Raw genomic sequence first — 57,671 nt, forward strand, 5'->3', positions numbered from 1 at the left:
TCCGTGCTCTGCACCTGCAGTTGGCCGGACAGGTACTCCCGAGCGGAATTCACGCTGAGCGCGAGCGTGCCCAGCAGGATGACGCCGATGGCGAGGGTAACGCTGAGCAATAGCTGTCGAAGTATGGACATAGTCTTATTTCCGGACATCAGGGGCGCACGCCTTCCCGTTCCATGCGTTGAAGTAGATCACGCCAGCGGCTGAGACGGTCAACCGGCGCGGCGGGCTTGCCGTCCACATAGACGCCGTCGGCATTGAAACTGAATACCGGCGTCAGGTCGCGACGCTGCGTGGCGGGCAAAATGGTCGAGATCAGGTTGTCCAGCACCAGCGGCACGGCATTGGGGGTTTCGTAATAACCCAGCACCATGTGGGCGATCTGGGTGCTGCTGGCCGCGCCGCCGATGCGCGCGCGGACATAGATGAATCGCAGCTTGTTGGCCGGCACGCCCAGCGCCAGCAGCGTGAAGTACTTGCCGATGACGTAGTCTTCACAGTCGCCGGCGCCCCTGCCCAGCGATTCTAACGGCGTGGCCCAGTAATCGGCCTGTTTCCAGATGGTGATGTCCTCGCCGGACATCAGGGAGCGGTTCCAGAAATCATTGGCCTGTGTCAGCGCGCCTCTTTCCTGGGCGGGGGGGGACTGCGCATCAATTGCAGCCATTCCGATACCGCCTTGGAGCCTTTTGCGCCATAGCGACTGGCCGACAAGCTTTGCAGCCGGTCGGCATTCACTTCCAGGGCGGAACTTCCGCCCCAGCCGCAAGCCAGGCATAGCAAAGCCAATCGGCACAGATTCAGCGTGCGGCGGAAACGGCGGGACGATGGCATGAAACGGATTTTCACATTTTTCCGGGCATCTTAGACGCGCCCTGGGAAAAAATGCGTCATGCGGGGGCGGGAAGATCCGTTGCGGATCTCCCCGGGAGCTATTGCTCAGGCGTGGTCGACGGTTAGCTTACCTTTCTGCAGCAGGTCATTGATGATGGCCTGGTTGCTCATGGACTGGCCGTAGGTATCGTGGGTGAGATCCACGTTTGCCAGCACGATCTTTTGGTCCGCGCCTTGGGTACCCAGCTGGCCCTGGGTGTTCACATCGATGACCGTATCGTTGCCTTCCTTGCGGAAGCCCAGGTAGTTGGTTAGGTTGCCGTCGTTTTCGCCGACGAGTAGTTCCTGCAAATCAAGAATGTCGCCGCCGTCGGCTTGCTTTTGAATCGAGAAGTCCATGATCCTATCCACAGCAGGGGCGTCCGTGGTGCCCTGGTCATTGAGTCCCCACTTGAACGTGTCGCTGTTGTCGTCATATCGGACGCCATTGCCGTCGCCGTACATGAGGTCATTACCCATGCCACCTATCAGAACATCACTGCCTGCATCGCCTTCGAGATAGTCGTTGCCTGTGCCGCCCGACAGGATGTCGCGGCCATTGCCACCGTACAAGGTGTCGTGGCTACCTTGGCCGTAGAGGCTGTCGTCGCCATCGCCGCCGTGTAGGATATCGAAACTACCGCGCGTATCTCCATGCACTTCTAGGATTTCATGGTTTTCCGAGATGAACTTGTGCAGATCTACATCCGTAGGCGGCACGCCAACCTTCAGAAACAAGAATTGCTTGAGCGCCTCCAGGCCCAACCCGTCGTGCAGACCTTCAGGTCTGGCGGGATTGCCATCGATGCCCCAGGGTAACTGATCGGTGTTGATCGCATCGCCGAACAGGATGTCTGAACCCTTTCCTCCGGAGATCCAATCTGTGTCCGGCAAGGCCAGTACATGGCCTGGCAAGTCGCCGGCCTCAGCTTCTCGGCCTTGAGAAATCCAAAAGCCAGCAGGTTTTGGGGGAGGAGGGGGAAGGCCGAGCATGCCTCCGTGGTCGCCTAGTATCACGTCGTTGCCGTCTCCGCCGTACCAATTGTCGATGATCTGGGCTCGGTTGTAATCGTCGTCGCCACCGACGATGAGCTGGCCTACGTTGATTTTGAATGTCTGCTGATGGGATAGGTCGTCGCCTCCGTTGGAAGTGCCACCGTTATCTCTGACGCGAAAGTCGAAGGACGATGAAGTATTGTTTCCGTCGAAGGTCACAGCGTCGGGTTGGAACACTAACTTTCCGCTGGCCAGATCTTCAGTGCTGATTTCTTGTCCTTGCACAATCGCTTTGCCATTCAAGAGCAGCCGACCGTGTTGGGGTAGAGAGTCGATAATCACCGACTTCATCGAATGTCCCTCCCCTGGGTCGGAGAATGGGAAGTCATTCAGACTGAACGTGTAGCGGCCGCCTGCCACGACGTTGCCGGAGGCGTCTTGCGACACCGGGGCGTCGTTGACGGACAGAACTCGAATGTTCAAGGTGGATGAGGTCGTGAGCGTGCCGTCCGTCACGGTGTACGTGATCTGCGGGACGTTTCCGTTCCAGTTTGCGTCCGGTGTGAACACATAATTGCCGTCGGCTTTCACGAGGATTGAGCCCACGCCCTCCATGTACGCAGTGATGCCGGCGGAGTACGTTGTGCCATTGAGGGTGAACGTTGTGACAGTCAGCGCGTCGTTGTCGACATCGATTGCCCCGACGAGCACGTTGCCGGATGCCGCGTGGTCCTCTAACACCAGGTTGTCGTGTGCCTGGAGGATCGGCGCGTCGTTGGCGCCCGTGATTTCAACGGTCAAGACGGCCGAGCTGGTACCGCCCTCGCCATCGGAGACGGTATAAGTGATCGAACTGTAGGCTTTCTCGCCGATGCCGAGGTGTTGAAAGGCAGAGCCTGGGTCGAAGCTGTAGGAACCATCGGCGTTCAGTGTGAACGTGCCGCCGTGGGAGCCCGCGATGGCGGCGCCTACGTTGGCTGCGTTGCCGTTCACTTGCGAAACGGCAAGCGCGTCGCCGTCTGGGTCGTTGTCGTTTGCCAACACGCCGTTTTGAGCACCGACGTCGAGAGTCGAGTCCTCGCTGACAGCGCCCGAGTCGCCAGCCGCCAGGGGGGCGGGATTGGCAATGGCCCAGTCGAACTTCTGCGAGGTTGTCGCGCCAGAGGGGTCTGTGGCGGTGATGGTGACGTTGTATACGCCGATACTGCCGCCTTGCGACGCCGAAGGATCGATATCACCGTTAATGATGCCGGTGCGCGGATCGATGCTCAGGCCGGGCGGCAAACCGGTTGCGGTGTAGGTAAGCTTGTCGCTCGCGTCCGGATCCGAGAAGCGGCCGGAGATGTCGTAGTTCACATGGGTCTGAGCGTCCAGGCTGGATGTATCGGAAATGGCAGTGGAGACTGGCCCGTCGTTGGTGCCGGTGATCGTCACGACGGCTGTTGCCGTGGAGGTGGCGCCGCTGGGATCCGTGATTGTGTACGAAATGGTGCTGGTGGCGGTTTCGCCTGCGGCCAGGCGGTCAAACTCGTTTCCCGGCGTGAAGACATAGCTACCGTCAGGCAGGACTGCGAAGGTGCCGCCATTGCTGCCCGCGATTGAAATGCCGTCCGCGGTCATGGGCCGGCTACCTACCGACGCTATCGTCAGGTGATCGCCGTCCGGGTCTGAGTCGTTCGAGAGCAGGTTGCCGCGTACCTGGCCGTTTTGATCGCCTTGCCCCGCATCGTCCCGCGCGGTGGGGGCATGGTTGACGCTGACGGGAGTGGGCGCCTGGTCGTCGCCATTGACGGGGCCAATGCTGGACATGCGTGGCAAGACTGCTTCATCGCGTGCGGGGTTCGAGTAGGCCAGATCGAGCGGACTGGTGGTTTCAAGAAGGCGAGCCAGTCGGACAAAGCTGCTGCCGCCTCCACCGCCGCCGCCTGCCACGACGGCGGCGGTGGGATCGAGTTCGTCGAACAGGTCGCGGCCGTCTTGCAGTGCGGCCAACAATCGGTCGGAGTCGGTGCCAGCGGGCGGCGCTACCGCCGCTTCGGACGCATCATCCAGAATGCCGGTCATTTCGCTGGTCAGCGCGACGTCGCGGTCTTCGCCGATGACGATCGGCATGCCGTTTTCAATATGCAGGGAAACCGTGGCGCCCGAGGCTGTGACGACGTCACTGCCGACCGCGACTTTGCTGCCTTGATGCAGTTCGGTCAGGGAACCGTCGCTATTGCGTATCCATGCGCGACCGGAGATTTCGTTGACGATTGCGGCGGGAGTATTGGCCATGTTGGTCTCGTTTCAGAGCGTTGTCCAAGATGGTTTGATACTAGAGGGCGTTGCTGCCGCTCGATACTGCCAATACTAATAGTGCTAAGCAAAGACGTAGCAGCTTGATGGAAGACGAATCATGCGAGAAGGCCGTTTCCGGCCCTTCCTGGATTCGTCGCCTAGGCATGGTCGACGTTCAACTTTCCTTTCTGCAGCAGGTCATTGATGATGGCGTGGTTGTTCATGAATTGGCCGTAAGCATCGTGGGTGAGGCCGACGTTCTCCAGTACGATTTTCTGATCCGCGCCCTGCGTGCCCAGCTTGCCCTGGGTGTTCACATCGATGACTGTATCGTTGCCTTCCTTGTGGAAATTCAGGTACTTGGCCAGTGAGCCGTCATTCTCGCCGACCAGCAACCCCTGCAGATCCAGAATGTCGCCGCCGTCGGAGGGCTTCAGGAGCGAGAAGTCCTTGATCGTATCCACGGCCGGGGTGCCTGCGGCGCCTTGGTCGTTGAACGCCCACTTGAATGTGTCGCCGCCTGAACCGCCGTACAGGATGTCATCGCCTTTGCCGCCAAGCAGAACATCGTTGCCGGCATCGCCAAACAGCGTGTCTTTGCCAGCGCCGCCGGACAGGACGTCGTTGCCATCGTCGCCGTGGAGCAGGTCGCTTCCTCCCTGGCCATAGAGAATGTCGTTGCCCGCGCCGCCATGCAGTTCATCATTGCCGCCGCGCGTATCTCCCTGCACGTCGAAAAGCGCGTGGTTGTCCGAGATGAACTTGTGCAGATCGGCGTCGGTCGGTTGGATGCCGTTCTTCAATAGCAGGAACTGCTTGAGCGCGTCGAGGCTGGACCCGGGGGGAAGGTTCGCGGGTTGCGCGGGGTTGTCACCGATACCCCAGGGCAAACGGTCCGTATTGATCGCATCGCCGAACAGGATGTCTGAGCCGTCGCCGCCATGGATCTTGTCGTCACCGACCGAGGCTGCTTCATTGCTAGTCTGGCTGCCGGTTAGCGTCGCCGTTAGCTCCGAGGGATGCCGTTTTCAACTTGGAGGGAAACCGTCGCGCCCGACGCAGTGACCAGGTCGCTGCCGGCCGGGACCTTGCTGCCGAGGTGCAGTTCGGTCAGGGATCCGTCGCTATGGCGCAGCCACGCGCGACCGGAAATTTCGTTGACGATTGCGGGAGACGTATTGGCCATGTTGGTTCCCTTTCCAGGGGGTTATCCAAGAAGGCCAGATACTAGATTTCGTTGCCAGAGCTCGATACTGGCAATACTGACAGTGCCAAGCCGCAATGCTGCTGCTTGGGGAAAGATGCCAAGCAGGGAAGGCCGTTGCCGGCCTTCCCTGGGGCTTGTTGCTTAGCTGTGGTCGACGTTCAGCTTACCCTTCTGCAGCAGGTCGTTGATGATGGCCTGATTGCTCATGGCCTGACCGTTCGCGTCATGGGTGAGGTCGACGTTCTCCAGCACGATCTTCTGATCCGCGCCCTGGGTGCCAAGCTTGCCCTGGGTGTTGATCTCGACGAGCGTATTGTTGGAGTTGGCCGGATCCTGCTTGAAGTTCAGGTACTGCGACAGGTTGCCGTCCTTCTCGCCCACGAGCAGGTCCTTCAGGTCCAGCACATCCCCGCCGTCGGCGACCGAGGCCTTCGAGAAGTCCTTGATCGTGTCGATCGCAGGTTGCGCCGTGGTGCCCTGGTCGCCGAGCTGCCACTTGAACGTGTCGCTGCCGCCGTCACCCCACATGGTGTCGTTGCCCTTGCCGCCGACCAGGATGTCGTTGCCAGCGCCGCCGTGGAGCTCGTCGTTGCCGGTTCCGCCATAGAGCTTGTCGTTGCCGTCATCGCCCCACAAGACATCATTGCCGCCCTGGCCATAGATGATGTCGTCGCCCTTGCCGCCGTGCAATTCGTCATTGCCGCCACGCGTGTCGCCAGCCGCATCGAACTGTCCCGGATTCTGCTTGATGAACTCGTAAATCCGTTCGTTGGTCGGCGCGACGCCGTCCACGGCCGTGAGGTAGTCCTTCAGCGAGTCGAGACCGCCACCATTGTGGGATCCCGCGGGATTGCCGGCCCACGCCAGGTGGTCGGTGTTGATCGCGTCACCGAAGATGATGTCGTTGCCGTCGCCGCCGTAGACGGTGTCGTGGCCGACTTCGGCCGGATTGCTCGTGCTGCTGCCTCCCTTGAGCGCGGCCGCCAGGTCGTTTGCGGTGTTGACGATGTCAATGGAACCAGTCTTGCCAGAGACGGCTGTCCATTCAATTGGGGTTCCCCAAATGTTCCACTTCGTGGGAAAGCTGATCTGGCCGTCGCCAGCGCTGTCTGTATTGTCGAAGAAGCGCAGGATGTTGCTGTCGATGCCGGTTCCGATACCGATGCCGTGGACCTTGCTGGTGCCACTCAGGGCTTTGAAGGCGTCGACGGATTCCTTCATGGTGTTGTAGTTGGTATCGTTACCCGGTCCGTCCACCCCCTTCTTGTCGTTGTAGTAGTACTGTGTCGGGTTTCCGTCGGTCAGGAAGAACGTCAGATTCTCGAACTTCGTACCGCTGGAATTCGCTTTGCCTTGATCGGCGAACCACTTCACGGTCGCGTTGAAGGCGGCTTCGTAGTTGGTCCCCGCAGTGTTACCCGTCGCGATAGTCAGATCGTTGATCGCCTTGATCAACTGGCTCAGATTGTCCTTCGTGAGGTTGTTGATCGTGATCGGATCTTGCGCATGGGTTGCGAAGCCGATCAGCGATACATTGACGACGCCGTCGTGGTGCTCGAGATCGTTGGCGAGCTTGACCAGCGCGTCCTTGACCAGCTGCATGCGGTTGACACCGGAACCCGATTGCGCGGACATGCTGCCCGAACGGTCCACCACCAGTGCGATGTTGTAGTTCGTGCCGGGGGTGACGTTCGTGACGTAGCCGCCGTGATCCGCCAGGATGATGTCATCGCCCGACCCGCCGTTCAGCGGCGGCTTGCCGCCGCTGCCGCTGTTGTCATTGCCATTGGTCACCAGGTGATCGGCGGAGATGACGAACTTGTGCTCGGTCGAGGTGTCGTTGCCGCCATTCGCCGTGCCGCCATTGTCCTTCACTTGGAAATTGAAGGAGCTGTCCTGCTTGTCGGCGCCCGGAGTGAACTTCAGCAGGCCTTGTTCGATGGCCGACTTCGGAATCTCCATGCCGGCCGTGACCGGCTTGCCGTTATAGGTCATCGTGCCGCTGGTGGGCGGTTGGGTGATGATGACGCTTTGCAGGCTGTTGCCTTCCGCTCCATCGTCGAAGCGGAAATCGTTCAACGAGAAGACGTACTGGCTATCGTCAGCTTCCAGGTTCGCGGAACCGTCCACGGTCGTGGGCGCGTCGTTGACACCATTGATGGTGATGGTGATGGTGCTGGTGGCCGAGCCGTCGGCGGAGGCGACCGTGTATGTCTCGACGATGCTTTCGCCCGCCTTGAGGAACTGGATCGCGGCGTTGTTGACGTTGTAGGTGTAGGTGCCATCGGCTTTCATTACGATGACGCCCAGCGCTCCGCCGGCATGCGTGCTGTTGGTGAGCTTGAGGGTGGCGGTGTCGAAGGTCGACTGGCCGGCATCGGGATCCGTGATCGTGACCGCGCCCTTGACGGTGAGATTTCCGCCCGTGACGTTCACATCTTCCGTGACCGACCGGAAGTCGTTGGTCATCACCGGCACGTCATTGGTGCCATTGATCGTGATGGTGATGGTCGTGGTGCTGAAGTCGCCGTCGGAATCGCGGATGGTGTACGAGAACACGTCCGAGAGCGTGTTGCCTTGCCCCAGCGCATTGACGCGCGGATCGCTGTTATTCAGGGTATAGGTATAGGTGCCATCGGCGTGGATGGTGATCTTGCCGTACACGCCATTGACCTCGGCGTCGACGTTGCCTTCGATCGCCTTGTTCGCGTTGGCAGCACCCTTGGCCACGCCGACCACGGTGGTCACGTCGGCGCCCACGGCGTCCGCACCGGTGCCGGTGATGACATTGCCCGTGGCTTCCAAGACCTTGTCTTCCGTCACGCTGGCCGTGTCCGGCTTTGCCTCGGGCGCGCTGTCGGTGATCTGGATGATCAGGCTGCCGCTGCTGCCGTGGCCGCCAGCATTCTTGGCGGTCACGGTGAAGTCGTCATGCACACTGTCCTTGCCGTTAGAGTGATCCTGGGATTTCCCCTTCTCGGTATAGGTGTAAGTGAGCTTGCCGGTAACCGGGTCGTAACCGGTGACCTTCAGCGTGCCCTTGCCCGTGGTCAGGCTGACGGGGTTGGCATTCGTCGCCTTGGTGACGTCCACGCCATTTACGTCGACGCTCACAATGCCCAACGCCGCGGAGATCTGCATCGTTCCCGTAACCGTGTCGCCGGTGGCTTCCGCGACCTTGTTCGTCGCGTTCGTAACGGCGGACTCCGCAGTGGAGGTCACGTTGAAATGCGTGTTCACCTTGTCGCCGTCGCCATCCGTTCCGGTAACGTCAACCGTGAAGTCCATCGGGCCGGCGGGAACGCTTTCCGTATAGGAGCCGGTCGTGAGGAAGGACATCCTGACGCCGCTGCCCGCGGCGACCTCGATGCTATCGAATTGAGAGAACGAGGGGGTGCCCTGGCTCAACATCTCCTTCGTGATGTGGATGGCGCCAGTCGTATTGTTCACGGGTACGGTGATGACCTTGGAAACGCCATCGCTCCATATCGTGACATTGAGCGTGCCGCTTCCCTTGACTTCCGCGACATTAAGCGTGAAATCCGAGAGGGCTTTCTTGAAGTCCATGCGGAAGCTTTCGCCCGAGTCGAAGGAGGTGTTGCCGATCCCGAACGAATTTCCGCTGCCGAACGTGTTGGCGTTGAACGTCTTTCCGCCGCCGGCGCTCAGCGTGGCATAGCCGAGGTCATAGGAGGATTGGGGGTTGTTGCTGATCGAGGAGGCCAAGTCGATCGACGCGGTCGTCCCGGGCCGGGCTTCGTGCTGGGTGACGGTATAGCCGCCCTCCGGATTCAGGGTCACCGTGAAGATCTTGGTCCCGTTGGGCGAGAAGATGTCGACCGAAGACTTGTTGAGCGCGCTGGTCGTCCAGTTCTGCGGCAGCTGACCGACAGACGACACAACCAGCGTGGCGCCCACGGCGTCGGCGCCCGTATGGAATTCCAGAATGCCGGTGGCGCTGGTAGCGGCATTCTCCATCACCGTATTGGTGACGGCGCCGAATTCCGGACTGTCATCCTCGATATTGATCGTGATGGTGCCGTTGCTGGTGGCGTGGCCATCGTTGACCTGCACGCCGATGCCCAGCTGGAGCACGTCCTCGACCGAGTTCGTCGGGTGATCCACTTGGCCCGACAGGGTTACGGTGTAGCCGCCCGCGTCGGTCATCGTGACGGTGATGACGGGGTTTCCGTGGAAGTCCTTGCCGACCAGGGTGTGGCCATTGTCCGACAAGGTCCAGACGACCGGCTTTCCTTGTGAGGACAGGACGTTGTCGGCCGGCTTGAGCAGCGTGACGGTATGGGTGTCCTTCACGTCCGCGTCGGTGATCGTCAGCTTGCCGGAGTAGGTGATGGCATCCGTCGTATCGGTGGTGCCATTGGTGTCGGGTATGCCGTGCGGCAGGCCTTCTTCGGAGAGGTTGAGGGTGGCGCCGGTGATGGAGGGCAGGTCGTTGGTGCCGTTGATGGTGATGGTGATGGTGCTGGTGCCCGAGCCATCGGCGGACTCGACCGTATAGGTCTCGACGATGGTCTGGCCCGCCTTCAGGAACTGGACCGCAGCGTTGTCGACGGTATAGGTGTAGGAGCCGTCGGCCTTGATGTCGATGGCGCCGAGCTGGCCGCCGGTGTGCGTGCTGCCGGTGAACTTGAGGCTGCCGGTGTTGAAGTTCGACTCGCCGTTGTCGGCGTCGGTGATGGTCACCGCGCCGTCCACGCTCAGCTTGCCGCCGGAGACGCCAGCGTCTTCGGTGACGGACTTGGCGTCATTGGTCAGCTCCGGCAGGTCGTTGGTGCCGTTGATGGTGATGGTGATGGTGCTGGTGCCCGAGCCATCGGCGGACTCGACCGTATAGGTCTCGACGATGGTCTGGCCTGCCTTCAGGAACTGGACCGCAGCGTTGTCGACGGTATAGGTGTAGGAGCCGTCGGCCTTGATGTCGATGGCGCCGAGCTGGCCACCGGTGTGCGTGCTGCCGGTGAACTTGAGGCTGCCGGTGTTGAAGTTCGACTCGCCGCTGTCGGCGTCGGTGATGGTCACCGCGCCGTCCACGCTCAGCTTGCCGCCGGAGACGCCAGCGTCTTCGGTGACGGACTTGGCGTCATTGGTCAGCTCCGGCAGGTCATTGGTGCCGTTGATGGTGATGGTGATGGTGCTGGTGCCCGAGCCATCGGCGGACTCGACCGTATAGGTCTCGACGATGGTCTGGCCTGCCTTCAGGAACTGGACCGCAGCGTTGTCGACGGTATAGGTGTAGGAGCCGTCGGCCTTGATGTCGATGGCGCCGAGCTGGCCACCGGTGTGCGTGCTGCCGGTGAACTTGAGGCTGCCGGTGTTGAAGTTCGACTCGCCGTTGTCGACGTCGGTGATGGTCACCGCGCCGTCCACGCTCAGCTTGCCGCCGGAGACGCCAGCGTCTTCGGTGACGGACTTGGCGTCATTGGTCAGCTCCGGCAGGTCGTTGGTGCCGTTGATGGTGATGGTGATGGTGCTGGTGCCCGAGCCATCGGCGGACTCGACCGTATAGGTCTCGACGATGGTCTGGCCTGCCTTCAGGAACTGGACCGCAGCGTTGTCGACGGTATAGGTGTAGGAGCCGTCGGCCTTGATGTCGATGGCGCCGAGCTGGCCGCCGGTGTGCGTGCTGCCGGTGAACTTGAGGCTGCCGGTGTTGAAGTTCGACTCGCCGCTGTCGGCGTCGGTGATGGTCACCGCGCCGTCCACGCTCAGCTTGCCGCCGGAGACGCCAGCGTCTTCGGTGACGGACTTGGCGTCATTGGTCAGCTCCGGCAGGTCATTGGTGCCGTTGATGGTGATGGTGATGGTGCTGGTGCCCGAGCCATCGGCGGACTCGACCGTATAGGTCTCGACGATGGTCTGGCCTGCCTTCAGGAACTGGACCGCAGCGTTGTCGACGGTATAGGTGTAGGAGCCGTCGGCCTTGATGTCGATGGCGCCGAGCTGGCCACCGGTGTGCGTGCTGCCGGTGAACTTGAGGCTGCCGGTGTTGAAGTTCGACTCGCCGTTGTCGACGTCGGTGATGGTCACCGCGCCGTCCACGCTCAGCTTGCCGCCGGAGACGCCAGCGTCTTCGGTGACGGACTTGGCGTCATTGGTCAGCTCCGGCAGGTCGTTGGTGCCGTTGATGGTGATGGTGATGGTGCTGGTGCCCGAGCCATCGGCGGACTCGACCGTATAGGTCTCGACGATGGTCTGGCCTGCCTTCAGGAACTGGACCGCAGCGTTGTCGACGGTATAGGTGTAGGAGCCGTCGGCCTTGATGTCGATGGCGCCGAGCTGGCCGCCGGTGTGCGTGCTGCCGGTGAACTTGAGGCTGCCGGTGTTGAAGTTCGACTCGCCGTTGTCGGCGTCGGTGATGGTCACCGCGCCGTCCACGCTCAGCTTGCCGCCGGAGACGCCAGCGTCTTCGGTGACGGACTTGGCGTCATTGGTCAGCTCCGGCAGGTCGTTGGTGCCGTTGATGGTGATGGTGATGGTGCTGGTGCCCGAGCCATCGGCGGACTCGACCGTATAGGTCTCGACGATGGTCTGGCCTGCCTTCAGGAACTGGACCGCAGCGTTGTCGACGGTATAGGTGTAGGAGCCGTCGGCCTTGATGTCGATGGCGCCGAGCTGGCCACCGGTGTGCGTGCTGCCGGTGAACTTGAGGCTGTCGGTGTTGAAGTTCGACTCGCCGCTGTCGGCGTCGGTGATGGTCACCGCGCCGTCCACGCTCAGCTTGCCGCCGGAGACGCCAGCGTCTTCGGTGACGGACTTGGCGTCATTGGTCAGCTCCGGCAGGTCGTTGGTGCCGTTGATGGTGATGGTGATGGTGCTGGTGCCCGAGCCATCGGCGGACTCGACCGTATAGGTCTCGACGATGGTCTGGCCTGCCTTCAGGAACTGGACCGCAGCGTTGTCGACGGTATAGGTGTAGGAGCCGTCGGCCTTGATGTCGATGGCGCCGAGCTGGCCGCCGGTGTGCGTGCTGCCGGTGAACTTGAGGCTGCCGGTGTTGAAGTTCGACTCGCCGTTGTCGGCGTCGGTGATGGTCACCGCGCCGTCCACGCTCAGCTTGCCGCCGGAGACGCCAGCGTCTTCGGTGACGGACTTGGCGTCATTGGTCAGCTCCGGCAGGTCGTTGGTGCCGTTGATGGTGATGGTGATGGTGCTGGTGCCCGAGCCATCGGCGGACTCGACCGTATAGGTCTCGACGATGGTCTGGCCTGCCTTCAGGAACTGGACCGCAGCGTTGTCGACGGTATAGGTGTAGGAGCCGTCGGCCTTGATGTCGATGGCGCCGAGCTGGCCGCCGGTGTGCGTGCTGCCGGTGAACTTGAGGCTGCCGGTGTTGAAGTTCGACTCGCCGTTGTCGGCGTCGGTGATGGTCACCGCGCCGTCCACGCTCAGCTTGCCGCCGGAGACGCCAGCGTCTTCGGTGACGGACTTGGCGTCATTGGTCAGCTCCGGCAGGTCATTGGTGCCGTTGATGGTGATGGTGATGGTGCTGGTGCCCGAGCCATCGGCGGACTCGACCGTATAGGTCTCGACGATGGTCTGGCCTGCCTTCAGGAACTGGACCGCAGCGTTGTCGACGGTATAGGTGTAGGAGCCGTCGGCCTTGATGTCGATGGCGCCGAGCTGGCCACCGGTGTGCGTGCTGCCGGTGAACTTGAGGCTGCCGGTGTTGAAGTTCGACTCGCCGTTGTCGGCGTCGGTGATGGTCACCGCGCCGTCCACGCTCAGCTTGCCGCCAGAGACGCCAGCGTCTTCGGTGACGGACTTGGCGTCATTGGTCAGCTCCGGCAGGTCATTGGTGCCGTTGATGGTGATGGTGATGGTGCTGGTGCCCGAGCCATCGGCGGACTCGACCGTATAGGTCTCGACGATGGTCTGGCCTGCCTTCAGGAACTGGACCGCAGCGTTGTCGACGGTATAGGTGTAGGAGCCGTCGGCCTTGATGTCGATGGCGCCGAGCTGGCCACCGGTGTGCGTGCTGCCGGTGAACTTGAGGCTGTCGGTGTTGAAGTTCGACTCGCCGCTGTCGGCGTCGGTGATGGTCACCGCGCCGTCCACGCTCAGCTTGCCGCCGGAGACGCCAGCGTCTTCGGTGACGGACTTGGCGTCATTGGTCAGCTCCGGCAGGTCGTTGGTGCCGTTGATGGTGATGGTGATGGTGCTGGTGCCCGAGCCATCGGCGGACTCGACCGTATAGGTCTCGACGATGGTCTGGCCTGCCTTCAGGAACTGGACCGCAGCGTTGTCGACGGTATAGGTGTAGGAGCCGTCGGCCTTGATGTCGATGGCGCCGAGCTGGCCGCCGGTGTGCGTGCTGCCGGTGAACTTGAGGCTGCCGGTGTTGAAGTTCGACTCGCCGTTGTCGGCGTCGGTGATGGTCACCGCGCCGTCCACGCTCAGCTTGCCGCCGGAGACGCCAGCGTCTTCGGTGACGGACTTGGCGTCATTGGTCAGCTCCGGCAGGTCGTTGGTGCCGTTGATGGTGATGGTGATGGTGCTGGTGCCCGAGCCATCGGCGGACTCGACCGTATAGGTCTCGACGATGGTCTGGCCTGCCTTCAGGAACTGGACCGCAGCGTTGTCGACGGTATAGGTGTAGGAGCCGTCGGCCTTGATGTCGATGGCGCCGAGCTGGCCGCCGGTGTGCGTGCTGCCGGTGAACTTGAGGCTGCCGGTGTTGAAGTTCGACTCGCCGTTGTCGGCGTCGGTGATGGTCACCGCGCCGTCCACGCTCAGCTTGCCGCCGGAGACGCCAGCGTCTTCGGTGACGGACTTGGCGTCATTGGTCAGCTCCGGCAGGTCATTGGTGCCGTTGATGGTGATGGTGATGGTGCTGGTGCCCGAGCCATCGGCGGACTCGACCGTATAGGTCTCGACGATGGTCTGGCCTGCCTTCAGGAACTGGACCGCAGCGTTGTCGACGGTATAGGTGTAGGAGCCGTCGGCCTTGATGTCGATGGCGCCGAGCTGGCCACCGGTGTGCGTGCTGCCGGTGAACTTGAGGCTGCCGGTGTTGAAGTTCGACTCGCCGTTGTCGGCGTCGGTGATGGTCACCGCGCCGTCCACGCTCAGCTTGCCGCCAGAGACGCCAGCGTCTTCGGTGACGGACTTGGCGTCATTGGTCAGCTCCGGCAGGTCATTGGTGCCGTTGATGGTGATGGTGATGGTGCTGGTGCCCGAGCCATCGGCGGACTCGACCGTATAGGTCTCGACGATGGTCTGGCCTGCCTTCAGGAACTGGACCGCAGCGTTGTCGACGGTATAGGTGTAGGAGCCGTCGGCCTTGATGTCGATGGCGCCGAGCTGGCCACCGGTGTGCGTGCTGCCGGTGAACTTGAGGCTGCCGGTGTTGAAGTTCGACTCGCCGCTGTCGGCGTCGGTGATGGTCACCGCGCCGTCCACGCTCAGCTTGCCGCCGGAGACGCCAGCGTCTTCGGTGACGGACTTGGCGTCATTGGTCAGCTCCGGCAGGTCGTTGGTGCCGTTGATGGTGATGGTGATGGTGCTGGTGCCCGAGCCATCGGCGGACTCGACCGTATAGGTCTCGACGATGGTCTGGCCTGCCTTCAGGAACTGGACCGCAGCGTTGTCGACGGTATAGGTGTAGGAGCCGTCGGCCTTGATGTCGATGGCGCCGAGCTGGCCACCGGTGTGCGTGCTGCCGGTGAACTTGAGGCTGTCGGTGTTGAAGTTCGACTCGCCGCTGTCGGCGTCGGTGATGGTCACCGCGCCGTCCACGCTCAGCTTGCCGCCGGAGACGCCAGCGTCTTCGGTGACGGACTTGGCGTCATTGGTCAGCTCCGGCAGGTCGTTGGTGCCTGTGACCGTAATAGTCAGCTCGGCGGTGGTACTGGTGCCGTCCGCATCGGTCACGGTATAGAAGATCGAGGTGGTGGTGGAATCCTTGGCGCCCAGCGCCTGGAAGTCCGAGCCCGGATTAAAGGAGTAGGAGCCATCCGCGTTGATCGTGAAAGTGCCGCCGTTCGAACCGGCGACTTGCTGACCGACGTCAGCATCGTTGCCGTTGACGTGCGAGACACTGATGGTGTCGCCGTCCGGATCGGAGTCGTTGGCCAGCACGCCATGAGCGGCGTCCACATTGAGCGAGGTGCCCTCGTCGGTCTGGCCAGCGTCGTCGGTGGCGACCGGAGCCGGGTTCTTGACGTCCCAGGAGAAGGTCTGGGTGACGCTGGCACCGCTGGGGTCGGTGGCGGTGATGACGACGGCGTAGACACCGTTGGCGCCGCCCTGCGAGGCCGAGGAGTCGAGCTTGCCGGTGATCAGGCCGGTGGCCTGGTCGAGCGAGAGGCCCGGCGGCAGGCCAGTGGCGGAGTAGGTCAGGGTGTCGCCCGTGTCGACGTCCTGGAACTGCTTGGAGATATCGACAGGAGCGATGGTGTCGCTGTCGTTGTTGTTCTGGTTCTCGAGCGTGACGCCCGGGGTCAGGATCGGGGCGTCGTTGCTGCCGGTGACCGTAATGGTCAGGGTGGCGTTGCTGGTCGCGCCTTGTGCATCGGACACGGTGTACGTGATCGAGGTGGTTGCCGTCTGGCCGTCGTGCAAGTACTGGAACGACGTGCCGGGATTGAACGTGTATGTGCCGTCGGCCTTCAGCGTGAACGTGCCGCCGTTGGTGCCGACGACAGCCTGGCCGACGTCCGCGTCGGCGCCATTGACTTGCGAAACGCGGATGGCGTCGCCGTCCGGATCGCGGTCGTTGCCCAGCACGCCTTCGGTGACGTGGTTAACGACCAGGATGTTGTCTTCACCGGTGGCGCCTTCGTCGTTGGTGGCGACCGGAACGGGGTTGCCCACGGTCCAGACGAAGGTCTGCGAAACGCTTGCGCCCGACTTGTCGGTGGCGGTTACGGTGATGAGGTACTCGCCCTTGACGCCCGTGTTGGTGTGATCGGACGCCCAGTTAGCGAACTGGCCGGTGAAGGTGCCGGTGGTGGGGTCGAACTTCAGGCCGCCGGGGATGTGGTCGACCGAGTAGACCAGGGAGTCGCCGTCGTCGAGGTCGCTGAAGAAGCCGGACAGGTTGTAGTTGACGACATCGCCGTCCATGTTGTCCTGGTTTTGCAGGGCAACCGCGGTCGGCGCGTCGTTGGTGCCGGTGATTTCGACCGTCAGCGTGGCGGAGCTGGTGCCGCCTTGGCCGTCCGTGACGGTATAGGTGATCGAGCTGGTCGCCGTTTGGCCAACAGCCAGATGCTGGAAGGCGTTGCCGGGGTTGAACGAGTACGAGCCGTCGGGGTTCAAGGTGAACGTGCCGCCATTGGAGCCGGCCGTCGGCGTGCCGACGTTGCCGGTGGCGCCGTTGACTTGCGAGACGGTCAGGGTATCGCCGTCCGGGTCGATGTCGTTGGACAAGACGCCGTTCTGGGCGTTGACGTTGAGCGTGGTGTCTTCGTTCGTGGTGCCGTTATCGTCGGCAGCCGTCGGTGCGGGATTGGTGACATCCCAGTTGAAGTCCTGGGACGTCGTGGCGCCGGACGGATCGGTGGCGGTCACCGTGACCGTGTAGACCCCATTGTTGCCGCCTTGCGAGGCGGAATGGTCGATGGTGCCGGTGATGATGCCGGTGTTCGGGTCGATGGTCAGGCCGGGCGGCAGGCCGGTGGCGGTAAAGGTGAGCTTGTCGGTGGTGTCCGGGTCCGAGAAATGGCTGGAGACGTTGTAGCTCACGCCGGTCTGGGCATCGATGCCCGAGGTGTCGGCGATGGAGGTGGACACCGGGCCGTCGTTGGTGCCGGTGATCGTCACGACGACGGTCGCCGTGGAGGTGGCGCCGCTGGGATCCGTGATGGTGTACGAAATGGTGCTGGTGGCCGTTTCGCCCACGGCCAGGTGGCCGTATTCATTACCCGGGTTGAAGACGTAGCTGCCGTCGGGCAGGACCGTGAAGGTGCCGCCGTTGCTGCCGTTGACCGTGAGGCCGGCCGGGGTCATGGGGCGGCCGCTGACCGAGACGATCGCCAGCGGGTCGCCGTCGGGATCCGAGTCGTTCAGCAGCAGGTTGCCGCGCACCAGGCTGTTCTGCTCGCCGCTGCCGGTATCGTTCAGCGCGTTGGGCGGGGTGTTGACGGTGGCCGGGGTGGCCTCCTCGTCGCCGCCGGCGCCGGTGCCGGACAGACGGGGCAGGATCTCCTGGCCGCGGCTGGGGTTCGGGTAAGCCAGGTCGAGCGGGGTGGTGGTTTCCAGGATGCGGGCCAGGCGCACGAAGCTGCTGCCGCCGGCATCGCCGCCGCCGGCCACGACGGCAGCGGTGGGATCCAGTTCATCGAACGGGTCGCGGCCGTCGCGCAGGGCGGCCAGCAAGCGGTCGGAGTCGGTGCCGGAGGGCGGAGCCACGGCCGCTTCGGACGGGTCGGCCAGGGGACCGGTCATGTCGCCGGTCACGGCAACTTCGCGGCCTTCGCCGATGACGATCGGCATGCCGTTCTCGACCTGAAGCGAAACGGTGGCGCCCGAGGCAGTGACGACGTCGCTGCCGGCGGGGACCTTGCTGCCTTGATGCAGTTCAGTCAGGGAACCGTCGCTATTGCGTATCCACGCGCGACCGGAGATTTCGTTGACGACTGCGGGAGAAGTGTTGGCCATGTTGGTTCCGTTTCAGGGAGTTATCCAAGATGGCCAGATACTAGATTGCGCCGCCGGCGCGGGATATTGTCCTCAAGGACAGTATCAGGAAGTAATTTTGATTTTGGCGTCGGCGGGGGCAGAAATGCCGTGGACGAGCAGGGCGAGCTGCAGGCGATCGGTCACGCCCAGCTTTTCGAAAACGGCTGACAGGTGGGCCTTGACCGTGCGCTCGGTGATGCCCAGGGCTTCGGCGATCTGCGCATTGGCCTGGCCGCTGGAGGCATAGCGGGCGACGGTGATTTCACGCTCCGTCAACACCCCGCCGTCCCAGGAGCTCTCGTCCTGAGCGCGTTCGGCAACCAGCTTGAGCAGGCGCGACACCAGCGAACGGCCCATCCAGATGCCGCCAGAGGCGACGACTTCCAGTGCCTGCGACAGCGAGGCGGCCGAGGCATAGCCGTGGCAATAGCCATGCGCGCCGGCGCCCAGTACCCGGGTGCCTTGCTCGTCGTTCGGACTGGGGCTGGCGACCACCACGTGCAGGTCCGCGAGCGTCGCGGCCCAGATGGGATCCTGCCAGGAAGGCAGCCGGGGCAGGTCCGCATCCAATACCGCCAGAGTGCGGCCCTGTTCGCGCCAGCGTTGCAGGTCGGCCAGGCCGCGCCCGCGGGCCGCCAGCCAGCGGGCCGGGTTCAGGCCGCGCCAATGCTGCCACAACAGGTCGTCGTGCGTAATCAACAGGACAGGAACGGGTTTCATAAAGCCTTGCAGCCCTCCTTTAACGTTCGGTAAAGGCATTCGCCTTGGCGCGCAGTATGGGCTTGAGCAGGTACTGCAGCACCGTGCGCTTGCCAGTCAGGATATGAACCTCCGCCACCATCCCGGGGATGATGGGCAACAGTTTGTCGCCTACCGTGCTGCGGTCCGTGCGGACCCGCACCACATAGTAGGAATTGCCTTTCTCGTCGGTCACGGTGTCCGCGCCGATTTGTTCCACCTTGCCTTCGAGGCCGCCGTAGATGGCGAAGTCGTAGGCCGTGAATTTCACTTCCGCCTTCTGGTCGGCATGCAGGAAGCCGATGTCGCGCGGCTGGATGCGGACCTCGAGCAGCAGCGTGTCGTCCTTGGGCACGATTTCGATGATGTCCTTGCCAGGCTGGACCACGCCGCCGACCGTGTTGTTGAACAGCGTCTTGACCGTGCCGCGCACCGGGGCGCGGACCTCGGCCAGCTTCACGCGGTCGGCCAGCGCCAGCTTGCCTTGGCGCAGGGTAGCCAGCTTGGTGTTGGTTTCGGAGAGTTCGTTGCGGGCCTGGTTGCGGATGTTCAGTTCGGCTTCCTGGAGCTTGCTTTCGGCTTCCTTGATGGAGGCCTGGAAGCGGTCGATCTGGGCTTCGGCGCCTTTCTGTTCGCCGCAGTAGCGGGCCACGTCGCGTTGCAGGCGCAACAGGTCGACTTCGGACACGGCGCCGCTCTTGAGCAGGGGACGGGTCACCTGCAACTCGCGCGAGGTCAGGCCGCAGCTGGCCGAGGCCTGGTCGCGTTTGGCGATCGTTTCGCGCAGGTCTTCCTGGCGCTGCTTGAGCTGTTCGCGGGCAACGTTGACGGTGGCGTTCAATTCCGTGGTGCGCGCCTGCCACGCATTGCGCTCCATTTCCACCAGTCCGGGCGCCTGCGCCAACACTTCCGGGGGAGCCACGAAGGGGTCGCCGGTGGCCAAGGCCTGCAGGCGGGCCGCCTTGGCGAGCAGGGACAGGTATTCGGCGTTGTTCTCGCCCAGCGACGAGGCGAACCGGGTGGAGTCGATCTTCAGCAGGATTTCGCCGGCCTCGACTTCCTGGCCCGGACGCACCAGGATTTCCTCGACGATACCGCCGTCCAGACTCTGGATGATCTGGACCTGGCGCGAGGGTACGACCTTGCCTTCGCCGCGCACGACTTCGTCGATGCTGCCGGTGCCGGCCCAGAACAGCAGCCCGCCGGTGGCCAGCAGGCTGACCCATAGCAGGATGCGCGAACCGCGCGCCTGCGATTCATGGATGACCCATTCCGCGTTGCCTACGTAGTCGGAGCGTTGCTGGGGCTTGCCTTTTTCGGTTCCGTCCAGCAGGCGGTCGAAGAAGAACACGAACACGCCGCGCAGCTTGCGCCACAAGCTTCCAAACAGGCCGTGCCGGGTTTCGCCAGGATTGTTCAGCATGGTTTCCTCAGCTTCCGCGTCCGACGCGTCCTTGACGCAGTGCCTCGACCACTTGCTCCTTGGGACCGTCGGCCACGATATGGCCGTTGTCGATCACGATCAGGCGGTCGACCAGGTCCAGCAGGGCGGTGCGGTGCGTGACCAGCAGGATCGTCTTGGTGGCGCTGGCTTCACCCAGCCGCTTGCGCAGCTGCGCTTCACTCTGGTGATCCATGTTGCTGCTGGGCTCGTCCAGCAGCAGGATGGGAGGATCGTTGATCAGGGCGCGGGCTACCGCCACCGACTGGCGCTGGCCGCCGGAGAGGGATTCGCCGCGTTCGCCGATGATCATGTCGAAGCCATCGGGGTGCAGGTTGGCGAAGTCGGTGACGCCCGCCATGTTGGCGGCCGCCAGGATGCTGGCGTCGTCGGCGTAGGGCGCGCCCATCGCCAGGTTGTGCTTCAGGCTGCCATAGAACAGCAGCGGGTCCTGCGGCACGTGGCCGATGGCGCGGCGCACGTCGGCCGGATCGATCTGCCGCACGTCCACGCCGTCCAGCAGGACTGCGCCCTCGGTAGGTTGGTACAGCGCCAGGGCCAGCTTCTCCAGCGTGGTCTTGCCGGAGCCGATGCGGCCGATGATGCCGACCTTTTCGCCCGGCTTGAGCTTGAAGGACACTTTCTTCAGCACCGGCTGCTTGCTGCCGGGATAGCTGAAGGTCACGTCGCGGAACTCAATGCCGCCGTGGAAGACCGGGCGATGCAGGAATTCGGCTTCTGCCGGACGTTCGATCGGCAGCTTCATATAGTTGTCGATCGAACCCAGCGAGGTGCGCGCGTTCTGGTACTGCATCAGCAGTCCGGCGACCTGGCCGAGCGGGGCCAGGCAGCGCCCGGCGATCATGGAGGCGGCGATGATGCCGCCCATCGATATGGCGGATTCCTGGGCCTGGTAGACGCCGATGATGACGACGGAAATCGACACCAGTTGCTGGATGGCCTGCACGAAGCCGACCGTGGACGACGAAATCAGCTTCAGTTTGCCGCCGGTCAGGGCGATGTACTCGGTGGCGCGCTCCCAGTTGCGCTGGATGGAGCCCTGCGCGTTGAGCGTCTTGACGGACTCCAGACCGGTCAGGGCCTCGACCAGGGTCGCATTGCGCTGCGACGAGGCCTGGTAGGAAGCCATGGTGAGGGATTCCATGCGGGCTTGCGCGGCCAGCGACACCAGCAGGATCAACACGATCGCGACCAGCGGCGGCAGCACCATCCAGGGCGAGATCCAGGCCAGCGCCAGCAGGAACAGCAGAATGAAGGGCAGGTCGACCAGGGTGGTGATGGTGGCCGATGCGATGAAGTCGCGGATGGATTCGAATGAACGCAGGTTGGCGGCGAAGGAGCCCACCGACACCGGCCGGCCTTCCATGCGCAGGTCCAGAACGCGTTCCATGATCTGCGCCGACAGGCGCACGTCGACCCGTTTGCTGGCGCTGTCCACCACGTGGGAGCGCGCAGTGCTCAGGATCATGTTGAAGATCACGACCAGGGTGATGCCGATGACCAGCACCCAAAGCGTTTCGACAGCGTTGTTCGGCACGACGCGGTCATACACGTTCATGGTGAACAGGGCATCGCCATCGCGAAGACGTTGATCAGCAGGGCGGCGATCAGCGCGTCGCGGTACAGGCGCCGGTTTTCCATGATGGCGGCCCAGAACCAATGGCGCTCGCGCACCTTGGCGACTTCGGGCGCACGCGCGTCGAAACGGAACTGCGGGCGCACGAAGCACACCAGTCCGGTGTATTGCGCAGATAGTTCCGCGGCGCTCATTTCCATGGAGCTGCCGCCCAGTTCGGGGTGGCTGACGACGTAGTTTTCGCCGTCTTTCTTCAGCAGCAGGCAGGCGCGTTCGCCGTTGAGCAGCAGGATCGCGGGCAGCAGGTCTTGCGAAATGCTTTCCAGCGTGCGCTTGACCACGCGGGCCGAGAGCTGGGCACGCGCGGCGGCGCGCGGCAGCAATGCCGGCGTCAGCTTGTGTTCTTCCAGCGGCAGGCCGGCCGACAGCGCCTGAGCCGTCGCCGTCACGCCATGCAGCCGGGTGATTTCAACCAGGCAGTCCAGCAGCGGGTCGTCGTGCGCCGCGCGCGCGTCAGCGCGCCACTCCCGGGCCGCCATTTCAGATAACTTGTCCATCTTCGTCATCCAGCAGGTCGAGGTGTTCGGAGAGGCGCGCGCGCTGTTGCTTGCGCTGGGTCAGCTTTTGTTGAGCCTGGATAGGCAGGTCGGTCATACGCAAGGTGCCATTGGCTATCAGCGCGTCGATCAGGTCTTCCAGGACGCGGACGAAGTCCGCATCCAGTTGTGAGAAGTCGTTGCCCTGTTTCTGCATATGGTCTCCTTGCGCTTGCATCGCCTAGGGTTTGGCCTTGGGCGAGTTTACCGGGATGAACGTGGGCGGCAGGTTGCCCTCGTTGTATTGCACGCGCACGGGCGCCAGGCGGGCCGAGTCGGGGATCGTCGAGTTGCAGAGCTTGATGACTTCGTCGGAGACTTCCAGCTTGCCGTTTTCTTCAGGCATTTCGTTGCGCGCGGGCTGCAGCGACAGCGCCGGCAGCAGCGCGTGCGACAGCGCCAGCCAGCGGTATTGCGCGATCTGCAGGTCATACAGCGCGTTGGTCAGGGCGCGGCGCGATTCGAACAATTCGTTTTCGGTGTCCAGCAAGTCCAGCAGCGAACGCTGGCCGATCTGGAATTGCTGGCGGTAGGCTTCGCGCACCTTGGTGGTGGCCACTTCGTGGTCACGCAGGAAGGGCAGCTTCTGGCTCAGGCTGGCGACGTTGTTCCAGGCCACGGCCAGGTCCTGCTGCACATTGCGGCAGGTGTAGTCGCGGATGTCGCGCGCGGCATAGGACTGCGCGGAGGTCTGGCGCACGCGGGCGGAGTCGGAGCCGCCGCGATACAGGTTGTAGCTCATGACAACCTGGACGCTGGAGTTCTGGATGTCGCGGTTTTGCGGCGTCGGGTCGTTCTGGTCGCGGCCGGTGGCGGCCACGAACTCGAACTTGGGCGAGAAAGCGCTCTTGGACGAGGCGACGCCTGCCTGGGCGGCCTGCAGCCCGGCCTGCTTGGACAGGAAGCTGGGGTTGCGGCGCAGCGATTCGTTGAAATCGGCGGGTTTGACCGGCAGCTTGCCGCTGATATCGGGCGTGGGCTGCATCGCTTCAGGGGGCAGGGCACCGGTGACGCGCTGGAAACGCTGTTGCACGTCCAGCAGGTTGGCGGTTTCGGTCATCAGGTTGGTCTGGGCCAGCGCCAGGCGCCCGCCGGCCTGTTCCAGGTCGACGCGGCGGCCCACGCCCGATTCGGCGCGCTCATTGATCTGCTTGAGCGTTTCTTCGTGCAGGGTGTAGTTCTGGCGCGCCAGCAGTTCCATGTCGCGATAGCGCTGCAGGTCGATGTAGGCCTGCACTGCGCCGAAGGCGGTGTTGTCGCTGGTCGCCAACAGGTCATAGAAGCGCGCCAGCTTGTCGAAGCCGGCTTGCTTGACGTCGTTGCTCGTACGGAAGCCGTCGAAAATCAGCTGACGCAATTCCACGCTATAGCCGGGGCGGTTCCAGCTCTGCGACCCGACTCCGGGCACGTTGTTGCGGTATTCGCGGCCCACATAGCCTTGCGCATTGATCTGCGGGAAGAACGCGCCGCGAGCGACGGCCTGGCCTTCCAGCGAAGCCTGGAAATCATGGTACTTGGCCTGGATTTCCGGGTTGCTGAGCAGGGTCTGCTCGACGACCTGGTTCAGAGTGACCCCAGCTGCCCCGGAGGCGGGGGCTGCTGACTGTGCAAATGCCGCAGGAACGAATGCCAGGGCAAGGACCGAAGTCGTGCTTTTGAGCAAAAACGAAGCCATAGTGATTATTCGCGAGTCGAGTTAGGAATTAATGGCCGCCATATTGTGTGGAAATGTCAGATTTGACGAGTCAATATTTGTTAATTCTTGACGAAGTTTTCCGGTCGGCAGTTTGGGTTTCTTCGCGCATCATCTCTTAATTAGCTTGAATTTGCACTAATTTCGCGATATTCCAGATTTGTGATCCGGTTTAATGCAGGATAAATGCGGTTTATTGCGCTTTATTTCGCGGTTTGGGTGAACACGGCGCACAACGATTATATCGGTTTGATAATTTTGTATCTGTTTTAAATACCCGAATTTGTATCTGTAACTGTTTGGTTGCGGTTCGATTGAGGTATGGAAATAAGACGAAGTGACCTCGCCATGTCTTAGCATGGTAGTGTTAGTACTGGTATATAAGGTGCAGTTGTACTAGGTTGAGACCCTGTGCATAATTCGCTCATGCCGCAGTGGCTGGCGCCCGGGATCGTTGTTTGAACCGCGCGCGGCACGAGCCGGATTGTCTATTTGCAGAGCGCATCCATGGCCCAAACTCTTTACGACAAACTCTGGGACGCCCACGTCGTCCATCAGGAATCAGACGGCACCTGTCTGCTCTATATCGACCGCCACCTGGTGCACGAAGTCACCAGCCCGCAGGCGTTCGAGGGCCTGGCGATGGCCGGCCGCAAGCCGTGGCGCACGGGCGCCAACCTGGCAGTCGCGGACCACAACGTGCCGACGCTGAACCGCGCCCAGGGCATCGACGATCCGATTTCGCGCCTGCAGGTGGACACGCTGGACGCCAACTGCGAAAAGTACGGCATCACCGAATTCCGCATGAATGACCTGCGCCAGGGCATCGTGCACGTGATCGGCCCGGAGCAGGGCGCGACCCTGCCCGGCATGACCGTGGTCTGCGGCGACTCGCACACCAGCACGCACGGCGCCCTGGGTGCGCTGGCCTTCGGCATCGGCACTTCCGAAGTGGAGCACGTGCTGGCGACCCAGACGCTGCTCATGAAGAAAGCCAAGAGCATGCTGATCAAGGTCGACGGCGAATTGCCCTTCGGCTGTACGGCCAAGGACGTGGTCCTGCACATCATCGGCATCATCGGCACGGCCGGCGGCACGGGCTACGCCATCGAGTTCGCCGGCAGCACGATCCGCGCCCTGTCCGTGGAAGGCCGCATGACCGTCTGCAACATGGCCATCGAAGCCGGCGCTCGTTCCGGCATGGTGGCGGTGGACGACAAGACCGTCGAGTACTTCCGCGGCCGTCCCTTCGCGCCCACGGGCGTGCTCTGGGATCAGGCGGTGGGCTACTGGCGCACCCTGCATACCGATGAGGGCGCCAAGTTCGACGCCGTGGTGCAAGTCAACGCCCGCGACATCAAGCCGCAGGTCACCTGGGGCACGTCCCCGGAAATGGTGCTGCCGGTGGATTCCCGCGTGCCGGACCCCGATCGCGAAAAAGACGACGTGCGCCGCAGCGGCATGGAGCGCGCGTTGCAGTACATGGGCTTGAAGCCGAACACGCCGCTTACCGATATCCGCGTGGATCGCGTGTTCATCGGTTCTTGCACCAATTCGCGCATTGAAGACCTGCGCGCGGCGGCGGCGGTCGCACGCGGCAAGCATGTGGCCTCCAATGTGCGCCAGGCCATGGTGGTGCCGGGCTCGGGCCTGGTCAAGCAGCAGGCCGAGCGCGAAGGGCTGGACAAGATCTTCATCGAGGCGGGCTTTGAGTGGCGCGAGCCGGGCTGCTCCATGTGCCTGGCCATGAACGCCGACCGCCTGGAACCGGGCGAGCGTTGCGCCTCCACCTCGAACCGCAATTTCGAGGGCCGGCAAGGGCAGGGCGGGCGCACCCATCTGGTCAGCCCGGCCATGGCCGCCGCAGCCGCCGTCGCCGGCCATTTCGTCGACGTCCGCACTTTCCGTTAAGCGTCACGCACCGAGTATCGACATCATGCAAGCATTTACCACTCACGAAGGCCTGGTGGCTCCGCTCGACCGCGAAAACGTGGACACGGACCTCATCATTCCCAAGCAGTTCCTCAAATCCATCCAGCGCACCGGCTTTGGTCCGAACCTGTTCGATGAACTGCGCTATCTGGACCATGGCGAACCCGGCATGGACAACAGCAAGCGTCCGCTGAATCCGGATTTCGTGCTGAACCAGCCGCGTTACCAGGGCGCTTCGGTGCTGCTGGCGCGCAAGAACTTCGGCTGCGGCTCCAGCCGCGAACATGCGCCCTGGGCGCTGACGCAGTTCGGTTTCCGCGCCATCATCGCGCCGTCCTATGCCGACATTTTCTTCAACAACAGCTTCAAGAACGGTCTCTTGCCCATCGTCCTGTCGGAACTGGAAGTCGCGCGCCTGTTCGACGAAGTGAAGGCTTTCCCCGGCTACAAGCTGCGCGTCGACCTCGACCGCCAGGTCGTGGTGGCCGCGGATGGGCGCGAGATGGGTTTCGACATCGAACCCTTCCGCAAGTACTGTCTGCTCAACGGCTTTGACGATATCGGGCTGACCCTGCGCCAGTCGGACAAGATCCGCGCCTTCGAGGCCGAGCGCCTGGCCCGTCATCCGTGGCTGGAAAGCCGTCCCATCGCCTGACGCCACCATTCTTCTGATTACAGGATCGTTTTCGTATGACTCACAGCATCGCAGTCTTGCCGGGTGACGGCATCGGCCCGGAAATCGTCGAACAGGCCGTGCGCGTCCTGAAGGCGCTGGACGTGTCCTTCGATATCAAGCAAGCGCCCGTGGGCGGCGCCGCCTTCGATGCGTTCGAGCATCCGCTGCCGCCGGCCACGCTGAACCTGGCCAAGGAATCGGACGCCGTGCTGTTCGGCGCCGTGGGCGACTGGAAGTACGACAGCCTGCCGCGCGAGTTCCGCCCCGAGCAGGCCATTCTGGGCCTGCGCAAGGCGCTGGGCCTGTTCGCCAACCTGCGTCCGGCCATCCTGTATCCGGAACTGGCCAGCGCTTCGTCGTTGAAGCCCGAGATCGTGTCCGGCCTGGACATCCTGATCATCCGCGAACTGACTGGCGACATCTATTTCGGCACGCCGCGCGGCGTGCGTTCCTCGCCCGACGGCGCCTTCACCGGCGAACGCGAAGGCTACGACACCATGCGCTACGCGGAATCCGAAGTGCGCCGCATCGCGCGCATCGGCTTCGAATCGGCGCGCAAGCGCAACAAGAAGCTGTGCAGCGTGGACAAGGCCAACGTGCTGGAGACCTCGCAGTTCTGGCGCGACATCGTCATCGAAGTGGCGCGCGAGTATCCCGACGTGGAACTGTCGCACATGTATGTCGACAACGCCGCCATGCAGCTGGTGCGCAACCCGCGCCAGTTCGACGTCATCGTGACCGGCAATCTGTTCGGCGACATCCTGTCCGACGAAGCGGCCATGCTGACGGGCTCGATCGGCATGCTGCCTTCGGCTTCGCTGAACGCCGGCGGCCAAGGCTTGTACGAGCCCAGCCACGGTTCCGCGCCCGATATCGCCGGCCAAGGCATCGCCAATCCGCTGGCGACCATCCTGTCCGCGGCCATGCTGCTGCGCTATTCGCTGAATCTGGCGCCGCAGGCTGACCGCATCGAGGCCGCCGTGCGCCGGGTGCTGGCCGACGGCCTGCGCACCGCCGACATCTTCGAGCCGGGCACGACCAAGGTCGGCACGGCGCAGATGGGCGACGCAGTGCTGAAAGCGCTGGCCTGATCTTCTCGGGATCGAGCCGCCGGGCGCCCGTGCGCCTGGCGGTTGAAGCGCCGTAAAACAAGGGGCAGCCCGGCTGGGCCGCCCCTTGTTTTGCTGTTGTGGCATCGCCTCGAAAGCGCTCTGTATCCATTGCGGCCCCTATTATTTCTAGCTGCGCCGCAACATCCGGCCGTGCATTCTGATAAATTGTTGAATTGCACGGCTTTTTCCCCTGGACCCTAGTCTCCACACCTTTAAAGAGCGATTGAAATGAATCAAGCAGTAGGCCTTGTCGGCTGGCGCGGTATGGTCGGCTCGGTGCTCATGCAACGCATGCGCGACGAGAACGACTTCGCACTGATCGAACCGGTGTTTTTCTCCACCAGCAACGCTGGCGGCGCCGCGCCCACTTGGGCCACTGGCGCAGGCCCGCTGCAAGACGCCTACAACATTGACGCTCTGAAAAAACTGCCGATCATCGTGACGGCGCAAGGCGGCGACTACACCTCCGAGGTCTATCCCAAGCTGCGCGGCGCAGGCTGGAACGGCATCTGGATCGATGCCGCCAGCACCCTGCGCATGGCCGATGACGCCATCATCGTGCTGGATCCGGTCAACCGCCCGGTCATTGACGCGGCGCTCAAGCGCGGCGTGCGCAACTTCATCGGCGGCAACTGCACCGTCAGCTGCATGCTGATGGGCCTGGCCGGCCTGTTCAACAACGACCTGGTCGAATGGATGACCTCCATGACCTACCAGGCTGCTTCCGGCGGTGGCGCGCAGCACATGCGCGAGCTGCTGACCCAGTTCGGCGAGATCAACGGGTCGGTCAAGTCGTTGCTGGACGATCCCGCGTCGGCCATCCTGGAAATCGACCGCGGCGTGCTGGCCAAGCAAAAGGATCCGGCGCTGCCCCACGAGCACTTCGGCGTGCCGCTGGGTGGCAACCTGATTCCCTGGATCGACAAGGACCTGGGCAACGGCATGTCCAAGGAAGAGTGGAAGGGCGAGGTCGAGACCAACAAGATCCTGGGCCGCGGCGCCGCCTTCGGCACGCCCGCCACGCCGATCGACGGCCTGTGCGTGCGCATCGGCGCGATGCGCTGCCACAGCCAGGCGCTGACCATCAAGCTCAAGCGCGATGTGCCGCTGGACGAGATCGAAGCGCTGATCGCCGAAGGCACGCAGTGGGCCAAGGTCGTACCCAACACCAAGGAAGCCACGGTTTCCGCGCTGACGCCGGTCGCCGTTACCGGCACGCTGGACATTCCCGTGGGCCGTCTGCGCAAGCTGTCGATGGGCTCGCAGTACCTGGGCGCTTTCACCGTGGGCGACCAGCTGCTGTGGGGCGCCGCCGAGCCGCTGCGCCGCATGCTGCGCATCGCGCTGGCCGAAGCCTGATGCCGTTGCAGGCGGCGTTCGGCGCCGCCTGAGCAGGCACGCAAGGCAAGCAAGGGCACCTCAGGGTGCCCTTGCCGTTTGCAGGGCGTCTGTACCGTGTCGGCGGACAGGCCTGCCAGCAAGCGCGGCCGGGCCTTTCAGGTTTGTGAAATGCGCATGATCCATTACACTTTTCCCGTGAATTGATGCCAGTTCTCACCGATATGGCGTGATCCGGCTCCAGCCCGCAAGTCGACTACAAGACGGAATTCCAGCTTATGACCCAGCGTTCGCGCCAAGTGAAGCATGCCCGCCGTTTAAAAGCCCTGCAGTGGGCGATTGCGCTGGCGATTGGCTCAAGCGTGTGCAGTACCGCCATGGCCATGCGCGTGGGGCATTCGCGGGTGGTTTCCGTGCCGGGCGCGCCGCTGCAGGCGGTGGTGGGATTGCAGGAACTCACGCCCGAGGAAATCGCATCGCTCAAGGTGTCGGTGGCCGACGAGGCCTCCTGGCAACGCGCGGGCCTGAAACCGCCGGTCCCGCTGGCAAGCATGGTGGTCCGGGTTGAGGACGGCCTGGACGCCACGCGCAAGAATCTGCGCGTGCGGGCCTCGCAGCCGCCGGCCAGCGGCGCGGTTGATCTGCTGCTGGATATCAGCTCCAGCTCCGGGCAGCGCCAGGTGCAGGTCAGCATCCTGGTGCCGTTGCGCGGCACCACGGCCGATGTGACGCCGGCCGCGGTCGGCACGCCGGGGCGTGCGGCGGGATCGCGTTCGGTCAACGTGAAGTCCGGCGACAATCTTTTCGCGATCGCGCAGCGCAATGCCGTGCCCAACGCGTCGGTCTATCAGATGCTGGTGGCCTTGTGGCGCGCCAATCCCGAGGCATTCATCCAGAACAATATGAATCTGGTGAAGGCTGGCCAGAGGTTGACGATTCCCGACGCGGCTACCGTGCGCGCGGTGGATCCGGCCGAAGCGCGGCGCATCTTCAATGAGCATGCCGAGGCATTCGCGAAGTACCGCGCGCGCATCGGCGCGGCGGCCGGCGCGAATCCGTCCGTGGTCCAGGGGCAGGGCGCGGCTTCGGGCAGCGTTGCGCCTCCCGCTGATGCCGGGGCGGCCAGCGCATCGCCGCCGCAGGATCGCGTTCGCTTGTCCTCCGGGCAGGCGCAAGACAGCGCGTCGGCTCAAGCCGAGGCGCAGGCTGACGCCAGGACGTCGAGCGAGCGCGCCATGGCCGATGTCCAGGGGCGTGTGAGCCAACTGCAGAGTAATGTCGACGATTTGAACAAGGCGGTGGCACAGCAGGGCGCCGCTGGTGCAACGGGCGCTTCGGGTGCAACCGGCGCTTCGGGTGCAACCGGCGCTTCGGGTGCAACGGGCGCTTCGGGCGCAGCGGGCGCTTCGGGTGCAGCGGGCGCTTCGGGTGCAGCGGGCGCTTCGGGTGCAACGGGCGCTTCGGGTGCAGCGGGCGCTTCGGGTGCAACGGGCGCTTCGGGTGCAACGGGCGCTTCGGGTGCAGCGGGCGCTTCGGGAGCAGCGGGCGCTTCGGGTGCAACGGGCGCTTCGGGTGCAGCGGGCGCTTCGGGTGCAACGGGCGCTTCGGGTGCAGCGGGCGCTTCGGGAGCAGCGGGCGCTTCGGGTGCAACGGGCGCTTCGGGTGCAACGGGAGCTTCGGGTGCGGCAGGCGCTCCGGGTGCGGCAGGCGCTTCGGGTGCGGCGGGCGCTGCGGGTGCGGCAGGCGCTGCGGGTGCGGCAGGCGCTGCGGGTGCGGCAGGCGCTGCGGGTGCGGCAGGCGCTGCGGGTGCGGCAGGCGCTCCGGGCGCGGCAGGCGCTCCCGGCGCAACAGGAACGGCAGGAGCCGCGAGCACTCCCGGCGCCGCCGGCGCTTCTGGGACACCTTCGCCAGATCAGGCCGCCGGTACGCCGGCAGGCAAGGATTCTGCCTCGGACATGCCTGCGTGGCTGGCCGACAATCTGCTCGTTATCGTCACCGCAGTGCTGGCGCTGATCGCATTCGCGATTGCCTGGCTCTTGCGCCGGGCCGGCGCGCGGCGCGGGGACGATGACGAGGAAACCTACGAATTCAACGAGCCAGCGCTGGATACGGCGGCGCTGAACCGCAAGCTCGGAAGCATCAATCTCGACCTGGACGAACCGCCCACGGACGAACCGCACCGTGTCGGCGGGCCACGGGTTTGATACATGTCTAGAGTTGCATTGGGGCTGGCGTATGACGGCTCCGCCTGGCAGGGTTGGCAGACACAGCCGCATCGGCAAACGGTGCAGGACACGCTGGAGGCCGCCCTGGGCAGTTTTTGTGGTGTGGAAGGGCCGGTCGCGACCATCTGCGCCGGCCGTACGGACACCGGTGTGCACGGCGCGATGCAGGTAGTCCATCTGGACACCGAGCTCGATCGCCGGATGGAATCCTGGGTCCGGGGGGTGAATGCCTTCCTGCCACCCAGTATTTCGGTCCAGTGGGCGCAGCCGGTATCGGACGAATTCCACGCGCGATTTTCCGCGCGCGCCCGCACCTACGTTTATCTGTTGTGGCGCGGCCGCGTTCGGCCTGCGTTGTGGGCCGGGCGGGCTGGCTGGTGTTTTCAGCCGCTGGACGTCGATGCCATGCGGGCCGCGGCAAACGCCTTGCTGGGCGAGCATGACTTTTCCAGCTTCCGTTCCTCGCAATGCCAGGCCAAGCATCCCGTGCGTCATCTCTACCGGCTGGACATCGATGAACGCGGGCCGTTCCTGGTGTTCACCCTGAAGGCCAATGCCTTCCTGCATCATATGGTGCGCAACATCATGGGCGCACTATTGCAGATCGGGCAAGGGCGCGAATCGGTGGACTGGATGGCGCAGTTGCTGTCCTGGCGCGACCGCAAGCGGGGCGCGCCGACCTTCGCGCCCGATGGGCTGTACCTGTCCGCCATCGATTATCCGGAAGCGTTCGGCCTGGATGAGCTCGACGGGGGATCGCAGTTGCTGTCGCCGTTTACTCAAACCTATTAGGGTTGTCGCCGGCAACGGCGATGCCTGTCCATATTCGATGGAGGCTCTTGCCATGCAACGCCGCGCGTTTTTGAAGCAGACCGCCCTGGGCGGCGCCGCCCTGGTCGCTCCGGCGTTCGCGCAGGAAGTCCCGTCGACCGAGGAAAACGCCAGCGCTGTCCCGTCGGAACCGCCGTCGGCTCCGCAAGAGGCTCCGGCCAGTCCGCCGCCCGCTCCGGTGGCCGCGCCCGAAGCGCCCGCGGTGGTGGCAGCCCCATCCAAAGTCGCATGGCGGCTGGCCTCCAGTTTTCCCAACGAGTCTCCCACCTTGTTCGCCGGCGCCGAAGACGTGGCGCGTTACGTGAACGAGGTGACCGACGGGCGCTTCAGCATCGAGATCTTTCCCGCCGGCGACCTGGTGCAGCCGGGCCAGGTGCTGGAAGCCGTGCAGCACCGCGTCGTCGATTGCGGCCATACGGCGTCGACCCGCTACTTCGATATCGACCCGGCGCTGTGCTTTGACGCCGGCGTGCCGTTCGGCCTGAACACGCGGCAGATGAATGCGTGGATGACGCAGGGCGAAGGCCTGGCGCTCACGCGCGTGCTGTTCGACAAGTACAACATCCTGAACTTTCCCTGCGGCTATACCGGCGCGCAGATGGGCGGCTGGTTTCGCGGGGAAATCAAGACCGTGGACGACCTGCGGGGGCTCAAGGTGAAGGCCGGCGGGTTCGCCCGCCATGTGCTGGCGCGGATGGGCGCGACGCCCGTGGACGTTCCGGTGGCCGAAGCCTATGGCGCGCTGGAGCAGGGCGTCGTGGACGCCGTGGCGTGGATCGGCCCGTACGACGATGAAAACCTGGCTCTCTATAAAGTGGCCAGGAATTACTATTTTCCGGGCTGGTGGGCGGGCACGCTGCAGCTGTCCTTGTATGTGAACCAGGACGCCTACGACGAGTTGCCCAAGCCGTATCAGTCCGCTTTGACGCTGGCATGCCGCATGGCGACTGCCAACATGATCGCCAAGTACGACGCTGGCAATCCGGACGCGCTGCGCCGGCTGGTGTCGCGCGGTGCGCAGTTGAAGGCGTTTCCCAAGCCGGTCCTGCAGGCGAGCTACGAGGCGTCGCTGGCCACCTACCAGGAAATGAGCGCCAAGGATCCCATGTTCAAGAAGCTGTACGACAGCATGGCGGCGTTTCGTGACAAGGAAACGCCCTGGTTCCGTCTGGCCGAGGGCAGTTTCGACAATCTCGTGGCCACCATGGGCCAGCCCGCCGCGTAGGCGGTGCCTGCACGCCGGATATACTGATTCGACCAGCCGCGCAGGGCGGCCAAGCAAGCGAAGAGTTTCATGCGCACACGCATCAAGATCTGTGGATTGACCCGGGAACAGGACATTGACGCCGCCGTTGCGGCGGGCGTCGATGCGATCGGTTTTGTGTTTTACGCCAAGAGCAAGCGTTGCCTGACGCCGACGCGCGCAGCTCAGTTGCGGCGCATGGTGCCGGCCTTTGTCGACGTGGTGGCCTTGTTCGTGAATGCGCAAGAGGCCGAGGTGCAGGCCGTGCTGGACCAGGTCAAGCCGGAGCTGCTGCAGTTCCATGGCGATGAAACGCCGCAGGATTGCGCGCGCTACGGTCATCGCTTTCTAAGGGCATTCCGTGCCGGCGCGCCCGGCCTGGATACCGCGGAAAGCCTGGCCTCTTCGTGCCGCGCCTATGGCGAAGCCGCGGGCTGGCTGTTCGACAGCTACAGCGCGGGATACGGCGGCAGCGGCCATGGCTTCGACTACACCCTGTTAGACGAGGTGAGGGCCGATCCGGTGTCGCGGCCCCTGATTCTGTCGGGCGGCTTGAACGCAGAAAACGTCGGGCAGGCGGTGGAATTGGTCAGGCCTTGGGCGGTCGATGTGAGTAGCGGCGTGGAGCTTGAGCAAGGAATTAAAAGTTCTGATAGAATCTCGTTCTTCGTTGCTGCAGCGCAAGCGGCAGACGCGAAGCTGAAGGGAAATTAGTTAGTGCAGTGCAGGCGGTTTGAAGCGGTGCGGCAATGCTGAAAAGCGGTGCTTAAAGTTTCTTGGAACAAGTTCCTAAGAACGGACTCTTCAAAACGCGTTGCGCAAGGAAGTTTGAAGGCATGCGAAAGTGAACGCCGCAAATTTCGAAGCGCAATAAATAATGCAAAAAATCTTGTTAGACGATTTGCATAGTTTAAAAAAGCACTATATAATTCTTCTTCTTTGCAGGCGGTTAGCTCAGCTGGTTAGAGCGCCACGTTGACATCGTGGAGGTCGTTGGTTCGATTCCAATACCGCCTACCAAATTCCTGCAAAGTGCTGTCAAGCACGGCAAAGAGAAAGCCGCTAGATCCATGATCTGGCGGCTTTTTTGTTTTCAGCTCGCAAAATGCGGGGAATCGAAGGCCTGGTGCAATGATTAACGCGTCTTCAGATTACAGCCCATTCTTGGGCGCGTTCAGGATAAGGCGCAACCCCAGCGCGGAAATGACGCCTGCGGCACCTCTATCTATCCATTTCTTCGCGCGCAAATAAACTTCTCGCGGGCCTTTGGTCGAAAAGCAAAGCGCCACGATGGCATACCAGCCGAACTCGACCAGGAATACCAGCGGCGGCAGCGCGAAGTAAATCCATGCTGGCGGGTGCTGGGGCAGCAACGCGGCGAAAATGCTTCCATACCAGATCGCAGTTTTGGGATTGCTTAACTGGGTCGTCAGTCCGATCCAGAAGGAACTCCGTCCATTGCGAGAGGCCACGGCGGCGCCACCGGGCAAGGCGAAAGGTTGCTTGGCGCTACGCCAGATCCGGCCAGCGATGTAAAGCAGATAGGCGCCGCCTGCGATTTTCAGCGTGACATAAAGCCATTCCACGCTTTGCAGCAGAGAATACAGGCCCGCCAGCGCCAGGCCGGCGAACAGCATGCCGCCTGCGCCCATGCCGAAGGCCGAGGCCAGGCCGTCCCAGCGGGACTGGCCGATGGCCTTGCGCGCGACGATGATGAAACTTGGCCCGGGCAACATGGCTCCGAGCCACAGTGCACCGAGAATCGCGAGTATGGATGCGAGAGGAGTCATGATCGTTTGGGAGGCTGAAGCCGCGGGAGGCTTTGATTCTTCCACGAAAGCCGGACCCTGCAAAGGACGGCGTAGCGCCTGTCGCTGGCAGACGTCTTGCAGTTTTTGTATCAGCCGCCTGCCAGCGCCGCCGACGCGGCGAGCCCCTGATGCGTCACCCGCGGCGCTGCCTGTATTGGCGGCGACGGCTCATCCCGCAGGCGAAACACGCCCACGGCTTGCAACAGTTCGGCCGCCTGTGTTTGCAAGGCGGTAGAGGCGTCCGCGGCTTGCGCGACCCGGGCCGCATTCTGCCGGGTCAGCTCGTCCATCTGGGTCACCGCCTGGTTGACTTCGTCGATGTCCGTGGCCTGCGCGCGTCCCGCGTCGCCGATCTGGCTGACGATGCCGGCCACGCGCTCGATACTGGCCACGACTTCGCGGATCACGTGGGCGGCATGGTCGGCCTGGCGGAACCCGTCGCCGGTCTTGGTCAGCGAACCGTCGATCAGGCCGCGGATTTCGCGCGCGGCGCTGGCGCTGCGTTGCGCCAGCGCGCGCACCTCGGTGGCCACGACGGCGAAGCCGCGTCCGCTTTCGCCGGCGCGGGCCGCTTCCACTGCCGCGTTCAAGGCGAGGATGTTGGTCTGGAAGGCGATGCTGTCGATCAAGCCGGTAATCTCGGAAATCTTCTTGGCCTCTTGCTGGATTTCTCCCATCACGGCCGCGACGCCGGCGACAGCCGTGCTGCCGGTGTCGACGATGCGCCGGGCTTCGTCGCTCAGTTCACGGGCATGCTGCGCATTGGTGGCGTTGTCGTGGACGTTCGCCGCCAGGTCGCGCATGGATGTCACGGTGCGCTGCAGCGAATCGGCCTGGGTGCGGGTGCGTTCCTCCAGTTGCTGGTTGTCCTGCATGATGTCGCGCGACGCTGCCGAGAGGGCGGTTGCGGTGGTCCGGACCCCGCTCATGGTCCGGTGCACGGCATCCATCGTGGCTTTGAAGCTCTGCCCCAGGCGGCTATCCATGCTCAAGCCGCCGAAGCGCAAGTCGAACACGCCGGCCTCGCGGCCTATATGCGCGCTGAGCCGGGCCAGTTCCTCGGCTGCTACCGCGGCCCGCTCCATTTTCCAGGCCAGCCAGCCCAGCGCGGCGGCCTGCACCACCACGTAGACCGCATGCAGAAGCACCATGGGCAGGCTGGGTTCCGTGAAGCAGATCGTCCCGTAGCCCCACTGTTGCAGGAAATTGAACGACAGGTGGTGCAGCGCGATGACCACTGCCGCGCACAGGATCGTGCGCCAGTCGCGATAGGCCAGGAGCAGTGAGAGCAGCACGAAAATGCCGAAATGAATCTCGGCCATGCCGGACATCAAATGGATATGGAGCGCGGCCAGCACCATCAGGCCACAGGCGACGGTCAAACGCGTGCTCAGCCGGCCGGGTCGCCAGAGTATCAGCAGCGAGGGAATGCCTGCGCCGGCCAGGCCGACTGCGATGGCGGCGCCCCAACGCCCGTACTGCGGGGCCATGCACAATCCGACGGCGAACAGCAGCCAGAGCAGGGGCAACATCGCCCGGTCGGTCCGGCGGTACGAGTCTTCCAGCAAATCGCTTGCGTTGCGCATGGCATTTCCTCGCGACGGAAAGCGCGGAACCCCGCGCACGTACGATTTTTATTCAATAATTCCAATTTGTGAATATATATTCCAATTTATTCATATTTGTCCCAAATACGCCACCGACCGGACCGGGGCGTCGGAGCGCCGCCGCCGACTTGCGCAGCGCGTTTGAAGCGACTGGAAAACCTGGGATATCCTGCTGCCCATCATGATGAGAGTACTGTGGCTCTGCCTGGGTTGCCTGATGCTGGCATTGGGTGTGATCGGCGCGTTTCTGCCCGTCATGCCGACGACCATATTCCTGATCCTGGCGGTCGCCTGCTTTTCGCGCTCTTCGCCGCGGCTGGAGAAGTGGCTGCTGGATAGCCCGACCTACGGTCCCGCGCTGCGCGCCTGGCGGGACCAGGGCGCCGTGTCGCGCAAGGGCAAGACCTACGCCTGCCTGGGCATGGCCGTGGGCTACGTGCTGTTCTGGTGGGGCGCGCATCCGTCGTGGATGCTGGCCGCCGCCGTCGCCGTGTTTTTCCTGGCCAGCGCGGCCTACGTCGTTACGCGGCCGGCTCCGCAGGGGCCGCAAGCCGGCAGCGGCCAGGCCCCCCAATAGCCGCCAGCGTCAGTGCGAATGGCGGGGATCGCCCCGCGTTTCCACCACTTTCAGGTACAGCGTCGCAGGCTCCAGGCAGCCGCCGGTCGAAAGCTGACCGACCAATTGCCGGTAGAGTTCTTGCCAGGGCGTCTGCGAAGCCGGCGCCTGGTACGGCGGTTCCAGCTTGCGGCGTTCCATTTCGGTTTCGTCCACCAGCGCGGTGACCGAACGCTGGTTCAGGTCGACACGGATGCGGTCACCCGTGCGCAATAGCGTCAGGCCTCCGCCCACCGCAGCTTCCGGAGACATGTTCAGGATGGACGGGCTGGCCGAGGTGCCGCTCTGGCGGCCGTCGCCCAGGCAGGGCAGCGAGTCTATACCGCGCTTGAGCAGATGCGAGGGCGGCGCCATGTTGACCACTTCGGCGCTGCCCGGGTAGCCCACGGTGCCGGCGCCGCGAATCACCAGGATGCAATGCTCGTCGATGTTCAGGGCAGGGTCTTCGATGCGCGCGTGGTAGTCCTCCGGGCCTTCGAAGACGATGGCACGCGCTTCGAAGGCGTTCTCCGAACCGGGCTCCGACAGGTAGGCGCGGCGGAAGGCTTCGCCCACGACCGACATCTTGATGATCGCGCTGTCGAAGAAATTGCCGGACAGGACGATGAATCCCGCGCGGTGCTTGAGCGGCGCGTCGCAGCTGCGGATGACATCGGCATTGTTGGTCTTGGCCGTGGCCGCGATCTCGCCGATGGTCTTGCCGGACACGGTGCCGCAATCGGTATGCAGGCGGCCGGCCGCCGCCAGTTCATGCAACACCGCCGGGACGCCGCCCGCGCGGTGAAAGCCTTCGCCCAGATGCTCGCCCGCAGGCACGCAGTTGACCAGCAGCGGCACGTCTTCGCCCAAGCGCTGCCAGTCGTCCAGGCTCAGGTCTATGCCAGTGTGGCGGGCGATGGCGATGAGATGCGGCGGGCAGTTGCTGGAGGCGCCCAGCGCCGAGGCCACGACGATGGCGTTCTCGAAAGCCTGGCGCGTCAGGATATGAGACGGGCGCAAGTCCTCGCGCACCATGTCGCAGATGCGCAGCCCGGTGGCGTAGGCCATCTGGCCGCGTTCGCGGTAGGGCGCGGGAATGCTGGCGCAGGTGGGCAGCGACATGCCCAACGCTTCGGCCAGCGAGTTCATCGACAGCGCCGTGCCCATGGTGTTGCAGTGGCCGATGGATGGCGACGACGCCGTGGCCAGCGTCATGAAGCCTTCGTAGTCCAGCTTGCCCGCGGCCATCAGGTTGCGCGCATGCCAGATGACGGTGCCGGAGCCGACGCGCTGGCCGTCGTGCCAGCCGTCCAGCATCGGTCCGCCGGACAGCACGATGGCGGGAATGTCGACGGTGGCCGCGGCCATGAGGCAGGCGGGCGTGGTCTTGTCGCAACCGGTCGTCAGGACCACGCCGTCCAGCGGATAGCCGTGCAGGATCTCGACCAGGCCGAGGTAGGCCAGGTTGCGGTCCAGCGCGGCGGTGGGGCGCCGGCCCTGTTCGGCCAGCGGATGCACGGGAAACTCCATGGGGATGCCGCCCGCGTCGCGGATGCCGGCCTTGATGCGCTCGGCCAGCGCCAGATGATGCCGGTTGCAGGGCGCCAGGTCGCTGCCGGTCTGGGCGATGCCGATGATCGGCCGCCCCGATTGCAGTTCCTGGCGCGTCAGGCCGTAGTTGAGATAGCGCTCGACATAGATGGCCGTCATGTCGGCGTGCGCCGGATCATCGAACCACTTCTGGCTGCGCAGTTTGCGGGGAGTCTGGGACATGGGATTCTCGTTTACAGCGGTTGCGTGGCGGCCCGGCGCGCGTCCGGGCCGCAAAAGGCCTAGTTGCGCGCCTTCTGGATTTCGTCGTTGAGCTGCTTGACCAGCTCGGGGCCGAGGTCCTGCGTGTACTTGTCGACCACCGGCTGCACCTTCTGGCGCATGCGCGCGATCTCTTCGGGCGATACCGTATTGATCTTCATGCCAGCCTTCTCCAGCGTGGTCATGGCCTTCTGCGAATCGGCGCGGCTGTCCTGGCGTTCGAAGTCGCGCGAGGACGCGGCGGCCTGGCGGATCAGCTTCTGTTCTTCCGGCGACAGGGTGTCCCACCATTTCTTGGACGCCAGCACCACCCAGGGCGTGTAGACGTGGCGGGTAATGGTCAGATAGGGCTGCACCTCGTAGAACTTGCTGCTCTGGATGGTGGTGATGGGGTTTTCCTGGCCGTCCACGGTGCGGGTTTCCAGCGCGGTGAACAGTTCGGAGAACGGCATGGGCACGGCGTTGGCGCCCAGCGTGTTGAAGACGCCCAGCGCGATCTGGTTCTGCATCACGCGCAGCTTGATGCCTTGCAGGTCTTCCGCGCGCGCGATGGGGCGCTTGGAATTGGTCATGTTGCGAAAGCCGTTTTCCCAATAGACCAGGCCGACGATGCCCTTGGCTTCCAGCTTCTTCAGCATGTCCTGACCCATCGGGCCGTCCAGCACGGCGTCCGCTTCCTTTTCGCTGTTGAAGAGGAAGGGCAGGTCGAACACGCCGAACTCCTTGACCATGCCGGCCAGGGGCGCGGTGGATCCCACCATCATTTCCTGCACGCCGCCCACCAGCGCGCTTTGCATCTGTTCGTCCGAGCCCAGGTTGGCCGAGCCGAAGGTCTTCATCTTGAGCTTGCCGCCGCTGATTTTTTCCAGCTCCTGCGCCAGGTGGCGCGCGGCGCGTCCCTGGACGCTTTCCTCGTTCAGGCCGTAGCCGAAACGGATCAGGCGCGGTTTGACGTCGGCGGCGGACGCGACGCCGGCGATAGCGCAGGACAGCGCCGTCGCCAGGACAAGCATGCGGGTCTTGAAACGGGTGATCATGGTGCTCCTCCTTGGGGGTTTTTCTAATGCATCCAGCGTGCGGGGACGGTGATCAGCTCGGGGAAGATCACCAGCAGGACCAGCAGCAGCGTGTAGGCGACGACGTAGCGCCACACGCCCCTGCAGATGGTTTCCATATTGATGCGGGCGACGCCGCAGACCACGTTGAGCACGGTGCCCACCGGCGGCGTCAGCAGGCCCACGCAACCCACCATGACGAACATCACGCCGAAATAGACGGGGTCGATCCCGGCCTTGGTGACCACAGGCATCAGCACCGGCGCCAGGATCAGGATGGTGGGCGTCAGGTCCATCACCGTGCCTACCAGCGTCAGCAGCACCAGCAGGGCGAACATCAGCAGCTTGGGCTGGTCCAGTACGGGTTCCAGCAACGCGATCAGGTCCTGCGGCATGTCGGCCAGGGTGATCATGTAGGACGAGACCATGGCGGCGGCCACCAGGAACATGACGATGGCGGTGGTGCTGGCGGCGTTGATGAAGAGCGGCGCCAGGTCGCGCACGCTGATTTCCCGGTAGACGAACAGGCTCACCAGCAACGCGTAGACCGCGGCGACGACGGCTGCCTCGGTCGGCGTGAAGATGCCGCCGCGCAGGCCGCCGATGATGATGACGGGCAACATCAGGGCCCACAGCGATTCGCGCAGCGCCTTCCAGCGCTTGCTCCACGGCTCGCGCGGCGAGGGCTTGATGCTGCCGTGCTTGCGCGCCACCCAGGTCCAGACCGCAACCAGGGTCAGGCCCATCATCAGCCCGGGCGCGATGCCGGCGAAGAACAGCTTGGTGATCGACACGTTGGTGGCGACGCCGAAGATGATGAACGAGATCGAGGGCGGAATGATGGGCGCGATGATGCCGCCGGCCGCGATCAGCCCCGAGGCCTGGCCCGCGTCGTAGCCTCTTTCGCGCAGCATGGGAATGAGCAGCGAGCCCAGCGCCGCGGCGTCGGCCACGGCCGAGCCGGACAGCGCGGCCAGCAGCACGCTGGCGAAGATGGCGACATAGCCCAGGCCGCCCTGGATGTGGCCCACGAAGGTGCTGGCCAGATTGACGATGCGGCGCGAAATGCCGCCGGCGTTCATCAGTTCGCCGGCCAGCATGAACAGCGGCACCGCCATGAGGGTGAAGCTATTGGCGCCAGACAGCATGTTCTGCGCCAGGATCTGGGTATCGAAAAAGTCCAGCTGGAACATCATGGCGATCGCGCTGAGCAGCAGCGCGAAGGCGATAGGCATGCCGAGGGCGATCAGCCCCAGCAGCACGAGCAGGAAGACGGTCAGGATCATTGCGGGCGTCCGGGCGGGGTGGGGGAGTTGGAGGCGGAGCCGTCAGACCAGCGGGTCTTCGGGGCTGGATTCCGCCGGCAAGGGCCCGCCCGCAAGGACGCGCACCAGATCGATCAAGGTCAGGATGCCCATGGCGGCAGCCGCATAGAGCGCCGCGGCGTTGAACACCGCCAGCGACATGCCGGTCACAGGCAACACCGTGTCCAGGCCGATGACGGTCTGGGTCCAGCTGCCCTCGGCCATCAGCCACAGCACCCACAGCGTCAGCAACTGGCAGAACACGTGCGAAGCGCGGCGGGCGGCGGGGCCGAAGCGTTCCACCAGCATGGTGACGCCGATGTGCTGATGCGAGCGCAGCGCTATCACCGAACCCAGGAAGATCATCCAGACGAAGGCCAGCCGGGAGATCTCGTCGGAGACGTTGATGCCGGAATTGAACAGGTAGCGCAGCGCGACGTTGCCGAACAGCAGCACCACCATGACGGCCAGACAGGCCACCATCAGCCAGGTCTGCAGCGCGAAGCACCAATTGGCGGCGCGGGCCAGCGGCGTGCCGCCAGGCCGCCCCGGGGGGGAAGCTTGCATGCTTGTCTCCTATCCGTTTCCCGGAATTTTTTAGGGTTATGCTGTGCGAAATGTTAGCGCTAACATTTTGCGTTTGGCAAGCCCCAGTTTTTTACGTCAGACTACGCGCTCAACAACCGATGCCGAGGACCGATGTCCATCCGTAAACCCCGCAGTTCACGCGCCGGCCGCGTCACCATGCAGGATGTCGCGCGCCACGTGGGCGTGAGCGCGATCACGGTATCGCGGGCGTTGCGCACGCCGGACAAGGTGGCGGAGGAATTGCGGCTGCGCATTGCGCGGGTGTGCCAGGAACTGGGTTACGTGCCCAACCATGCGGCCAGCGCGCTGGCGTCGGCGCGTTCGCAGACCATCGTGGCGCTGATTCCGTCGCTGAGCAACGTGGTGTTCGTCGACATCATCGCGGGGATCAAGGAAGAGCTGGACCGGCACGGCTACCACATGCTGATCGGCGTGACCGGCTATGCGCCGGACGAAGAGGAGGCTCTGCTGCGCAAGTATCTGCAGCACGCGCCCGACGGCCTGATCCTGACCGGCATCGACCACAACCCGGGCGTATGGGACCTGCTGGACACGCAGCGCATTCCCACCGTGCACACGATCGAGACGCTGGACGGCGGCGAGCACATGAGCGTGGGCTTTTCGCAGTTCGATTCCGGCTATGCCGCCGGCCGCCATCTGGTGGAGCGGGGCTACCGCCGTATCGGCATCGTCGGTGCGCAGCTGGATCCGCGGTCGCTGCGCCGCTGCGAAGGCTGCCGCCAGGCGCTGCGGGATGCGGGCCTGTATGACCCGGCTCTGGAAATCATGACGCCGGAGAAATCATCCATCGGCCTGGGAGCCTCGCTGCTGGAAGCGCTGCGCACGCGCCATCCCGACTGCGACGCGCTGTTCTTCTGCAACGACGACCTGGCCCAGGGCGCGGTGTTCCAGTGTGGAAGGCTGGGCGTGCCGGTGCCGGAACGCATGGCCATCGTCGGCTTCCACGACGTGGCGGGCACGGCCTGGACCACGCCGCCGCTGTCGACCATCGCCACGCCGCGCTACCAGATCGGCGTATCGGCCGCGAACCTGTTGATGCGCCATCTGGCGGGCGAAGCCGTCGCCGAGCGCCATGTGGACCTGGGCTTCAAACTGGTCCAGCGCGAGACCAGCTGAACGCAATCCTCAGCCCCGGCGCAGCGCCAGGAACACGCCGGAGGCGATGATCAGCGCCATGCCGGCCAAGGCCAGCCCATCGGGCGGACGCTGGAACCAGAAGGTGCTGAACAGTACCGCCAGCAGCAGCTGGAAGTAGTTCAGGGGCGCCAGCGTCGCCGCCGCCACGCGCTGGAAGGCGGATATCAGGAAGATCTGCGCCAATCCACTGCAGGCGCCCAAGCCGACGATGAAAAGCATATCGGCGAGATCCGGCCACGGGTCAGGCAGGAAGAATGGCGCTGGCAGCCCCGTGACGACAAGGCAGATGAAGGCCGTGTAGGCATACTGGACCGGCCCGGGCACCTTGCCGGAGAGCTTGCGCGTCAGCACCTGGAACACCGCGTAACTGACCGCGGACACCGCCATCAGCAGCGTGCCCAGCCACGGCAGGTTGGCGCCTGGCCGCACGATCAGCAGCATGCCGCCAAAGCCCGCCGCCACCGCCATCCACTGGGCGGGTCGCACCCGCTCGCCCAGCAGCCAGGGCGACAGCGCCACCATGATCAGGGGCGAGGTGAAGTAGATGGCCGTGGCTTCCGACAGCGGCATCCAGATCAGCGCTGTCATGAAGCAGGTACCCACCGTGGCCAGCAGCAGGCCTCGCAGGATCAACAGCGGTTTTTCGGGCGCATCGCGCAGGCGCGGACCGCCGCGGTGCCGCCACAGCAGCGCCAGCGCCAGCACGGCCACCGCCGAATAGCGCATGATGTTCAGGAAGGGCGCGGGGTAGCGGGCCAGCATGTGCTTGGACCCCGCATCGAAGGTGGCGAAGGCCACCAGCGCGGCAAAGAACAGCAGGATGCCGGTCTGGCGCGCGGCGGCCGGCGAGGGTAACGCAATGGGAACGGAGCTCATGTCGGCGGACGGGCTCAGGCTGCCGCCAGGCCCGCGCCCTGCAGGAACGCGTCCAGCGCGGGGCCGATGGCCTCGACCATGTAGCCGCCTTCCTGCACGATCACGGTGGGCAGCCCCAGGCTGGCGACGCGCGCGCCGATGTCGCGGTAGGCATCGATGTCGAGCTTGAGGACGCTGATGGGATCGTCCTTGTAGGTGTCGAAGCCCAGGGCCAGCACCAGCGCCTGCGGCGCGTAGCTGTCCAGGGCGGCGAGCGCCGTGTCCAGCGCGCGCAGGAAGGCGTCGTTGCCAGAACCGTGCGGCAGCGGCAGGTTCAGGTTGCAGCCTTCGCCCGCGCCGTAGCCGCGCTCATGCGCATAGCCGGTATAGAAGGGGTAGTAGGCGGCGGGGTCGGCGTGCAGGGATACCGTCATGACGTCGCCGCGCTGATAGAAGATGTTCTGCGTGCCGTCGCCATGGTGCGCGTCCACATCCAGCACGGCCACCTTGGACCAGGTCTGAAGCAGCCGGCTGGCCGCGGCCGCGCTGCTGTTCAGGTAACAGAAGCCTCCCGCGCGATCGCGGTGGGCATGGTGGCCGGAGGGCCGGCACAAGGCGTAGGCCATGCCCCCGGTGCTGGCGACGTGGTCGGCGGCCGCCACCGCGCTGTGCGTGGAGCGCAGCGCCGAGCGCCAGGTCTGCGGCCCGATGGGGCAGGACAGGTCGCTCAGGTAGTAGCCGGTCTGCGCCACGATGGAGGGCGACGGGCAGGGGCCGCGGCCAGCCAGCTCGACGCGGCCGTTGTAGTAAGGCGAAAGATTGGGCAGCACCTCGGGGCCTGGGTCCATGGCAGGCGAGCGCAAGGCCTGCCAGCGCGCATAGGCCGTTTCCAGATAGTCCAGGTAGTCCGGGCTATGGATGTCCTGCAGCGGCTTGCGGCCGTAGTCCGCCGGCGCTTGAACGCGGATGCCGCGCGCGGCCAGCGCGCCTTGCAGGCTTTCCGCCCGCGCCGGCAGATCGGTGGGCGCGCTGATGCGCCCAAGCCGCATGAATTGCTGCGGCGTATGCAGCAGCTGCTCTTCCGAGAAAAACGCCTTCATGGCTGCCCTCGCTGGCGTTATGCGTGCTTGAGTTCGATTTCGACGAACACGAATTCCGTGTCGCTGGGATTGATCACGTTGTGCTCTACGCCCACGGGCCGGTAGTAGGCCACGCCGGCGGTGAGCTGGCTGGTGATTTCGCCGTCGGGCGTGTCCAGCAAGAGCGGGCCGGTGGTCTGCGGGACCACCACGTAGTTCATTCCATGGCGGTGCCATCCCGTTTCGCCGCCGGGCGGGAAGCGCCATTCGGTGACGGTGACCATGTCATTGTCGATCTGCACGGTCGGTATGGCGGCGGGGCGTTGCATGGGGCTTCTCCTTGGGGGTATGAATATTCTTGTGCGCTTCAGGCCGCTTGCGCCTTGGTCGGGTCCCAATGCTGGCCGGGGACCGCGGCGATCAGCTGCCGCGTATAGGCGTGTTGCGGGTTGTCGAAGATCTGCGCGGGCGAGCCGTACTCGACCACCTTGCCGCGATGCATGACCAGAACGGAATTGCAGATCTGGGCCGCCACGCGCAAATCGTGGGTAATGAAGACCAGCGCAATCTTCAGGCGTTGCTGCAAATCGTGCAATAGCTGCAGCACCTGCGCCTGAACCGAGACGTCCAGCGCCGACACTGATTCGTCGGCCACCAGCACCTTGGGCTCCAGCGCCAGCGCGCGTGCGATGCCGATGCGCTGGCGCTGTCCGCCCGAAAACTGGTTGGGATAGCGGTCGAAGGCGGACGGGTCCAGCCCGACCAGCGACAGCAGCTCGCGCACCCGCGCCTCGGCCTGCGCGCGCGGCACGCCGTTGGCGACGGGACCGTCGCTGATGATGCGGCCCACGGTATGGCGCGGGTTGAGCGAGGCGAACGGATCCTGGAAGATCATCTGGATATCGTGGCGCAGCGGCCGGAAGCGCGATTCCGGCATGGCGGCGATGTCCTGGCCGTTGAAGATCAGCTGGCCGCCGTTGATGCCCACCAGCTTGAGCAGGCATTTGCCGATGGTGGACTTGCCGGAGCCCGATTCGCCCACGATGCCCAGCGTCTCGCCGCGCCGCACGCTGAAGCTGACGCCGTCCACCGCATGCACCTCGCGCTTGCCGCCCAGCCAGCCGCGGCCCACCACGTAGGTCTTCTTCAAGTCCCGCACGTCCAGCACGGGCTGGTCGTGCGCGGCGGACTCGCGCTCGGCGCCGCGGCGATGCGGCACGGCCGCGATCAGGCGTTGCGTGTAGGGGTGGCGGGGGCGGTTCAGTACCTCCTCGGCCGGCCCCTGTTCGACCAGGATGCCTTTTTCCATGACGGCGACCCGGTGGGCGATTTCGGCCACCACGCCGAAGTCATGGGTGACGAACATCACGCCCATGCCTTTCTCTTTCTGGATGCGGGCGATCAACGCCAGGATCTGCGCCTGGGTGGTGACGTCCAGCGCGGTGGTGGGTTCGTCGGCGATCAGGAGCGCGGGCTCCAGCGCCAAGGCCATGGCGATCATCACGCGCTGGCGCTGGCCGCCCGACAGCCGGAACGGATAGACGTCGTAGAGCGTGGCGGGGTCGGGCAGCCCCACGAAGGCCAGCAGCTCCAGCGTGCGTGCCATGCGCTGCGCGCCCGGATACGCGTTGTGCACGCGCATGACTTCGCTGATCTGCTCGCCTACCGTCATCAGCGGGTTGAGCGCCGACAGGGGCTCCTGGAAGATCATCGCCATGTCCTTGCCGCGCATGGCCTGCAGCGTGGCTTCGTCCTGCCGCAGCAGGTCCTGGCCGCGGAACAGGATGCGGCCCTGCTGCGGCGTCAGGTAGTCGGGCAGCAGGCCCATGATGGCGTTGGCGCTCATGGACTTGCCCGAGCCCGATTCGCCGACGATGCAGAGGATTTCGCCGGCGCGGATGTCGTAGGACACGTCCTGGACCGCATAGGGGCGGTCGCCGCCCTTGGGCAGGGCGATGCTCAGGTTCTGGATGGAAAGCAGAGGGGGGGATGCGTTCATGCCGTCCTCCTATTCGCCGCGCTTGCGCAGCTGCGGGTTGAGGGCGTCGTTCAGGCCTTCGCCGATCAGGTTGATGGCCAGTACCGTCAGCAGGATCGCGACGCCGGGCCAGACGCTCATCCACCAGGCTTCGCGGATCATGGTGCGGGCCGCGCCGATCATGAAGCCCCAGCTCATCAGGTTGCGGTCGCCCAAACCCAGGAAGGACAGCGAGGATTCCGTCAGGATCGCGGTGGCGACCATGAAGGACGCCGACACGATGATGGGCGACATGGCGTTGGGCAGGATCTGGGTGCCGACGATGCGGGCCGGCGTCTGCCCGATGACGATGGCGGCCTGCACGAACTCGCGCTGCTTGAGCGTCATGAATTCGGAGCGCACCAGCCGCGCAGCCGGCGGCCAGGAGACGACCGCGATGGCGCCCATGATGGAGTAGACCGACGGGCTCAGGATCGCCACCAGCACCACGGCCATGGCCAGCTGCGGGATGGTCTGGAAGAACTCCGTGAAGCGCATCAGCGCGTCGTCCACCCGGCCGCCGCAGTAACCCGCCACCGAGCCCACCACGATGCCGAACACCAGCGCCACGGCGGTGGACAAGAGACCCACCATCAACGAGACCCGGGCGCCCCAGACCAGCCCGGCCGTGATGTCGCGGCCCAGCATGTCGGTGCCGAAGGGGTAGTCGGCATTGGTGAAGGGCGGAATCAGCGGGTCGGCCACCATCATCCAGGGGGATTCTTCATACAGCAGCGGCGCGGCCAGGGCCACGACGATCACGACCAGCATGATGGCCAGTCCGGCCACCGCTCCGTAATTGCGCATGTAGCGCCGGGCAAATGACTTCATGCGGCGGCTCCTTGCTGCGCGCCCGCGCCGATGCGCGGATCGATGAGTCGGTACAGCACGTCGGTCAGCAGGTTGAACACCACCACCATGATGGAGGTGACCAGGAAGATGCCCAGCAGCAGCTGGTAGTCGCGCTGCAGCAGCGCGTCGAACATCAGCCTGCCTATGCCGGGCCATGCGAACACGGTTTCGGTCAATACCGCGCCGCCCGCCATCTGCCCCAACTGGATGCCGGCGAAGGTAATGACAGGCAGCAGCGCATTGCGCAGCACGTGGGCGCGGATCACGCGGCCGGGACTTACGCCCTTGGCGCGCGCCGTCTTCACGAAATCCATGCCTATCACTTCCAGCATGGAGGCGCGGGTCAGCCGCACGTAGACCGCCATGAAGAAGCAGCCCAGCGTCACGGTGGGCAGGATCAGGTGCTGGGCAATGTCGGCTGCGCGCGCCCAACCCTTCAGGTTGGCGCCCACGGTCTCCATGCCGAAGGCCGGCAGCCAGCCCAGCACCACCGAGAACAGCAGAATGCCCATCAGCGACAACCAGAACAGCGGCGTGGCATACAGCACCAGGGCGCCCGTCATGACGGAACTGTCGATCCAGCGGCGCTTGTTGCGGTAGCGGGCCTTGGCCGCCACCACGCCCAGGAAGACGCCCAGCACGATGGAAAACACGAAGGCGCAGGACATCAGCAGGAAGGTGGCCGGCAGCCGTTCCAGGATCAGGTCCAGCACCGGCACATGGTTGCGGTACGAGAAACCCAGATCCAGCTGCACCACGCCCTTCAGGTACAGCATCAGCTGGGTCAGGATGGGCTTGTCCAGGCCGAACGCCACGCGCAATTGTTCGACGTAGGCGGCGTCGCCCGCGCCGGCCTGGCCTGCCAGCACGGCGGCGGGGTCGCCGGGAGCCAGGCGGATCAGGAAGAAATTGATGATCACCACGCCCAGCACGACCACCAGGGCCTTGCCGATGCGGGAAACAAGGAAAGACAGGAATTTCATGCTCGGGGTCCTCTCTGATCGGGCGCGGCCTGCCTGGGGCAGCCGTAGTCCGGCCGGCATCCGCCGCCGCGGCAGGCCTGCCGCGGCGGCGTCCTGCGGCGCTTACTTCTCGATGTACACGTCGTCGAAGCTCTCGTTCAAGCCGATGGCGGTCTTGACCAGATTCTTCACGTTGCCGCGGTAGAGCGTGGGGAACTCCATGTCCACCAGGAAGCCGTTGGCGATCTCGTTGACCAGCGTGGTCTGCAGCTTGCTGTAGAGCTCCTGGCGCTTGGCGGGGTCAACCTCGGACGCGGCCGCCTCCCATTGCTTGTCGGTCTCCGGGTTGCTGTAGCCCTGCACGTTGGCGAAGGGCGAACCCTTGACGATGTTCGACGAGATATAGAGCCGCTGCACGCCCAGCGCGGGGTCGCCGTACTGGTAGGTGAAGGTGGTCGTCATGTCGAAGTCCCAGTTGCCGGTGCGGCTGGCCCAGCCGCCGGCGTCGGTGGCTTCCAGGTTGACCTTGAAGCCCAATTGCTCCAGCGCCTGCTTGGTGTATTCGCCCAGGCGGTCCCAGGTGGAGCCGTAGGGGAAGCTCAGCTGGCGGATCGTGTAGTCCTCGGGCTTGATGCCGGATTCCTTGATCAGCGCGCGCGCCTTCTTCATGTCGAACGCCAGCGGCGGCATGTTCTTGTCGTAGAACATCTCGGTGGTGACGAAGGGGCTGGTGGACACCTTGCCCAGGCCGAAGAAAATGTTGTTGACCACCATGTTGCGGTTGATGGCCGCCATCACCGCCTGGCGCACCTTCAGGTTGTCGAAGGGCGGCTTGCGCATGTTGAAGATCAGGTAGGCCTGGGGCGAGAACATCTCCCAGCCAGCCGTCGTGTACTCGACCTTGGGCAGGGCGCGCAGGCGCTTGATGTCGACGTTGTCCACGTCGCCGCCGCGCAGCACGTCCACGCTGCCGCGCTCGAAAGCCACCGCGCGCGAGGCCGAGTCGGGGATGACGTTGAACACCAGTTCATCCAGATACGGCTTGCCGGGCTTCCAGTAGTCGGGGTTGCGGGTCAGCTTGATGTATTCGCCGCGCTTCCATTCCTTGAACATGAACGGACCCGTGCCGACCGGCTTCTGGTTGGCCGGGTTGGTCATGTAGTCGGTGCCTGCATAGATGTGCTTGGGCATCATGGGCGCAAAGCCCGGCTCGAACATCAGCATGAAGGCGGGGAAGGGCGTCTTCAGCTTGACGACCACCGTCTTTGCGTCTGGAGCCTGCACCGATTCCACGAACTTGTTCAGGATCACGCGGGCGCGCGCGTGAGTCTTGGGCAGCATGTCCGCCAACGAGAAGACCACGTCCTCGGAGGTGAAGGGCTTGCCGTCATGCCACTTGACGTTGTCCTGCAGGTGAAAGGTGTAGGACAGGCCGTCGGCCGAGGCGTCCCAGGACTTGGCGAGGCCGGGCTGGGGCTTCAGGTCGGTGGAGTAGGTCAGCAGGCTCTCGTAGATCTTGCCGGCGACGAATTGCGTGGGACCCTGCTGATTGATGGCGGTGACGATCACCGGCGGTTCGGGCTGGACGATCATGTTCAGCGTGCCGCCCTTGGTCTGCGCCAGCGCTTGCGTGGCGGGCAGCGCGGCCGCGAGGACCAGTGCGCCGATGCTTAGGGAGAACCATTTCTTCGATTTCACTGCGAGCCTCCGGGCTGGAAAGGGTCTGACAGGTGTCCGCGTCGCGGATGCCGTGCACTGGCAAGCAAACCTCATGCCACCTGTGTTTTCAGGGGTACTACGGGTGGAGCCGCTACAACAATGCTTCGTACAGGTGCTCTTCAGCGCGCCGCGCACCATTGCGGAGCGCCGTTCTCGTCGCCAAAGTCTTCCCGCAGGCGCGCCAGGATGCCCAGCAGATGCGCATGCATGGCGTGCCGCGCGCGGATCGGGTCGCGCGCCTGGATGGCCGTCAGGATGCGCTGGTGCTCGGCATGGGCGATGGCCCAGACCTTGGTATCGACGAAGTAATCCTCCATGCGGCTGTACACGGGGCTGGTCTGCGTCAAGTCCCACAGATGGGCGACCGAGGCCGCTACCGCGGCGTTGCCGCAAGCCGCGGCAATGGCGTTGTGGAATTCGCGGTCGTGGCGGCCGGGCGAGTTGCCCAGCGACATGCCCTCGTGGGCATCGCGGATGGCGGCAATCTGGGCGGGCGACCCATGCTGCGCGGCCATGCCGGCGCACTCGGGTTCGATCAGCATGCGCGCTTCGAGCAGGTCGAACGGGCCGATGCCGTCCTGTCCCGGCGTGGCGTACGTGGCGGGAGCGGAGGCTTCCCGAGAGGCGGTGACGAATACTCCGGTGCCTACGCGCACTTCGACATAGCCTTCAATTTCCAACGCGATCAAAGCCTCGCGGATCGACGCGCGGCTGACCTGCAGTTGTTCGGCCAGCTCCCGCTCGGAAGGCAGGCGTCCGCCGCGAGGGAATTCCCCGGCCCGGATCCGACCGGCGATCTGGTCGGCGATGACGCGGTACAGGCGGGTGACGGCGGCAGCTTGGAAGGTGTTCATCGACGGTGGGGGCGGGAACTTGGAGCCAAGTGGTCAGGCCACCAAATATAGGCATCTGATCCTTGAATATGAAGGGAAATTTTCCAATTCAAGGGAAAACGATCACAGGGATTCCACCTCTTTCTTTAAGGTGGTCAGGCCAGTTAGGAAGGCCTGGCGCGCTTTACAGTTTCCAGACAAATCCGCACAGAAACAGCGCTGTTGCGAACCCGCGCCATCCCATACTCCGTTGCGCCCGATAACGGGCGTGAAGCAAGGCAGTGCGCTGCGCCGGCAGGAAGGGGTAGGAAGTGCGGGAAGTGACGAAGCGGGCGTTCCGGCCCGAGGGCTGGTGGATCGGCGCGGGCATGGCGGTGTACGCACTGGCGTGGTTGACGCTGCTGGACAGGGCGACCTTGGTGCCGCCCACCGACAACATCGAGCAACTGACCTGGGTACGCAGCCTGGAATGGGGCTATTACAAGCATCCGCCGCTACCGACCTGGTTGCTGTGGCCAGCGGTGCAATTGCTGGGCTGGTCGGCGTGGACCAGCTACATCGCCGGCGCGCTCTGCACCCTGGGCGCTTTCGCGTTGTTGTGGCGCTGGCTGCGGCGCATGCGCGGCAGCGGCCATGCGCGGGCGGCGTTGCTGGCCGGCCTGTGCATCACCTTCTACAACGGCCGCCTGCATTTCTACAACCACGAGATCGTACTGATTCCTCTGGCGGTGGGCTGTGCCGTCGCGTGCTGGAAAGCCTGGACCACGCGCCGGATCGGGTGGTGGATCGTGCTGGGCGCCAGCCTGGGTCTGGGCGCGCTATCCAAATACCAGAGCGCGGTGGCGGGCGCCGCCGTGCTGGTCTTTTGGCTGAGCCAGCGCGGCTGGCGCGATTCCATGCACCGGTTCGGGCTGCAGGTGGCGGCGCTGACCGCGCTGGCGGTCTTCGCGCCGCATCTCTGCTGGCTGGCCTACAACGGTTTCGAGCCCCTGAACTACGCAATGAACTCATCGCTGGCCGCTGGCCTGCCTTGGGCCCAACGCGTGGCGGAAGTGGCGCGGTGGTGGGGCGATCAGATGCTGAACCGCGCGCTGCCTGCGTGGGTGTTCCTGGGCGTCTTGTGGTGGCTGGCCCGCCGCCGCTCAACCGTGGCCGCTGTGAAGACGGAGGCGCCGCCGCGCGATGCTGGCCGCGCCATCCTGCTGTCGTTCGGCTTTACGCCACTGGTGTTCGTCAGCGTCATGACGCTTGCCAGCGGTTCCCATGTGCAACTGCACTGGGGCACGCCTTATCTGCTATTCGTGGCGCCCGCGATGATGGAGCTGGCGCGTGGCGGCGTCTGGGAGCGCGTGCGGCCGCGCGATGCCGTACTGGTGTTCGCTTTGGTCCAGGCGCTGTTGATGGTCCGGGTCGGGCTGACGTCCCCGGGCGGGGCGGGGCTTGTGCGCAAGGCGTCGGACTGGCGCTATTTCGATTCCCGGGCGCTGGCCCGGGCCTTGCATGAACCCGCCAAGGCCGCGCTGGGCGGACCCGTCAGGGTGATATCGGGGCCGCCCGCCGAAGCCGGCGCGCTGGCCCTGAGGCTGCCCGAACAGCCGCTGGTGCTGATAGATGGACAGCTCCGTTTCAGTCCCTGGGTGCCGAAGGAGGTGGCCGAGGCTTGCGGCGCGTTGGAGCTGGAGCTGGAACCGAGAACGCTCGGAGCGGGGTTCGTCGCGGTCGGACAGGACTTTCCAGGCCTGCACTGGCGCGTGACGCCGGCCTCCCGGCTTTGCGGCGCGGCGTCTGCCGCGCGTGGCCCCTAGGGGCAGACTACTGCGCCTCGTCGTCCGGTTCGGGCGTCTGCGTGAAGGCGCGCACCAGCCGCGCGATGCCGTCCAGTTCATCGTGCGCGCCCGCCACCCATTCCGGTTTCTCGAACGGGCTGTCCGAAGGGGTGTTGTCCATGCTTGCCTTCAGGTCATTGAGCAGCTCCAGCGCCATGTCGGTGGCTTGGGGGCTGCTGCGGGTCGAGAGGGCGATGGCGATCGCCAGCGCCTGGCGCATGGCGAGCAGGCGGCCGTCCAGTTCAGTGCCCATGATGGTTTCCTTGTTGTGCATCTTTTTGACAGGCGCATTTTACGGGGACGAGGCCGCAAGCGCCGCAGGGAGTCCCTAGGGGGGCTGGCGGATAGGAGGCGGGTCAGCAAGACGCCGGCATTTGCGCAAGATCAACCCGGACTGGCCGGCGCAGGCGAATAATTCCAGGTATGCAAGCCGCCCTACGCCCGTCACAGACAGAATCCCGCGAGCCCTCCGCCGCCAGCCCATTGTTCCCGCCCCAACTGCTGGCGCGGCTGGACAAGAACGGACCCCGCTATACCTCGTATCCCACGGCCGACCGGTATCACGGCGGTTTCGGCGAGCAGGAGTACCGGCAGGCGCTGCAGCAGCGCCGCGCGGCGGCGCCGGCTGAGCCTTTGTCGCTCTACGTGCACATTCCGTTCTGTGAGTCGGTCTGTTATTACTGCGCCTGTAACAAGGTGGTGACCCGCCACCACGACCGCGCCGTCCGCTATCTGGACGCACTGGCGGCGGAGATCGAGCTGCATGTGCGCGAGCTGGGCGAGGGTGTGCCCGTATCGCAGTTGCATTTCGGGGGCGGCACGCCGACCTTCCTGTCCGACGAGGAATTGTCGCGCCTGATGGCAAACCTGCGCCGCGCCTTCCGCTTCGAGCCCGACGCGGAAATCTCGATAGAGGTCGATCCGCGCACCGCCACGCCCGAGCGCCTGGCCCATATGCGCGAACTGGGCTTTAACCGCCTGAGTTTCGGCGTGCAGGATTTCGATCCTCGGGTGCAGGCGGCGGTGCATCGCATGCAGTCGTTCGAAGACGTGCGGGCGCTGATGCTGAGCGCCCGGGCCTTGGGCTATGCCTCGGTCAACATGGATCTGATCTATGGCCTGCCGCTGCAGACCACGGAATCCTTTGCCCGCACCATCGCGCAGGTCATTGCGTTGCGACCCGACCGTATCGCGTTGTATGCCTACGCTCATCTGCCCGCGCGCTTCAAGCCGCAGCGCCGCATCAACGAGGCCGACCTGCCCGACAGGGAGACGCGGGTGGGGCTGCTGAGCGCCGCCATCGACGGTTTCCTGAAGCAGGGCTATGCCTACATCGGCATGGACCATTTCGCGCTGGAAACCGATGCGCTGGCGATCGCCAAGCGCAAGGGGGAACTGCACCGCAATTTCCAGGGCTACAGCACGCAGCCCGACCGCGACCTGGTCGCGCTGGGCGTGTCCGCGATCGGCCGCATTGGCAATACCTACAGCCAGAACGCCAAGGTCCTGGACGAGTATTACGCAGCGATCGAAGCGGGGCGCTTCGCCGTCGAAAGAGGGCTGGCGCTGAGCACGGACGATCTGGTTCGGCGCGAGATCATCATGGACATCATGTGCCAGGGCCGCGTGGACTACAGCCGGATCGAGACGCGCCACGGACTGCGGTTCGCCGACAGCTTTGGCCCGGAACTGCGGCAGATGGCGAATCTGGCCGAGCTGGGCCTGGTCAACCTGCGCCCCGACGAGCTGCGGGTGACCGGCCTGGGCTGGTACTTCGTGCGAGCCGTCGCCATGGCGTTCGACGGCTACCTGCAGGCGCCGGGCACCGCGGCGAGTTACTCGCGGATCATCTGAGCCGCGGCGTCGCGCGGAGCCTGGGGCTGCGTTCATTCGGCGAACTTCTCCCGAAGATAGAGCGCCAGCGACAAATCGTCGGACAGCTGCAGTTTGCGCATGGCGCGGCGCTTGTGGGTGCTGATGGTCTTCTTGCTGCGCATCAGGCGCGCCGAGATCTGCGTGACGGACAGGCCCTGGCTGATGTGGCGCAGTACCTCCACTTCCGAGGTGGTCAAGGCCGAATGAGGGTGCGTCGGCTGCTGCGGCCGGACCTTGCCGTCCTGCACTGTGAGGAACGCCTCTTTGCCAGCCAGCACGCCGCGGATCATTTCCGGCAGCAGCACCATGCCGCATTCCTTGGCGAAGTAGCCGTTCGCGCCTGCGCGAAAGGCGGCGTATTGGGTTTCCTGGCGGCTGCCCGCCGAGAAGGTGATGAGCGCCATTTCCGGGTGGTGGCGGCGCAGGCGCCGCAGATAGTTCACGCCATCCCAGGGTTCCAGGGGCAGGTAGAAATCGACGAGGGCGACTTCGCAGGGCGAGTGGGACAGTTTCTCCAATAGGGAACGTGCCGAAGTTTCCCGATGCACCACCCGGAAACCCGGCCGGCTCTCCAGATAGGCGCCCACGCCCACGGCAACCACGGGGTGGTCGTCCAGGATCGCCACCTTGATGAGAGGCGGCGGCCGGGACAGGAGCAGGTGCCGGCGCGTGCCCGGGCGGTCGCCGCTGTCGGCGGGCTCGGGGTTGAGGTGCGGGGGCGCTTTGAGGGTGAGCGCTGAGACAGTTTTCATCGATGCTCCACATGCAGGATGGGGGAACGCCGGCGGTCGATTGCGCAGGTCGCGGGTGTCCTGAATTTGCGAAGGCAGATTACGTTTTCGCATGGCCTGCCGGAGGTGAATCGCGCCAATATCAGACTGTTGCACCGTCGACCTGTCATATATGCGAGAAGCACGCGTGGAACAGCCGGGATTTAGGCCGCGACGGCAGATGAGGTTTTGAGTTATGGCGCCCGCGCGCGCTGGCGGGCGCAACCGACGCGCCCTGAAGGGCGTGTTGTGGCGCTTTAGCCACGGAAAAGGCGTAAGTAGTGATACAATCGTGGACGATAAGCACAGCTTCTGTTGCGCGGTGCATTGTTTGCTGTTTTTGATCCCTGCCGCTGCGGCGAGCATCATTAGGTCCAGACACCATGTTTTTCCCGCTGGCACGAACTACGACCCGGAACTTTCGCCCTATGTCGCGTTAAGTTTTCGTGCGTCGGGTTTCACCGTGTCAGGTCAGCGGTAGGACTCAGCAAGACAATCCAAGAAACGCGGCTCTCTGGCCGCGTTTTTCGTTTCCGTATTTTGTTTTTTAGTTCCCAGAACCCCCCAGGAAGCACTCCCGATGGTACAGATCACATTGCCCGATGGTTCGCAGCGCCAATATCCGGGGCCGGTAACGGTTGCCGAAGTGGCGCAATCGATCGGTACGGGCCTGGCGAAGGCCGCCTTGGGCGGCCGCGTGACGTTTGAGGGCTCGGATTCCAAGCTGGTCGACACCAGCTTCCGCATCGAGGGCGACGCGCGCCTCGCCATCGTCACCGCCAAGGACGCCGACGGCCTGGATCTGATCCGCCACTCGACGGCGCACTTGCTGGCCTATGCCGTCAAGGAGCTGTTTCCCGATGCCCAGGTCACCATTGGTCCGGTGATCGACAACGGCTTCTACTACGATTTCTCGTACAAGCGCCCGTTCACGCCCGAAGACCTGGCCGCCATCGAGAAGAAGATGGCCGAACTCGCCAAGAAGGACGAAGTCGTCACGCGCGAGGAATGGTCGCGCGACGACGCCGTTGAGTTCTTCAAGGGCATCGGCGAAAAGTACAAGGCCGAGATCATCGCCTCGATTCCGTCGAACGAGCCGCTCAGCCTGTACCGTGAAGGCGACTTCATCGACCTTTGCCGCGGCCCCCACGTGCCGTCCACGGGCAAGCTGAAGGTCTTCAAGCTGATGAAGGTGGCCGGCGCCTACTGGCGCGGCGACAGCAAGAACGAGATGCTCCAGCGCATCTACGGCACGGCCTGGGCGACCAAGGAAGAGCAGGAAGCCTATCTGCACATGCTGGAAGAGGCCGAACGCCGCGACCACCGCAAGATCGGCCGCGAGCTGGACCTGTTCCATTTCCAGGACGAGGCCCCGGGCCTGATCTTCTGGCACCCCAAGGGCTGGGCGCTGTGGCAGCAGGTGGAGCAGTACATGCGCTCCGTCTACCGCGACAACGGCTACCAGGAAGTGAAGGCGCCGCAGATCCTCGACATTTCGCTCTGGAAAAAGACGGGCCACTGGGACAACTACCGTGA

38 protein-coding genes, 1 tRNA gene and 2 pseudogenes (2 of these 41 cut by a window edge) are annotated in these 57,671 nt (G+C 64.3%); 14 read left to right on the forward strand and 27 right to left on the reverse strand.

Annotated features, from left to right (window positions below):
• From ACZ5YA_RS00560 to ACZ5YA_RS00610, 11 genes and pseudogenes are all read right to left on the reverse strand, one after another.
• Positions 1-131: the 5' portion of a bifunctional diguanylate cyclase/phosphodiesterase gene (locus tag ACZ5YA_RS00560; RefSeq protein WP_306633339.1), read on the reverse strand. It extends 1,825 nt beyond the left edge of the window; the window shows 131 of its 1,956 coding nt (coding positions 1-131); the start codon lies at positions 129-131; its stop codon lies off the left edge, out of view.
• A 17-nt stretch (positions 132-148) separates the two neighbouring features.
• A pseudogene (locus tag ACZ5YA_RS00565) lies at positions 149-831 on the reverse strand (transglutaminase-like cysteine peptidase).
• Between the two features lie 105 nt (positions 832-936).
• Positions 937-4,143 carry a retention module-containing protein gene (locus tag ACZ5YA_RS00570; protein ID WP_464091856.1) on the reverse strand — a complete coding sequence of 1,069 codons (3,207 nt, stop codon included), beginning with the start codon at positions 4,141-4,143 and terminating at the stop codon, positions 937-939.
• Positions 4,144-4,304: 161 nt separating this feature from the next.
• Positions 4,305-4,949: a type I secretion C-terminal target domain-containing protein gene (locus tag ACZ5YA_RS00575; protein ID WP_464091857.1), complete on the reverse strand. Its 645-nt coding sequence runs from the start codon at positions 4,947-4,949 to the stop codon at positions 4,305-4,307.
• A gap of 203 nt (positions 4,950-5,152) precedes the next feature.
• Positions 5,153-5,332: a hypothetical protein gene (locus ACZ5YA_RS00580; RefSeq protein WP_059379023.1), complete on the reverse strand. Its 180-nt coding sequence runs from the start codon at positions 5,330-5,332 to the stop codon at positions 5,153-5,155.
• A gap of 162 nt (positions 5,333-5,494) precedes the next feature.
• Complete coding sequence (locus ACZ5YA_RS00585; protein ID WP_464091858.1) at positions 5,495-17,974, reverse strand: retention module-containing protein; 12,480 nt, start codon at positions 17,972-17,974, stop codon at positions 5,495-5,497.
• 84 nt (positions 17,975-18,058) lie between these two features.
• Positions 18,059-18,715 (reverse strand): helix-turn-helix transcriptional regulator, encoded by a 657-nt coding sequence (locus ACZ5YA_RS00590; RefSeq protein WP_059371199.1) that lies wholly within the window; start codon positions 18,713-18,715, stop codon positions 18,059-18,061.
• 19 nt (positions 18,716-18,734) lie between these two features.
• Entirely contained in the window at positions 18,735-20,156 is a 1,422-nt protein-coding gene (locus ACZ5YA_RS00595; RefSeq protein WP_059371198.1) for an HlyD family type I secretion periplasmic adaptor subunit, read from the reverse strand.
• 7 nt (positions 20,157-20,163) lie between these two features.
• Positions 20,164-22,328: pseudogene (locus ACZ5YA_RS00600) on the reverse strand (type I secretion system permease/ATPase).
• Complete coding sequence (locus tag ACZ5YA_RS00605; RefSeq protein ID WP_042792889.1) at positions 22,312-22,524, reverse strand: hypothetical protein; 213 nt, start codon at positions 22,522-22,524, stop codon at positions 22,312-22,314. The pseudogene ACZ5YA_RS00600 and the gene ACZ5YA_RS00605 overlap by 17 nt, the downstream one beginning before the upstream one ends.
• 24 nt (positions 22,525-22,548) lie before the next feature.
• A complete protein-coding gene (locus tag ACZ5YA_RS00610) occupies positions 22,549-24,042 on the reverse strand; it encodes a TolC family outer membrane protein (protein WP_464091859.1) in 1,494 nt (497 codons plus the stop codon).
• A 525-nt stretch (positions 24,043-24,567) separates the two neighbouring features.
• Here ACZ5YA_RS00610 and leuC point away from each other — a divergent pair.
• The 9 genes from leuC (at position 24,568) to ACZ5YA_RS00655 (ending at position 34,437) form a co-directional block, all read left to right on the forward strand.
• A complete protein-coding gene (leuC, locus tag ACZ5YA_RS00615; protein WP_059371195.1) occupies positions 24,568-25,971 on the forward strand; it encodes a 3-isopropylmalate dehydratase large subunit in 1,404 nt (467 codons plus the stop codon).
• A 25-nt stretch (positions 25,972-25,996) separates the two neighbouring features.
• Positions 25,997-26,647 carry a 3-isopropylmalate dehydratase small subunit gene (gene leuD / locus ACZ5YA_RS00620; RefSeq protein WP_054458281.1) on the forward strand — a complete coding sequence of 217 codons (651 nt, stop codon included), beginning with the start codon at positions 25,997-25,999 and terminating at the stop codon, positions 26,645-26,647.
• 35 nt (positions 26,648-26,682) lie between these two features.
• Entirely contained in the window at positions 26,683-27,759 is a 1,077-nt protein-coding gene (gene leuB, locus ACZ5YA_RS00625; protein ID WP_464091860.1) for a 3-isopropylmalate dehydrogenase, read from the forward strand.
• 249 nt (positions 27,760-28,008) lie between these two features.
• On the forward strand, positions 28,009-29,139 hold the full coding sequence (gene asd, locus ACZ5YA_RS00630) for an aspartate-semialdehyde dehydrogenase (RefSeq protein WP_059371193.1): 1,131 nt from the start codon (positions 28,009-28,011) through the stop codon (positions 29,137-29,139).
• Between the two features lie 257 nt (positions 29,140-29,396).
• Complete coding sequence (locus ACZ5YA_RS00635; RefSeq protein WP_464091861.1) at positions 29,397-31,322, forward strand: type IV pilus assembly protein FimV; 1,926 nt, start codon at positions 29,397-29,399, stop codon at positions 31,320-31,322.
• Positions 31,323-31,325: 3 nt separating this feature from the next.
• The gene (gene truA / locus ACZ5YA_RS00640) at positions 31,326-32,135 is read left to right on the forward strand and encodes a tRNA pseudouridine(38-40) synthase TruA (RefSeq protein WP_118933334.1); all 810 of its coding nucleotides are present in this window, start codon (positions 31,326-31,328) and stop codon (positions 32,133-32,135) included.
• 52 nt (positions 32,136-32,187) lie between these two features.
• Positions 32,188-33,399, forward strand: a complete 1,212-nt coding sequence (locus ACZ5YA_RS00645; protein ID WP_464091862.1) for a TRAP transporter substrate-binding protein — start codon at positions 32,188-32,190, stop codon at positions 33,397-33,399.
• A 69-nt stretch (positions 33,400-33,468) separates the two neighbouring features.
• Positions 33,469-34,131, forward strand: coding sequence for a phosphoribosylanthranilate isomerase (locus tag ACZ5YA_RS00650; protein ID WP_118933332.1), 663 nt, complete (start codon positions 33,469-33,471; stop codon positions 34,129-34,131).
• Between the two features lie 229 nt (positions 34,132-34,360).
• A tRNA-Val gene (locus ACZ5YA_RS00655) sits at positions 34,361-34,437 on the forward strand.
• 131 nt (positions 34,438-34,568) lie between these two features.
• Here ACZ5YA_RS00655 and ACZ5YA_RS00660 read toward each other — a convergent pair.
• Together ACZ5YA_RS00660 and ACZ5YA_RS00665 are read right to left on the reverse strand one after the other, a co-directional pair.
• On the reverse strand, positions 34,569-35,207 hold the full coding sequence (locus tag ACZ5YA_RS00660; protein WP_280016732.1) for a LysE family translocator: 639 nt from the start codon (positions 35,205-35,207) through the stop codon (positions 34,569-34,571).
• Positions 35,208-35,317: 110 nt separating this feature from the next.
• Complete coding sequence (locus tag ACZ5YA_RS00665; protein ID WP_059380509.1) at positions 35,318-36,814, reverse strand: methyl-accepting chemotaxis protein; 1,497 nt, start codon at positions 36,812-36,814, stop codon at positions 35,318-35,320.
• Positions 36,815-37,016: 202 nt separating this feature from the next.
• On the opposite strand from ACZ5YA_RS00665, the gene ACZ5YA_RS00670 reads away from it, so the two are divergent.
• Complete coding sequence (locus tag ACZ5YA_RS00670) at positions 37,017-37,412, forward strand: YbaN family protein (RefSeq protein WP_251880894.1); 396 nt, start codon at positions 37,017-37,019, stop codon at positions 37,410-37,412.
• A 9-nt stretch (positions 37,413-37,421) separates the two neighbouring features.
• Here the strand turns inward: ACZ5YA_RS00670 and ACZ5YA_RS00675 are convergent, their stop codons facing one another.
• Genes ACZ5YA_RS00675 through ACZ5YA_RS00690 form a run of 4 tightly spaced genes read right to left on the reverse strand, consistent with a single transcriptional unit; the run spans position 37,422 to position 42,168 of the window.
• On the reverse strand, positions 37,422-39,203 hold the full coding sequence (locus ACZ5YA_RS00675; protein WP_464091863.1) for an IlvD/Edd family dehydratase: 1,782 nt from the start codon (positions 39,201-39,203) through the stop codon (positions 37,422-37,424).
• 59 nt (positions 39,204-39,262) lie between these two features.
• The gene (locus ACZ5YA_RS00680; protein WP_059380511.1) at positions 39,263-40,279 is read right to left on the reverse strand and encodes a TRAP transporter substrate-binding protein; all 1,017 of its coding nucleotides are present in this window, start codon (positions 40,277-40,279) and stop codon (positions 39,263-39,265) included.
• 23 nt (positions 40,280-40,302) lie between these two features.
• A complete protein-coding gene (locus tag ACZ5YA_RS00685) occupies positions 40,303-41,583 on the reverse strand; it encodes a TRAP transporter large permease (protein ID WP_118933329.1) in 1,281 nt (426 codons plus the stop codon).
• Positions 41,584-41,625: 42 nt separating this feature from the next.
• Complete coding sequence (locus ACZ5YA_RS00690) at positions 41,626-42,168, reverse strand: TRAP transporter small permease (RefSeq protein ID WP_118933328.1); 543 nt, start codon at positions 42,166-42,168, stop codon at positions 41,626-41,628.
• Between the two features lie 132 nt (positions 42,169-42,300).
• Here ACZ5YA_RS00690 and gntR point away from each other — a divergent pair, with 132 nt between their 5' ends.
• Positions 42,301-43,326, forward strand: a complete 1,026-nt coding sequence (gene gntR, locus ACZ5YA_RS00695) for an HTH-type transcriptional regulator GntR (protein ID WP_280016729.1) — start codon at positions 42,301-42,303, stop codon at positions 43,324-43,326.
• A 9-nt stretch (positions 43,327-43,335) separates the two neighbouring features.
• On the opposite strand, the gene ACZ5YA_RS00700 is transcribed toward gntR, so the two are convergent.
• From ACZ5YA_RS00700 to ACZ5YA_RS00735, 8 genes are all read right to left on the reverse strand, one after another.
• Entirely contained in the window at positions 43,336-44,223 is an 888-nt protein-coding gene (locus tag ACZ5YA_RS00700; RefSeq protein WP_118933326.1) for a DMT family transporter, read from the reverse strand.
• A gap of 14 nt (positions 44,224-44,237) precedes the next feature.
• The gene (locus ACZ5YA_RS00705) at positions 44,238-45,302 is read right to left on the reverse strand and encodes a histone deacetylase family protein (protein ID WP_464091864.1); all 1,065 of its coding nucleotides are present in this window, start codon (positions 45,300-45,302) and stop codon (positions 44,238-44,240) included.
• A 17-nt stretch (positions 45,303-45,319) separates the two neighbouring features.
• A complete protein-coding gene (locus ACZ5YA_RS00710) occupies positions 45,320-45,610 on the reverse strand; it encodes a cupin domain-containing protein (protein ID WP_059380517.1) in 291 nt (96 codons plus the stop codon).
• A 38-nt stretch (positions 45,611-45,648) separates the two neighbouring features.
• Positions 45,649-47,280, reverse strand: coding sequence for an ABC transporter ATP-binding protein (locus ACZ5YA_RS00715; RefSeq protein ID WP_464091865.1), 1,632 nt, complete (start codon positions 47,278-47,280; stop codon positions 45,649-45,651).
• A gap of 9 nt (positions 47,281-47,289) precedes the next feature.
• Positions 47,290-48,129, reverse strand: coding sequence for an ABC transporter permease (locus ACZ5YA_RS00720; protein WP_059380519.1), 840 nt, complete (start codon positions 48,127-48,129; stop codon positions 47,290-47,292).
• A complete protein-coding gene (locus tag ACZ5YA_RS00725; protein ID WP_118933324.1) occupies positions 48,126-49,133 on the reverse strand; it encodes an ABC transporter permease in 1,008 nt (335 codons plus the stop codon). Before ACZ5YA_RS00725 ends, ACZ5YA_RS00720 begins: the two co-directional genes overlap by 4 nt.
• A gap of 102 nt (positions 49,134-49,235) precedes the next feature.
• Positions 49,236-50,810: an ABC transporter substrate-binding protein gene (locus ACZ5YA_RS00730; protein WP_059380521.1), complete on the reverse strand. Its 1,575-nt coding sequence runs from the start codon at positions 50,808-50,810 to the stop codon at positions 49,236-49,238.
• Positions 50,811-50,950: 140 nt separating this feature from the next.
• A complete protein-coding gene (locus ACZ5YA_RS00735) occupies positions 50,951-51,685 on the reverse strand; it encodes a FadR/GntR family transcriptional regulator (RefSeq protein WP_059380522.1) in 735 nt (244 codons plus the stop codon).
• A 290-nt stretch (positions 51,686-51,975) separates the two neighbouring features.
• Here ACZ5YA_RS00735 and ACZ5YA_RS00740 point away from each other — a divergent pair, with 290 nt between their 5' ends.
• On the forward strand, positions 51,976-53,469 hold the full coding sequence (locus ACZ5YA_RS00740) for a glycosyltransferase family 39 protein (RefSeq protein WP_464091866.1): 1,494 nt from the start codon (positions 51,976-51,978) through the stop codon (positions 53,467-53,469).
• A gap of 7 nt (positions 53,470-53,476) precedes the next feature.
• Here the strand turns inward: ACZ5YA_RS00740 and ACZ5YA_RS00745 are convergent, their stop codons facing one another.
• Positions 53,477-53,743, reverse strand: coding sequence for a hypothetical protein (locus tag ACZ5YA_RS00745; protein ID WP_059380540.1), 267 nt, complete (start codon positions 53,741-53,743; stop codon positions 53,477-53,479).
• A gap of 170 nt (positions 53,744-53,913) precedes the next feature.
• Between ACZ5YA_RS00745 and hemN the strand changes: the two genes are divergently transcribed.
• Complete coding sequence (gene hemN / locus ACZ5YA_RS00750; RefSeq protein ID WP_464091867.1) at positions 53,914-55,344, forward strand: oxygen-independent coproporphyrinogen III oxidase; 1,431 nt, start codon at positions 53,914-53,916, stop codon at positions 55,342-55,344.
• A gap of 32 nt (positions 55,345-55,376) precedes the next feature.
• Here the strand turns inward: hemN and ACZ5YA_RS00755 are convergent, their stop codons facing one another.
• Entirely contained in the window at positions 55,377-56,117 is a 741-nt protein-coding gene (locus ACZ5YA_RS00755; RefSeq protein WP_059380524.1) for a response regulator, read from the reverse strand.
• Positions 56,118-56,715: 598 nt separating this feature from the next.
• Here ACZ5YA_RS00755 and thrS point away from each other — a divergent pair.
• Positions 56,716-57,671, forward strand: partial view of a threonine--tRNA ligase gene (gene thrS / locus ACZ5YA_RS00760; RefSeq protein WP_059380525.1) — the start only. Its footprint extends 997 nt past the window's final position; 956 of the gene's 1,953 nt are visible here — the first part of the coding sequence; the start codon lies at positions 56,716-56,718; the stop codon falls past the right edge of the window.

It is taken from the genome of Achromobacter sp. JCM 18799, from assembly GCF_055395645.1.

What these genes read in the sequence shown, in the direction of transcription:
- ACZ5YA_RS00570 (WP_464091856.1), bottom strand. Translation starts at nt 4,143, where the DNA reads ATGGCCAATACTCCCGCCGCAATCGTCAACGAAATCTCCGGTCGCGCA.
- ACZ5YA_RS00580 (WP_059379023.1), bottom strand. Translation starts at nt 5,332, where the DNA reads ATGGCCAATACGTCTCCCGCAATCGTCAACGAAATTTCCGGTCGCGCG.
- ACZ5YA_RS00585 (WP_464091858.1), bottom strand. Translation starts at nt 17,974, where the DNA reads ATGGCCAACACTTCTCCCGCAGTCGTCAACGAAATCTCCGGTCGCGCG.
- ACZ5YA_RS00590 (WP_059371199.1), bottom strand. Translation starts at nt 18,715, where the DNA reads ATGAAACCCGTTCCTGTCCTGTTGATTACGCACGACGACCTGTTGTGG.
- ACZ5YA_RS00595 (WP_059371198.1), bottom strand. Translation starts at nt 20,156, where the DNA reads ATGCTGAACAATCCTGGCGAAACCCGGCACGGCCTGTTTGGAAGCTTG.
- ACZ5YA_RS00605 (WP_042792889.1), bottom strand. Translation starts at nt 22,524, where the DNA reads ATGCAGAAACAGGGCAACGACTTCTCACAACTGGATGCGGACTTCGTC.
- ACZ5YA_RS00610 (WP_464091859.1), bottom strand. Translation starts at nt 24,042, where the DNA reads ATGGCTTCGTTTTTGCTCAAAAGCACGACTTCGGTCCTTGCCCTGGCA.
- leuC (WP_059371195.1), top strand. Translation starts at nt 24,568, where the DNA reads ATGGCCCAAACTCTTTACGACAAACTCTGGGACGCCCACGTCGTCCAT.
- leuD (WP_054458281.1), top strand. Translation starts at nt 25,997, where the DNA reads ATGCAAGCATTTACCACTCACGAAGGCCTGGTGGCTCCGCTCGACCGC.
- leuB (WP_464091860.1), top strand. Translation starts at nt 26,683, where the DNA reads ATGACTCACAGCATCGCAGTCTTGCCGGGTGACGGCATCGGCCCGGAA.
- asd (WP_059371193.1), top strand. Translation starts at nt 28,009, where the DNA reads ATGAATCAAGCAGTAGGCCTTGTCGGCTGGCGCGGTATGGTCGGCTCG.
- ACZ5YA_RS00635 (WP_464091861.1), top strand. Translation starts at nt 29,397, where the DNA reads ATGACCCAGCGTTCGCGCCAAGTGAAGCATGCCCGCCGTTTAAAAGCC.
- truA (WP_118933334.1), top strand. Translation starts at nt 31,326, where the DNA reads ATGTCTAGAGTTGCATTGGGGCTGGCGTATGACGGCTCCGCCTGGCAG.
- ACZ5YA_RS00645 (WP_464091862.1), top strand. Translation starts at nt 32,188, where the DNA reads ATGCAACGCCGCGCGTTTTTGAAGCAGACCGCCCTGGGCGGCGCCGCC.
- ACZ5YA_RS00650 (WP_118933332.1), top strand. Translation starts at nt 33,469, where the DNA reads ATGCGCACACGCATCAAGATCTGTGGATTGACCCGGGAACAGGACATT.
- ACZ5YA_RS00660 (WP_280016732.1), bottom strand. Translation starts at nt 35,207, where the DNA reads ATGACTCCTCTCGCATCCATACTCGCGATTCTCGGTGCACTGTGGCTC.
- ACZ5YA_RS00665 (WP_059380509.1), bottom strand. Translation starts at nt 36,814, where the DNA reads ATGCGCAACGCAAGCGATTTGCTGGAAGACTCGTACCGCCGGACCGAC.
- ACZ5YA_RS00670 (WP_251880894.1), top strand. Translation starts at nt 37,017, where the DNA reads ATGATGAGAGTACTGTGGCTCTGCCTGGGTTGCCTGATGCTGGCATTG.
- ACZ5YA_RS00675 (WP_464091863.1), bottom strand. Translation starts at nt 39,203, where the DNA reads ATGTCCCAGACTCCCCGCAAACTGCGCAGCCAGAAGTGGTTCGATGAT.
- ACZ5YA_RS00680 (WP_059380511.1), bottom strand. Translation starts at nt 40,279, where the DNA reads ATGATCACCCGTTTCAAGACCCGCATGCTTGTCCTGGCGACGGCGCTG.
- ACZ5YA_RS00685 (WP_118933329.1), bottom strand. Translation starts at nt 41,583, where the DNA reads ATGATCCTGACCGTCTTCCTGCTCGTGCTGCTGGGGCTGATCGCCCTC.
- ACZ5YA_RS00690 (WP_118933328.1), bottom strand. Translation starts at nt 42,168, where the DNA reads ATGCAAGCTTCCCCCCCGGGGCGGCCTGGCGGCACGCCGCTGGCCCGC.
- gntR (WP_280016729.1), top strand. Translation starts at nt 42,301, where the DNA reads ATGTCCATCCGTAAACCCCGCAGTTCACGCGCCGGCCGCGTCACCATG.
- ACZ5YA_RS00700 (WP_118933326.1), bottom strand. Translation starts at nt 44,223, where the DNA reads ATGAGCTCCGTTCCCATTGCGTTACCCTCGCCGGCCGCCGCGCGCCAG.
- ACZ5YA_RS00705 (WP_464091864.1), bottom strand. Translation starts at nt 45,302, where the DNA reads ATGAAGGCGTTTTTCTCGGAAGAGCAGCTGCTGCATACGCCGCAGCAA.
- ACZ5YA_RS00710 (WP_059380517.1), bottom strand. Translation starts at nt 45,610, where the DNA reads ATGCAACGCCCCGCCGCCATACCGACCGTGCAGATCGACAATGACATG.
- ACZ5YA_RS00715 (WP_464091865.1), bottom strand. Translation starts at nt 47,280, where the DNA reads ATGAACGCATCCCCCCCTCTGCTTTCCATCCAGAACCTGAGCATCGCC.
- ACZ5YA_RS00720 (WP_059380519.1), bottom strand. Translation starts at nt 48,129, where the DNA reads ATGAAGTCATTTGCCCGGCGCTACATGCGCAATTACGGAGCGGTGGCC.
- ACZ5YA_RS00725 (WP_118933324.1), bottom strand. Translation starts at nt 49,133, where the DNA reads ATGAAATTCCTGTCTTTCCTTGTTTCCCGCATCGGCAAGGCCCTGGTG.
- ACZ5YA_RS00735 (WP_059380522.1), bottom strand. Translation starts at nt 51,685, where the DNA reads ATGAACACCTTCCAAGCTGCCGCCGTCACCCGCCTGTACCGCGTCATC.
- ACZ5YA_RS00745 (WP_059380540.1), bottom strand. Translation starts at nt 53,743, where the DNA reads ATGGGCACTGAACTGGACGGCCGCCTGCTCGCCATGCGCCAGGCGCTG.
- hemN (WP_464091867.1), top strand. Translation starts at nt 53,914, where the DNA reads ATGCAAGCCGCCCTACGCCCGTCACAGACAGAATCCCGCGAGCCCTCC.
- ACZ5YA_RS00755 (WP_059380524.1), bottom strand. Translation starts at nt 56,117, where the DNA reads ATGAAAACTGTCTCAGCGCTCACCCTCAAAGCGCCCCCGCACCTCAAC.